The sequence below is a fragment of the Streptomyces sp. NPDC001606 genome (assembly GCF_053596835.1).
Genome location: NZ_JBSFHC010000009.1, coordinates 169306 through 225218, shown reverse-complemented (window position 1 = coordinate 225218; position 55913 = coordinate 169306). Strand labels below are relative to the sequence as shown.

The window sequence follows — 55913 nt, the reverse complement described above, 5'->3', positions numbered from 1 at the left end:
TGACCTACGCCTGCCTGGAGCAGTTCCCGGTCACCTGGCAGGCGCTGCTCGTCGCCATCGGGGTGATGGTGCTGGTGTCGTACGTCGCCGTGGGGGTCTCCCCGCGCACCATCGGCCGGCAGCACCCCCTCAACACCGCGACCGCGGCGGCGTACGTCCTGCTGCCGCTCGCCCGGGTCATGGGCCCCATCCCGTCCCTGCTCATCCTCATCGGCAACGCGCTCACCCCCGGCAAGGGCTTCCGGCGCGGCCCCTTCGCCTCCGAGGCGGAGCTGCGCGCGCTGGTCGACCTCGCAGAGAAGGAGTCGCTGATCGAGGACGAGGAGCGCCGGATGGTGCACTCCGTCTTCGAGCTGGGCGACACGCTCGTGCGCGAGGTGATGGTGCCGCGCACCGACCTGGTCGTCATCGAGCGGTACAAGACCATCCGGCAGGCCCTCACCCTCGCCCTGCGCTCCGGGTTCTCCCGGATACCGGTCACCGGGGAGAGCGAGGACGACATCGTCGGGATCGTGTATCTGAAGGACCTGGTCCGCAGGACGCACATCAACCGCGAGGCGGAGAGCGACCTGGTGTCCACCGCCATGCGGCCCGCCGTCTTCGTGCCGGACACCAAGAACGCCGGTGACCTGCTGCGCGAGATGCAGAAGGACCGCAACCACGTCGCCGTCGTCATCGACGAGTACGGCGGCACCGCCGGGATCGTCACCATCGAGGACATCCTGGAGGAGATCGTCGGCGAGATCACCGACGAGTACGACCGCGAGCTGCCGCCGGTCGAGGACCTCGGCGACGACCGCTACCGGGTCACCGCCCGCCTCGACATCACCGACCTGGGCGAGCTGTACGGTCTGGAGGAGTACGACGACGAGGACGTGGAGACCGTCGGCGGGCTGCTCGCCAAGGCCCTCGGCCGGGTGCCCATCGCGGGCGCGTCCGCCCAGGTCGAACTGCCCGACGAGCGGCGGCTGACGCTCACCGCGGAGGCGGCGGCCGGACGCCGGAACAAGATCGTCACCGTGCTGGTCGAGCCCGCCGCGAAGGACCCGGAGGAGAAGCCCGAGTGACCCCCCAGGAACTGCGCGCCTTCTGCCTGTCCTTCAACGCGGCGGTGGAGGACTTCCCGTTCAACCCGGAGACCTCGGTCTTCAAGGTGCTGGGCAAGATGTTCGCCCTGTCCGAGCTGGGCGCGCGGCCCCTGACGGTCAACCTCAAGTGCGACCCGGAGGACGCGGTCCGGCTGCGCGCCGAGCACGAGGGGCTGATCGTCCCCGGCTGGCACATGAACAAGCGGCACTGGAACACCGTGACCGTCGACGGCTCCCTGCCCGCGCGGCTGGTCAGGGAGCTGATCGAGGACTCGTACGACCTGGTCGTCGCGGGGCTGCCGAGGGCCGAGCGGCTGCGGCTGGACCGGCCCTGAAAACCGGTGGGAAGCCGCGCCGACCTGCTGTCAGACTCCTGACGCATGGACATCCGCTATCCGCGCCCGCTGCGCCCCGGTGACCGTGTCGGCGTGACCTCCCCCTCCAGCGGGGTGGCCGAGGACCTGAGGCGGCGGCTCGACCTCGCGCTCCGGGAGGTCGAGGCGCGCGGCTACGAGGTGGTCGTCGGCCGGTGCATGGACGGCTCCTCCCACATCAGCGCCCCGGCCGCCGAGCGGGCCGCCGAACTGACCGGGATGCTGACCGACCCGACGATCCGCGCCGTGGTGCCGCCGTGGGGCGGCGAGACCGCGATCGACCTGCTGCCGCTGCTCGACTTCGAACGGATCGGCCGGGCCGAGCCGACCTGGGTCGTCGGCTACTCCGACATGGCCACCCTCATCACCCCGCTGACCCTGCTGACGGGGGTCGCGACCGTGCACGGCACCAACCTCATGGACACCCCCTACCGGGCGCCCGAGGGGCTGCTGCACTGGCTGGACCTGGTGGCCGCGCCGCAGGGCCGGCCGTTCACCCAGACGCCGCCCGGCCGGTACCGGTCCGGGGCTACGACGACTGGCACAGCCACCCGGAGGTACGGGAGCTGACCCTGGACGCCGAGGGCGGCTGGACCCGGCTCGACGCGGACGGGGACGTGGAGGTGGCGGGACGGCTGATCGGCGGCTGCGTCGAGACGCTCGTCAACCTGGCCGGCACCAGCTACCTGGACACGTCCGCCTTCGCCGGGGACGAGCCGCTGCTGATCTATGTCGAGGCCGCCTCGGACGACGCGTTCACCATCTGCCGCGCCCTGCACGGCATGCGGCTCGCCGGGTTCTTCGACCGGGCCGCCGCCGTCCTGGTGGGCCGCACCCACGCCCCCGACGGCGCCACCCTCACCCAGCACGAGGCGGTTCTCGACGCGCTCGGCCCGCTCGGGGTGCCGATCGTCGCCGATGTCGAGTGCGGGCATGTCGCGCCGTACCTTCCCCTGGTCAACGGCGCGCGCGGCCGTGTGGTGCACACGGCCGCGCGGAGCGGGATCGTTCAGACCCTGGACTGACCCCGGCGCAGGCCCAGGCCGACCAGGACCGCGGCGGCCAGCACCACGGCCGCGTCCAGGGCGAGGACCGTGTGGACGCCGGTCATCAGGTCGTCCGCGGTGGTGGCCAGCACACCCAGCAGCGGGATGCCGACCGTGATGCCGACCTGCTGGGTCGAGGTCACCAGACCGGTGGCCAGGCCCTGCTCCTCGTCCGGGACGCCCGAGGTCACCGTCAGGCCGTACGAGACGATCGCACCCAGGTGGAACATGCTCGCCAGGGACACCGCGGCCACGGCCAGCCACACCGACCAGGTGTGCGCGTTCAACAGCACCAGGGTCGCCACCAGCGCGCCCTGCCCGGTCAACGAGCCGACCAGGGTGCGCCGGGCGCCGAACCGGCCGACGACCTTCGCGGCGAGGGTGCCGGCGACGGCCGACAGGACGCCCTGGACGCCGAAGACCAGACCGGTCTCGAACGCCGACAGGTGCAGGATCTCCTGGAGGTACAGGGTCAGCACGAAGATGACCGTCGACATCATCGAGAAGGTGACCAGACCGCCCACGTTGCCCCAGGCCACCGTGCGGCGGCGCAGCATGGGCAGCGAGACGAGCGGGGCGGCGGCGCGGGACTCGACCACCGCGAACGCGGTCAGCAGGAGCAGGCCGGCGACCAGGGTGGTGAGGACGTCGGCGCGGCCGAAGCCGTGGTCGGCGGCGGTGGACAGGGCGTAGATCAGCGACAGCAGGCCGCCGGTGACGGTGACCGCACCGGGCACGTCTAGGCGCGGGCGCTCCGGGGTGCGCGACTCGGGCAGCAGACCCGGCGCCAGCGGCAGCACGATCACCGCGAACAGCGTGAGCAGCGCCATGGTGGAGCGCCAGCCGAGCGCGTCGGTCAGCACCCCGCCCGCGATCATGCCGACGGTGAAGCCCAGCGACAGCAGTGTGCCGGAGATGCCGAGGGCGCGGTCCCGGGCCGGGCCTTCCGGGAAGGTGGTGGTCAGCAGGGACATGCCGGTCGGCACGATCGCCGCGGCGCCCAGTCCCTGGAGTGCGCGGCCGGCCAGGAAGGACGCCGGGTCCCAGGCCAGGGTCGCCAGCAGCGAGGCCGCGCCGAACAGGGCCAGACCGGCCAGGAACAGCTTGCGGCGGCCGTACAGGTCGCCGATGCGGCCGAAGAGCAGCAGGAAGCCGCCCGAGGGGAGGGCGAACGCGGTGACCGCCCACTGGAGGGCGGAGCGGCTCATGCCCAGGTCGCTGCCGAGTTCCGGCAGGGCCACGTTCAGGACGGAGAAGTCCAGCGCGACCATGAACTGGGCCGCGCACAGGACGAAGAGGACGAGCTTGTCGCGCGTCGACAGCCGGGGTGCCCTGGGGGTGTCGAGCGGTTCGTGGAGGGGGTTCGGTGAGGTCGTGGTGTCGATCGCCATGGCACGAGCCTGCGGCCGCGGGAACAACCGTGGGGAGTCGCAACTTATGGTGGTGGTGGCACCACCAGACGACATGGGGGAGGACGGGCGTGCCCGTAGCCGACGCGGCGAAGAGTCAACGGCGCAACGAACTGCGCGAGTTCCTGATGAGCCGGCGGGCCCGGGTCAGCCCCGAGGAGGCCGGACTGCCGGTCGGCGGCGGCCGGCGCCGCACCCCCGGGCTGCGCCGGGAGGAGGTGGCCGTGCTCGCCGGGGTGGGCGCCTCCTGGTACCAGTGGCTGGAGCAGGGGCGGGACATCTCCGTCTCCCCGCAGGTCCTCGACTCGGTGGCCCGGGTGCTGCGGCTGAGCGACGCCGAGCGCCGGCATCTGTACCGGCTGGCCGGGATGAACCCGCCCGCGCCCGAAGTGGCGCCCGGCAGGCGGGACATGTGCGACGGGCTGCGCCGGCTGATCGACACCTGGATGCCGTATCCGGCGCACATCATGGACCGGTACTACAACTGCGTGATGTACAACGACGCCGCCGCGATCGTGCTCGGCATGCGCCCGGACATCACCCAGAACTGCCTGATCGACTTCTTCACGGACCCGCTGTACCGGTCGCGGAGCAGGAGCTGGGAGCAGAACGCGCGGACCGTGGTGGCGCAGTTCCGGGCGGCGTGGGCGGCGCGGCCGGACGACGAGGGGTTCCGGGCGGTGCTCGACGACGTCTCGGAGCGCAGCCCGGAGTTCGTGGCGCTGTGGGCCGAGCGGGACATCGAGGACCACGGCCAGGTGCGCAAGGAGCTGGACCATCCGCTGGCGGGGCTGCTGGTGGTGGAGTCGACGGTGATGCAGGTGCCGGTCCGGCCGGATCTGATGATCGTGCTGCACACCCCGCTGGAGGAGGCGAACACCGCGGCCAAGATGGAGTGGCTGGTCTCGCCGGAGGGCCGGCGGGGGGCGATGTATCCCGTGGCGGGGTGAGGGGGCCGTTTCCCGGGTTCGTATGCTCTGGGCATGAGCGAGAGCAGCGAGCTTGGTCCCGAGGACCGCAAGATCGTCACCCTGGCCCGTTCGGCTCGGGCCCGCAACGGTGTGCCCGAGGGGGCGGCCGTACGAGATGAGACCGGGCGGACCTATGTCGCCGGGTCGGTGGAGCTTTCGTCGCTGAAGCTCAGCGCGCTGCGGACGGCCGTCGCGATGGCGGTGGCGTCGGGGGCGCGGTCGCTGGAGGCGGCGGCCGTGGTGAGCGCGGGGGACGCCGTGGCGCCGGAGGACCTGGCCGCCGTCGCCGATCTCGGGGGCGCGGGGACGCCGGTGCTGCTGGCCGCGCCGGACGGATCGGTGCGGCTCACCCTGCACGCCGGCTGACCCGTTGCGTGGTCCGGTGCCGGGTGGGCGGAGATGCCGCGGAAGTTGACGATTCGTCAGATTCCTGCGGCATCTCCATTGACTTCTCACCCCCGCTCCACATCAATGCCCCCTGTCGGCGCAGAGGAGCCGCTGCGCCCGCGACCCTCAGGAGGGCCCCATGGGTTCGACACCCCCCGGACCGCGAAGCTCGCCACGGTGGCGCTGGAGCGCACTGCTCGGGGCGACCGCGCTCGCGGTCACCGCGGGCGGCGCGCTGGCCTGCCCGGCCACCGCCGCCGGCACCGACGTGGACTTCGCCACCCACTGCATCCCGCCCGCCATCGCCGGCCTGCCGCCGATCGACGGCACCACGACCGCGAACATCTCGGTCGACAACACCAGCCCCAAGGTCGGTGACACCGTCACCGTCACCTACACGGTGGTCAAGGCCGCCGCGTCCAACCCCACCGACCTCGCGCTGCCCGCCGACATCATGACCCCGACCGGCAAGGTCACCCTGGGCGGCGCCCAGAGCGGGGACGTGACCGTGGCCGGGCCGAAGAAGAACCCGCCGGTACCGGGCAAGGCCGCCTTCCCGTCCTTCTCCATGACCGGCACCTTCACCGTCACCAAGGCCGGGAAGATCACCCTCTCGCCCGCCGACTACAACATCCACACCAGCTACATCATGGAGCTGGACACCCCCTGCACGGTCACCAACCCGCCCGCCCCGGCCTCGGAGACGGTCACCGCGACCGACGGCACCCCCGCCAACACCCGGGCCATCACGCTGGGTTCGGCCTCCGGCGACCCCGGTGCCGCCGTCACCGTCAGCGGCACCCACTTCACCCCGGGCGCGACCGTGACCCTCGCCGGGCGGGCCGGGAACACCCAGACCGCGGACACCGCCACCGCGACCGCCAACGGCCAGGGCTCCTTCAGCGGCTCCCTCGTCGTCAAGGACAAGGCGACCACCGGGATCGTGGCCTACGAGGGCAGCGCCTGGAGCGCGGACACCGGCGCCGGACCCGCGGCCTACGCCGTCAACGACAACACGCCCGTCCCGCCCGGCAGCCAGAAGCTGACCACCAGCGTCAGGGCCGGCACGCTGTCCATGTCCCAGGCCGGGGACTCCGTCGCGCTGTCGGCGGTCGACTTCGGCAAGGGCGGGGCCGCCACCGGCAAGCTCCAGACGGTGACCGTCCGGGACTTCCGCGGCGGGCCCGCGGGCTGGTCGCTGACCGGCAGGGTCACCGGCTTCACCGGCCCCGGCGCCACCCTCGACGGGGGCCGGCTGAGCTGGACCCCGGCCTGCGCGACCAAGGCCGGCAGCCCCAGCACCTGCAAGGCCGGGTCGGCGGGGAGCGTGGGCGGTGCCGGAGCCACCCTCGCGTCGACGCCGGACTCCGCGTTCACCGGCGGCGAGTTCACCGTCGACGCCGGACTCTCCCTGGACGTACCGGCGTTCACGCCCCCGGGCGCGTACTCCGGCGTCCTCACCCTCACGCTCGCCTGAGCGTACGGGCGTCCGCACCCGCCCGTTCCCCTTCGCCGTCCTCGACCGTGGGGGTCCGCACCCATGCGCAAGCCGTACGTCCTCCTCCTGGGGCTCCTGCTGGCATGGCTGCCCACCTGGCAGGCCGCCCCCGCCCGCGCCGCCGACAACGGCAGCTGGTCCGTCTACCCGGTCGCCTCGAAGATCGCCGCGCGGCCCTACTTCTATCTCTCCGCCGACCCCGGCCAGACCCTCACCGACCGGGTCGCCGTCCGCAACCGGACCGGCCGGCCGCTCACCTTCCGGCTCTACGCGGCCGACGCCTACAACACCCCCCGGGACGGGGGCTTCGCCGTCCGTGGCCAAGGGGAGCGGATGCGCGGGGTGGGGGCGTGGACGCGGCTTCGCCGGAACCGGCTCACCGTCCCCGGGCACCGGACCGTCACCGTGCCGTTCACCCTGCGGGTCCCCGAGGGCGCCGAGCCCGGCGACCACCCGGGGGCGATCGTCGCCCTGGACGAGAAGGTCGAGCCCGGCAGCGGCTCCCTCGCGCTCGGTGTGCGGCAGGCCGTCGGCGCCCGGGTCTATCTCCGGGTCGGCGGCCCCGCCCTGCCCGCGCTCTTCGTCGGCCGGGTGCACATCAGCCACCACCAGCCGCTGATCCCCGGCCTCGGCACCGGCACGGCGACCGTCTCCTACACCCTGCGCAACACCGGCAACGTCACCCTGAACCCCAGGGTGCGGCTGACCGCGCGCGGGCTGTTCGGCCGTACGCTGCTCGACCGCCCGCTCACCCGGGTGCCGTCCGAACTGCTGCCGGGCCAGCAGGTGCGGCTCACCGAGACCTGGCAGGGCGCGCCGCAGCTCGACCGCACGAGGATCACCCTCACCGCGAGCGCCCGCACCACCCGCGACTCGGCCGCCGCCACCTACCTCGCCCTGCCCTGGCTGCCCGCCACCCTCCTGGCCCTCGCGCTCGCGGTGGCCGGGTTCCTGCTGCTCAGAGCGCGTCGGGACCGCGTTCGCCGGTACGGACCCGGACGACCGTCTCCACGGGGACGGACCACACCTTGCCGTCGCCGATCTTTCCCGTCTGTGCGGCCCTGACGATCGCGTCGATCACCGCGTCGGCGTCCGCGTCCTCCACGACGACCTCGATGCGGACCTTCGGCACCAGGTCCACCCGGTACTCGGCACCCCGGTACACCTCGGTGTGGCCGCGCTGCCGGCCGTAGCCGCTCGCCTCGGTCACGGTCAGGCCGTGCACGCCCAGCTCCTGGAGGGCGGTCTTGACCTCGTCGAGGCGGTACGGCTTGACGATCGCGGTGATGAGCTTCATGCCTGGGTGTCGACCTTCTGGGTGCTGGTGCCGGTGAGGACGGAGTGGGATACCGGGGCGCCGTGGCCCAGGACGCCGTGATCGTATGCCGTCTCGGCGTGCACCGTAAGGTCCAGACCCGTCCGCTCCTCGTCCTCGCCCGCCCGCAGGCCCATCGCCTTGTCGAGCAGCTTGCCCAGGCCGTACGTCACCGCGAAGGCGTACCCGGCCACGACCACCACGGCGACCAGCTGCTTGCCGAGCGGGGCGAGCCCGCCGCCGTAGAAGAGGCCCTCCGCGCCGCCGGTCATCGCCTTCTCCGCGAACAGCCCGATCAGCAGGGTGCCGATGACACCGCCGACCAGGTGGACGCCGACGACGTCCAGGGAGTCGTCGAAGTTCAGCCGGAACTTCCAGCTCACCGCGTAGGAGCAGACCGCACCGGCGGCGAGGCCGACGACGAGGGCGCCGAGCAGGGACACCGTGCCGCAGGACGGGGTGATCGCGACCAGACCGGCCACCGCGCCGGAGGCCGCGCCGAGGGTGGTCGGGTGGCCGTCGCGCTTCTGCTCCACGAAGAGCCAGCCGAGCAGTCCGGTGCAGCCGGCCGCGAGGGTGTTGAGGAAGGCGGCCGCGGCCAGACCGTTCGCCCCGAGCGCGCTGCCCGCGTTGAAGCCGAACCAGCCGAACCAGAGCAGACCGGCGCCGAGGATCACCATGGGCAGGTTGTGCGGACGCATGGCGTCCTTCTTGAAGCCCAGCCGGGGGCCGAGGACCAGGCAGAGCGCGAGACCCGAGGCGCCGGAGGTGATCTCCACGGGCAGACCGCCCGCGAAGTCGAGCGCGCCGAGCTTCGCCAGGATCCAGCCGCCCGGCCCCCACACCCAGTGGGTGACCGGAACGTATACGGCGAGGGTCCACACCGGCACGAAGACCAGCCACGCCGAGAACTTGGTGCGGTCGGCCACCGCGCCGCTGATCAGCGCCGCCGTGATGATCGCGAAGGTCAGCTGGAAGGTCGCGAAGAGCAGGGTGGGGACCGTGCCGTGCGTGCTGCCCGGGGTGAGATGCGCCATGCCGGCGTTGTGCACCCCGCCGATCAGGCCCCCGCCGATGTCGTCGCCGAACGCGAGGGAGTAGCCCACCGCCAGCCAGACCACCGTGACCAGGGCGATCGACACGAAGCTCATCATCAGCATGTTGAGGACGCTCTTCGTACGGACCATGCCGCCGTAGAACAGAGCCAGGCCCGGGGTCATCAGCAGGACGAGGGCGGTCGAGGCGAGCAGCCAGGCGGTGTCGCCGGTGTCGACATGTGCGGCGGCCAGGATCACGGGCGTCTCCAACGGTGTGCGGGCTCGTCAGAGGGTCACCGGTGTGCGTTTCCGGTCGCGTACAGGTGTGTTTCCGTGACGTTTCGTTGCGTACGGGTTTCCGCAACCTCACATGAGAGGGCGCCGGACGGCCGTGGTACAGGGCGGGCTCGTGGATCAGGGAGAATGGGCGGCATGAGCGTTCGTACCCCGTCATCCGAAGAGTCGGCCGAGACCGGCCACCGCGCCGGCTTCGCCTGCTTCGTGGGCCGCCCCAACGCGGGCAAGTCCACCCTCACGAACGCTCTGGTCGGGCAGAAGGTGGCGATCACCGCGAACCAGCCGCAGACCACGCGGCACACGGTACGCGGCATCGTGCACCGGCCCGACGCCCAGCTGATCCTGGTCGACACCCCCGGCCTGCACAAGCCGCGCACGCTGCTCGGCGAGCGGCTGAACGACGTGGTGCGCACGACGTGGGCCGAGGTCGACGTGATCGGCTTCTGCCTCCCGGCGAACGAGAAGATCGGTCCCGGTGACCGCTTCATCGCCAAGGAACTGGCCGGGATCAGGAAGACCCCCAAGGTCGCCATCGTCACCAAGACCGACCTGGTCGACTCCAAGAGCCTGGCCGAACAGCTGATCGCGATCGACCAGCTCGGCAAGGAGCTGGGCTTCGAGTGGGCCCAGATCGTGCCGGTGTCGGCGGTCGCCGACAAGCAGGTGGGCCTGCTGGCCGACCTGATCGTCCCGCTGCTGCCGGAGGGCCCGGCCCTCTACCCCGAGGGCGACCTCACGGACGAACCCGAACAGGTCATGATCGCGGAACTCATCCGCGAGGCGGCCCTGGAGGGCGTCCGGGACGAGTTGCCGCACTCCATCGCGGTGGTCGTGGAGGAGATGCTCCCGCGCGAGGACCGGCCCGCCGACCGGCCCCTCCTGGACATCCACGCCAACGTCTACATCGAGCGGCCCAGCCAGAAGGGCATCATCATCGGCCCCAAGGGCAAGCGGCTGAAGGAGGTCGGCATCAAGTCCCGCAAGCAGATCGAGGCGCTGCTGGGGACGCCGGTCTTCCTGGACCTGCACGTCAAGGTGGCCAAGGACTGGCAGCGCGACCCCAAGCAGCTGCGCCGGCTCGGCTTCTGACCCCGCCCGCCAACACCCTTTCCCCGCCCGCCCGTTGACTTCCGTTACCGGCGGTACGGATGATCCGGGGATGGTGACTGACGCGATCGGTGCGATGCCCCGGTTTCCGGCCGGGTTCCTGTGGGGCGTGTCGACCTCGGCGCAGCAGATCGAGGGCGCCGAGGGGCGGGAGCCGTCCGTGTGGGACGTCTTCGCCGCCGAGCCGGGGCGGGTGAAGGACGGCTCGACCACGGCGGTGGCCTGCGACCACTACCACCGCTACCCGGAGGACGTCGCCCTGCTCGCCGGCCTCGGGGTGGACGCGTACCGCTTCTCGGTCTCCTGGCCGCGCGTGAACTCCCCGGGCGGCCTCGACTTCTACGACCGGCTGGTGGACGAGATCTGCGGGGCCGGGGTACGGCCCGTGCCCACCCTCTTCCACTGGGACCTGCCCGTCGGCCTGGACTGGCTGCGGCGGGACACGGCCGAGCGGTTCGCGGAGTACGCGGCGGTCGTGGCCGAGCGGCTCGGCGACCGCGTCGACCGGTGGACCACGCTGAACGAGCCCGCGGAGCACACCCTGCTCGGGCACGCCCTCGGTGTGCACGCCCCCGGCAGGAAGCTCCTCTTCGACGCCCTGCCCGCCGCCCACCACCAGCTCCTCGCCCACGGCCTCGCCGTACGGGCCCTGCGCGCGGCCGGGGCCACCGAGATCGGCATCACCAACTCGCACGGCCCCACCTGGCCCGCCTCCGACGACCCCGCCGACACCGAGGCGGCCGGCTTCTACGACCTGCTCCTCAACCGGCTCTTCGCCGAGCCGGTCCTGCTCGGCGAGTACCCCGACGGCCTGGGCGAGCTGATGGGCGCGGCCGACCTGGGGGCCGACCTCGCCGTGATCTCCGAGCCGCTCGACTGGTACGGCATCAACTACTACGCGCCGACCAGGGTCGGAGCGCCCGGCGGCGGCGGGAGCGACACCGAGTACGGCGGTGTCGTCCTACCCGCCGAACTCCCCTTCACCGTCCGGGAGATCGAGGGGCGGCCGGTGACCGACTTCGGCTGGCCGGTCGTGCCGGAGGGGCTCACGGAACTGCTCACCGCCTTCCGCGACCGCTACGGCGACCGCCTCCCGCCCGTCGTCATCACCGAGAACGGCTGCTCCTACGACGGCCTCGACGACCAGGACCGCATCGCCTACCTGGACGCCCACATCCGCGCCCTGCACACCGCCCTGGAGGCAGGCGTCGACGTGCGCGGGTACTTCGTGTGGTCGCTGATCGACAACTTCGAGTGGGCCGAGGGGTACGCGCGCCGCTTCGGTCTGGTGCACGTCGACCACACCACCCAGAAGCGCACTCCCAAGGCCTCCTACCACTGGTTCCGGGAGATGCTCCGGCAGCAGAGGTGACCGCGGGCCCCCGGACGCCGTCCCTCAGGCGCCTTCCTTCAGCACCCGGGAGATCAGCTCCCGCTGCTCCTCGGTCAGCAGGGGGTCCGCCGCGTACACCGTGCGGCCGTCCACCGTGATCTCGTAGGAGAAACCGTCCGGGACACCGGCGGGCGGGGCGGCCCGGCCGGACGCGAGGGCGCGTTCGGCCAGGTCCTCCCACTCGTCGGCGTCCGGCCGGGCCGAGGTGTCCACCTCGGCCCGGCGCTCGATGCCCGCGAAACCACCGGTGCGCCGTACTTGGATAAGCATGAGGACTGTCTAGTACGGAACTAGAGCGTCCGCACCCCCACCTGTTCCCACGCCTTCCGTACCGCCTGGAGTTCGTCCCCGGCGCCGTACCGCTCGCGCGCCGCCTTCACCGTGAGCGTGGCGAAGTCGACGAAGAGGGCGTCCTGCTTCAGCTCACCGCCGGTCAGCACGTCGTACCAGATCTGCCCGGCCTTCTCCCAGGAGTGGTCGCCGACAGCGGTGGCGACCAGGTAGAAGGCGTGGTTGGGGATGCCGGAGTTGATGTGCACGCCGCCGTTGTCGCGGCTGGTGTGGACGTAGTCGTCCATCGTCGCCGGCTGCGGGTCCTTGCCGAGGTTGGGGTCGTCGTACGCCGTGCCCGGGGCCTTCATCGAGCGCAGCGCCGTGCCGTGCACCTGCGGGGCGAGCAGGTCCGCGCCGATCAGCCAGTCGGCCTCGGCGGCGGTCTGGCCGAGGGCGTACTGCTTGATCATCGAGCCGAAGACATCGGAGACCGACTCGTTCAGCGCGCCGGACTGGCCGAAGTACTCCAGGTTCGCCGTGTGCTGGGTGACGCCGTGGGTCAGCTCGTGGCCGATGACGTCGACCGGGATGGTGAAGTCGAGGAAGATCTCCCCGTCCCCGTCGCCGAACACCATCTGGTCGCCGTTCCAGAACGCGTTGTCGTAGCCCTGGCCGAAGTGCACGGTGGCGTCCAGCGGCAGGCCCTCGCCGTCGATGGAGTGGCGGCCGTACACCTTCAGATACAGGTCGAAGGTGGCGCCGAGGCCCGCGTAGGCGCGGTCGACGGTGGCGTCGGAGCCGGAGTCGGAGCCCTCCTCGCGGACCTTGGTGCCCGGCAGGTCCTGGGTGTGGCGGGCGTCGTAGATGGTGCGGTGCGGCTGGTCGGCCGGGGCGCCCGCGGCGCGCGCGACGGGGGCCGCGCCGAGCACCGTGGTCAGGCGGCGCTTGGTGCGCTGGTAGGCGTCGTGTTCCAGGGACCGGCGGGCGGGGTCGGAGACTGCCGGGTCCTCGGCCTGTGCGAGCTTGTCGAGGACGTGCGGCGGCACGATCGTGCAGAAGACGGGCGTCAAGCCCCCGTGGGTCGTCATGGCACAGCACTTTCGCACTGTGTGACGCAATAGTCACTACTCGCCACCATGATTGGTGAAGTATCGCGACATTTGACCACCGTCCGTGACGGGCAGTGGTATGCCGCACTTTTTGTCCGCTTTGTGATGCCGGTCCCGCATACTGGAACGCACCCCCATGACCGACACGGCTCGGCTACGCTGCGATGCATCATGCGTTTCGGGCTGCTTCTTCTTAGCTGCCGCGGCGAGGGCCTGTAGTCAGAGGCCGACTCCCTCCCCGCGGAGCTTGGCGTTGCGTCGTCGGCCGTCCACCCGGACATCCTGAGGAGCCCACGCACCATGGCCAACCGCCAGCAGCCCAGCCGCATGCCGATCCACAAGTACGGCCGCTACGAGCAGGTGGACATCCCGGACCGCACCTGGCCGGACCGGCGGATCACCACCGCCCCCCGCTGGCTCTCCACCGACCTGCGTGACGGCAACCAGGCCCTGATCGACCCGATGTCGCCCGAGCGCAAGCGCCGGATGTTCGACCAGCTGGTCAAGATGGGCTACAAGGAGATCGAGGTCGGCTTCCCCGCCTCCGGCCAGACCGACTTCGACTTCGTGCGCTCGATCATCGAGGAAGAGGGCGCGATCCCCGAGGACGTGACCATCTCCGTCCTGACCCAGGCCCGCGAGGACCTGATCGAGCGGACCGTGGAGTCCCTGAAGGGCGCCCGGCGCGCCACCGTCCACCTGTACAACGCCACCGCCCCCGTCTTCCGCCGGGTGGTCTTCCGCGGCTCCAAGGACGACATCAAGCAGATCGCCGTCGACGGCACCCGCCTGGTGATGGAGTACGCCGAGAAGCTGCTGGGGCCCGAGACGGAGTTCGGCTACCAGTACAGCCCGGAGATCTTCACCGACACCGAGCTGGACTTCGCCCTGGAGGTCTGCGAGGCGGTCATGGACGTCTGGCAGCCCGGCCCGGGCCGCGAGATCATCCTCAACCTGCCCGCCACCGTGGAGCGTTCCACCCCGTCGACGCACGCGGACCGGTTCGAGTGGATGCACCGCAACCTCTCCCGCCGTGAGTACGTCTGCCTGTCCGTCCACCCGCACAACGACCGCGGTACGGCGGTGGCGGCGGCCGAGCTGGCGCTGATGGCCGGCGCCGACCGCGTCGAGGGCTGCCTGTTCGGGCAGGGCGAGCGCACCGGCAACGTCGACCTGGTCACCCTGGGCATGAACCTGTTCTCCCAGGGCGTCGACCCGCAGATCGACTTCTCCGACATCGACGAGATCCGTCGTACGTGGGAGTACTGCAACCAGATGGAGGTCCACCCGCGCCACCCGTACGTGGGCGACCTGGTCTACACGTCCTTCTCCGGCTCCCACCAGGACGCCATCAAGAAGGGCTTCGACGCCATGGAGGCCGACGCGAAGGCCAAGGGCGTCACGGTGGACGACATCGAGTGGGCCGTCCCCTACCTGCCCATCGACCCCAAGGACGTCGGCCGCTCCTACGAGGCCGTCATCCGCGTCAACTCGCAGTCCGGCAAGGGCGGTATCTCCTACGTCCTGAAGAACGACCACAAGCTGGACCTGCCGCGCCGGATGCAGATCGAGTTCTCGAAGCTCATCCAGGCGAAGACGGACGCCGAGGGCGGCGAGATCACGCCGAAGGAGATCTGGGCGGTCTTCCAGGACGAGTACCTGCCGAACCCGGAGAACCCCTGGGGCCGTATCCAGGTCCGGACCGGCCAGTCGACCACGGACACCGACGGCGTGGACACGCTGACCGTCGAGGCGACGGTCGACGGCGAGGACACCGTCCTGACCGGTTCCGGCAACGGTCCGATCTCGGCCTTCTTCGACGCGCTGGAGTCCATCGGCATCGACGTACGCCTGCTGGACTACCAGGAGCACACGATGAGCGAGGGCGCCTCCGCGCAGGCCGCCTCCTACATCGAATGCGCGATCGACGGCAAGGTTCTGTGGGGGATCGGCATCGACGCGAACACGACGCGTGCGTCGCTGAAGGCGGTCGTCTCCGCGGTCAACCGCGCGGCCCGCTGACCCGTCTTTGACCAGGGCTTTCCGGGGCTCCGGCCGCCGTACACGGCGGCCGGAGCCCCGCCTGTTATCGGCCACCGGACCCCTCAGGTCACGGCAAGGTCTCGTACGGGGTACTGACTCAGGCTCCGGGATGTGGCTAACATCACGCCAGCGCGGCGATGTTGCCGTGCGGTTACGGAGGTGCGACGTGCTGCCAGTACGGGGACGAGACGGCCGTGCCGCCAGGGCTGTGCGCATCCTGGGCACCCGCACCGCATGGACACCCGTCGGAGACGGCGAGTTCTTCTGCCCGGGCTGCGGAGGCGACCGCAACTACCAGCGGCTCACCGGACGCCGCCGTCTCACCCTGTTCGGGCTGCCGGTGCTGCCGCGCGGCGCGGCCGGGCCGGTCGTGGAGTGCGCGGCCTGCCACGGTCACTACGGCACCGAGGTGCTCGACCACCCCACCACCCGCCGCTTCTCCGGGATGCTCCGGGACGCCGTGCACACGGTCGCCCTGGCCGTGCTCACTGCGGGCGGCACGGGGTCGCGTACGGCCCTGGAGACGGCCGCGGGCATGGTGCGCGCGGCGGGCTTCGCCGACTGCACGGAGGAGCAGCTGGCCGCGCTGGTCGAGGCGGTCGCCGCGGACACCGGGCGGGTGCTGGGGCCGCCGTGCGGGGCGAGCCTGACGATAGAGCTGCACGAGGCGCTGGACCCGCTGGCGCCGCATCTCGCCCCGGCGGGCCGTGAGTCGCTGTTCCTCCAGGGCGCGCGGATCGCCCTCGCGGACGGCCCGTACACCCCGGCGGAGCGGGAGGCGCTGGCGACGGTGGGGGCGGCGCTGATGATCTGCGCGGACGATGTGAGCAGGCTCTTGGCATCGGCGCGGACGCCTTCCTGAGCGGGGGGTGCCTGAGGCCGTGTGGGGCTGCGGGTGTGTTGTGGCCGGTCGCGCAGTTCCCCGCGCCCCTGGGGGTTGCCGCGCTCGTCACCCGGACGGAGGAAGCCTCCTCAGGGGTATGCGGGGAAGCTCTCGGGGTGATGTTTCTCAGCCGGGGGCTTCTTGTCGGGCTGGCGATCGTTTCCTCGCTCGCCGCGCGGCCCGGTGACCATGCCGTGCCCGGGTGTCCGTCCTCCGTGCCGTACACCGCGGGACAGGGCGGGTACGCCGCCTACCGGATTCCCGCCGTCGTGCGGACCCGGCGCGGCACGGTCCTGGCGTTCGCCGAGGGGCGGCGGAACGGGGCGGGGGACACCGGGGACATCGACGTGGTGCTGCGCCGCTCCGGCGACGGCGGCTGTACCTGGGGGCCGCTGACCGTGGTCGCCGCCGGGCGGGGGGACACCCGGGGCAACCCCGCACCGGTGGTCGATCCGCGCACCGGCGCCGTCGTCCTCCTCAGCTGCGGCAACCGCGGGGGAGTGACCGAGGCGCAGATCATGCGGGGGCAGGGCGAGCGCCGGGTGTACGTGCAGCACAGCTGGGACGACGGCCGGCGCTTCACCGCCCCGCGGGACATCACCGCCGAGACCGGCCGGCCCGGCTGGCGCTGGTACGCCACCGGTCCCGGCCACGCCGTCGCCCTCACCCGCGGCCCGCACACCGGCCGGCTGCTGGTCCCCGCCGACCACTCCACCGCACCGCCGCCCGACTCCCCGGACACCGGCCGGGAGCCCCGCTCTTACGGCGGTCACGCCCTCTACAGCGACGACGGCGGCCGTACCTGGCGCATCGGATACACGAGCGACGCCCACGACGGCGTCCGCAACGTCAACGAGACCGCCGCCGCCCAGCTCCCCGACGGCCGCCTCTATCTCAACGCCCGCGACCAGAACGGCACCGCCCCCGGCAACCGGCTCGACAGCTACTCCTCCGACGGCGGCGACACCCTCGACCGGCCCTTCGCCCCCCAGCCGACCCTGGACCGGGTCCCGGTCGTGCAGGGCAGCCTCCTCCAACTCCGCGGCCCGCACGCCCCCTTGCTGTTCTCCGCGCCCTCCGTCCCGACCGCCCGCCGCGCCCCGGCCCTGTGGTCCAGCGCCGACGCCGGCCGCACCTTCGCCCTGCTGCTGCCCCTCTCCGACGGCCCGGCCGGCTACTCCGACCTGGTCCAGCTCGGCCCCGGCACGGTCGGCGTCCTCCAGGAGACCGGGCCCGGCACGGCGATCGAGTTCCGCAGGGTCCAGCTGCCCGCCCCAGAGAGGCCCTGAGCCCTCAGAGCAGGCCCGCCGCGGCCAGGTGCTTGGCCACCCGTTCGACCTCCTCACCGGAGAGCGGCACCTGGGGCTCCGCCGTCGCCGCGCAGTCGATGACGCCCCGCAGATGCAGGGCCGCCTTGAACGCGCCGAGCGCCGAGGAGCTGCCGCCCATCCGGCCCGGGTCGCCCACCGTGACCATGTGGAACAGGGCGCACAGCCGCTCCTGTTCGGCCCGGGCGCCCGCCCAGTCGCCCGCCCGGCACTGCCGGTAGAGACGGACGTAACCGTGCGGGTCGACATTGGCCAGGCCCGGCACCGCACCGTCGGCGCCCATCGCCAGCGCGGCGTCGGTGACCACCTCCGAGCCGGTCAGGACGGCGAAACCGGGGTGGGTGCGGGCGCCGGTGACGAGGTCCCGGAAGGTGCCCAGATCGCCGCTGGAGTCCTTGACCCCGGCCAGCACCCCGTCCCCGGCCAGCCCCAGCAGCAGTTCCGCGGGGAGCTTGGTGTGCACGGAAGACGGGATGTCGTAGGCGATGACCGGGACCGGACTCGCGGCCGCGATCCGGCGGAAGTGGTGGACCAGCTCCGCGCGGTGGGTGCGGGCGAAGAACGGCGCGGTGACGACGACGGCCTCAGCGCCCGCCGCGGTGACCGCCGCCACATGGTCGAGGACGCGCGGGGTCGTCATGTCGATGGCGCCGGCGAGGACCGGCAGCTGGCCGGCGACATGCCCGCACACCGCCTCCACCACCTGCCGGCGCTGCCGGTCGGTCAGAAAGGCCGCCTCCGAGGACGACCCCAGCACGAACAGCGCGTGCACCCCGCCCTCCACCAGATGCCCGACCAGCCGGAGCAGCGAGGCCGTGTCCACCTCGCGCTCCGGGGTCAGCGGGGTGCACACGGGCGGGACGACTCCGGTGAGCGGGGCGGGGAAGGTCATTCACGGCTCCTGGCGGGCTGGGTCGCGGGTCGCACGGTCCTCCCCAGGATGGTGGCAGCGATAGCGGTGTCCGGGGCGTGACGCGGCCGCGAAGTCCGGCATCGTCAGGCTGCGACGCTCCCGATGAACTCCGCCCACGCCGCAGCGCCGATCACCAGCACCGGCCCGTCGCCCACCTTGCTGTCCCGGACGGGGACGATGCCGGGGACTCCGTCGGCGACCTCGACGCAGCTGCCGCCCTCGCCGTTGCTGTAGGAGCTCTTGCGCCAACGGGCGTTGCTCAGGTCGTACTTGTGCATCGTCTGTGATCCTCAGCTGCCGACTCGACCAGGACGAGGGACGCCTCCGGCGGCAGTGCGGCGACCCTGAGCAGATCGTATGCGCGCTGTGCCTGCTTCACCACAGCCGGATCGTCCACCAACGTTCCTGAAAACGACGTCTCTGTATAGGCGACCGGGGGTGCTTCTTCGAAGTCCATGAGCTGAAGCAGCCCGTTCACGGATCCGTGTGCGCCCACCGCATACGGCATCACCGTCACCCACACTGCGCGTTCCCGCATCAGGGTTGCGATGTGGTCCAGTTGCTCCGCCATTGTCTGCGGGCCACCCACCGGGATACGCAAGGTGTTCTCGTGAAGGATCACCCAATACTCGGGCCTTGTAGCGTCCTTGAGGATGCTCGATCGCTCCAGGCGAGCCGCCACGATGTCCTCGACATACTCGTTCGTGACGAACGGGTTGGCCGCGAGCGTGACCGCCTGCGCGTATGCCTTCGTCTGCAACAGGCCCGGCACCACGGTCGGCGCGAACTCGCAGATCCGTGTCGCCAGCCGCTCCAGCTCCACGACCTCCGCGAAGTACTCCGCATACCGCCTGTCATCGATGAGCTTCCTGCACAGCCGCTCGAAAATACCGTCGGTTTGTAGGATCTCGTCGATCCGTTTGGCGATATCCAGCTGAGGCTTTCGAATGGCTTGCTCGAACTGTCCGATGTAAGCACCGGAAACGAAGACCCGGGCCCCCAGCTCCACCTGGGTGATACCCGCATCCTCCCGCCGCCTCTTCAGCTCCGCGCCGAAGAACTCCCACGCCGCCTGCCGTGAACCGTTGGCCATGGCCAACCCCCTTGATCTGCCGTGCACTTGTAGGGCGCAGACACCTGCCGAGTGTAGGGGCGGAGCGTCACTCTGGATGTGCGAAGAGTGGAACCCGGAAAAGGAGGGGCACGCCATGGCCGGAATCGAAGAGGCCGAGGAGGCCTTGAGGGAATTGCGGTCGGCCCTGGAAAAGGCCGGAATCATGTTGCCGTCGCTCGGGCTGGACCCGGTGTCCCTTGCCCGGGAGGTGCCCCGGCCGCTCGTGGAATTGGGGCGCTGTTCTCTGGAGACCGCGCGCCGGCTTACGGCAGCCGTGGGCGGGGGTGTTTCGGAGTGAAGCCCGTCATCGGCAGCCATGTCGTGGACGGCCGTACCGGACGCGTCGGCATCGTGATGGGGCACGTGGGGCCGTACATCCAGCTCAGAGCCTATGGGGGAGGGCGTGAATGGGACGCCGACCCCCAGCTCGTGCGGCCCGCCACCCCCGCCGAGCGGCTCAGCGCGGCGACGGCCTACGCCAACGCCCGCAGCCGGGGGGAGGTGCCCTAGAGGGCCGGGCCGCACTGTGAGCAGCGACTCATCGACCGGTCGGACCCCGCCTGAACTGCGGCCATTCATCATCCGCATCAATCTTGCGGACCCGGTATTGGTGTAGGGAGCACGTACCTGCCTGTACTGACCCGGCACGACACGCACCGGAACGGGGATGACGGGAATGTACGACGACCCGAGGGGGCGGCCCGCGCACGGCGGCCGCGTCCTGCTGCTCGCGCTCGGCGCCTTCGCGCTGGGACTCGACGCCTATGTGATGGCCGGCCTGCTGCCCCGGGTCGCGGACGACCTGGGCGTCTCCGAGGCCTCGGCCGGCCAGATGGTGACAGTGTTCACCCTCTGCTACGCCCTCGCGGCGCCCGTCTTCGCCGCCGCGCTGGCCGGGCGCCCGGCGAAGATCGTCCTCGCCTGTGCCCTGGTCGTGTTCACCGCGGGCAACGCGCTCACCGCCCTCGCCCCCGCCCTGCCGGTGCTGCTGCTGGCCCGGGCGCTGGCCGGTATCGGCGCCGGGCTGTACTCGCCGATGGCCGCCGCCACGGCCGCCGGACTGGTCGGCGAGGAACGCCGGGGGCGCAGCCTCGCCCTGGTGATGGGCGGCATGAGCATCGGCACGATGGTCGGCGTCCCGCTGGGCGTCCTGATCGCCGAGCACGTCGGCTGGCGCGGCACGCTCTGGCTGATCACCGCCCTCGGCGCGGTCGCCCTGGCCGGCATCACCCTGCTGCCCGAGGAACAGCACTTCACGTGGGCCGCCGACCGCCTCGGAGTGTCGCAGCCCACCCTCAGCCGACAGATCCGGCGTCTGGAGGAGGTGCTGGGCCGGTCGTTGCTGGACCGCAGCACCCGGCACCCGCGGCTCACCCTGGAGGGCCGCCGCTTACAGGCCGAGCTGCGCACCCTGCTGCCGCGGCTGGAGGCCGCCCTGCAACCCCCCGAGCCGCAGCCCGCGTTCCGCCTCGGCTACGCCTGGGGCTTCCCCATGAAGCTCGGCCGGCAGGCCATCGAGCACATGGAGGAGCGGCACCAGGTGCTCGTGCAGCCGGTCCGTGTCGACGACCGGACGGCGGGGCTGCGGGACGCCGCCGTCGACGCGGCGCTGCTGTGGGGCCCGGTCGACGACCCCCGGCTGACCTCCGTGGAACTCCTGCGCGAACCCCGGGTCGCCGCCGTCTCCCGGCGCTCCACCCTGGCCGTGCAGTCCACGGTGACCTGGCGGGACCTGGGCCGGCGGTGCCTGGTCGTCAACACCCTCAGCGGCACGCTCACACCCGAGGACTGGCCGCGCAGCAACACCCCGGAGATCGGCGCGGAGACCACCAACATCGAGGAGTACATGCACGCCGTCGCCGCCCGCCGCGGCGTCGGGGTGCTGCCCGAGTCGGTGGCCGCCCAGCACCCCGACCCGGACATCCTCTACCTGCCGCTGACCGGGGCCCCGCCGGCCGCCCTCCGCTACGTCCGCCCGCGCACCAACCCGCACCCGCACGCCGCAACGCTGGAGGACGCCCTCCTCGCCCGGACCGCGACGCGCCCCCGGGCACAGCAGGCCAGGGCCGGGAAAGCCGCCGCCTGACCCACGTGCCGGTGGAGTCATCCGGCCCGGACCCCCGTGCGGAGGAAGCCGTCCGGGGTGAAGGCGTGGGCGTCGGGCCCGGGGGAGCGGTAGTAGCCGCGTGCGGTGTGCGGGCCCCGGACGAGGAGTTCGCCCGCGTCGACGCGGATCTCGTCGGCCGGGCAGACCGGGCGGCCGTCGGCGAGGAGCGCCCCCTCCGCCAGGCCGTACACCTGCTGGACGCGGCAGCCGAGGGCGGGCTCGAGCCGCGCGGCCAGGTCGGGGGCCGGCGCGCTGCCGACCAGCTGGACGGTGCGCAGCGACCCGAGGTCCGCCGGAGTGCCGGGCAGGGCGTCCAGCCAGCGGGCGGCGAGGCCGGGGGTGAGCGAGGTGACCGTCACCTGTTCCCGTTCGATCGCCTCGAAGGCCGTGTCCGGCGCCGGGTCGTCGAGGAGGACCACCGTGCCGCCCGCCGCGAGCGTGCCGAGGATGCCGGGGCCGCCGAGGGTGACGGGGGAGTCGGCGGGCAGCGCCGCCAGGTACACGTCTTCCGGGGTGAGCGGCAGTGCCCCGGCCGCGGCCCGGAGCTGGCAGGCGTAGTCGTCGTGGGTGCGGGGGACCAGCCGCGGCGGTGCCCCCGGGTCGGGTGCCGCCGTGTCGCCGGACGCGAGGAGGAACGCCACGTCGGAGGCGTCCAGGGCGCGGTCGGCCAGCGGGGCCTCGTCCAGGGTGTGCAGCGGGAAGCTGAGGGTCCCGCCCGGCAGCATCGAGAAGCCGCCCGCCCGCTCGCCCGGCGGGGCCAGGGTGAGGATCCGGCGCAGCGAGGTCGAGCGGGCGGCGATCCGGGCGGCCGCCGCCGCGTGGTCGAAGCCGCGGTGCACGGTCGGGCCGATATAGCCGACGGCCTCGGTGGCGGCCACCAGGTGCGCGGTCTCCGCCTCCCGGTGGCTCGTGGGGGAGAGCACGGGGACCGCCCCGGCCCGCATCAGCGCGAACAGCACGACGACGAACTCGGCCGTGTTCGGCAGTTGCACCACGACCCGCTTGCCCGGCTCGATGCCGCGCATCCGCAGACCGGCGGCCGTCCGGCTCACCCGGCGGTCCAGCTGGAAATACGTCAGCCGGGCCGTGCCGTGCACCAGCGCGGTGCGGGTGCCGTGCTCACGCGCCCAGTCGTGCAGCAGCCCGGGCAGCGGACGGCCCTGCCAGTGGCCGGCCCGGCGATAGGCCGGCGCGGTGTCCTCGGGCCAGGGAGTGAAGCCGTCGAGCGGCATGGGCGGCACCTTCCTTCCGGAGCGTTCTTGCCCTGTCGTCGTCGCGCCGCCTTCAACATATTGTTCAACGGCAGAGGCAGGGGAGCGCTTGGGCGAGAATGGTGTCCATGAGTCTGTTCCGCGACGACGGCATCGTGCTGCGCACCCAGAAGCTGGGTGAGGCGGACCGGATCATCACCCTGCTCACCCGCGGTCACGGCCGGGTACGCGCCGTCGCCCGGGGCGTGCGCCGGACCAAGTCCAAGTTCGGCGCCCGGCTGGAGCCCTTCTCCCACGTGGACGTGCAGTTCTTCGCCCGCGGGAGCGAGCTGGTCGGGCGCGGTCTGCCGCTGTGCACGCAGAGCGAGACCATCGCGCCGTACGGCGGCGGGATCGTCACCGACTACGCCCGGTACACCGCCGGGACGGCCATGCTGGAGACCGCCGAGCGGTTCACGGACCACGAGGGCGAGCCGGCGGTCCAGCAGTACCTGCTGCTCGTCGGGGCGCTGCGGACCCTGGCGCGGGGCGAGCACGCACCGCATCTCGTCCTCGACGCCTTCCTGCTGCGCTCCCTCGCCGTCAACGGCTACGCCCCGAGCTTCGGCGACTGCGCGAAGTGCGGGATGCCCGGCCCCAACCGGTTCTTCTCGGTGGCCTCCGGCGGCTCCGTCTGCGCCGACTGCCGGGTGCCCGGAAGCGTCGTACCGTCCCCGCAGACCCTGGTTCTGCTGGGCGCGCTGCTTACGGGAGACTGGGAGACGGCCGACGCCTGCGAGGCGCGGTACGTCCGGGAGGGCAGCGGGCTGGTGTCCGCCTACCTGCACTGGCATCTGGAGCGCGGACTGCGTTCGCTCAGGTACGTCGAGAAGTAACACCCACGAAGAGAGACGAGAGGCACATGGTCGTACGCGGGATCCTGGGGCGCCAGCGGCGCGAGCACAAGGCGCCGGAGCCGCACCCGTCGGGTGCCCGTGCGCCGAGGCTCCCGGGTGAGCTGGTCCCGAACCACGTCGCCATCGTCATGGACGGCAACGGACGCTGGGCCAAGGACCGCGGGCTGCCGCGCACCGAGGGACACAAGGTCGGCGCCGAGCGGGTGCTGGACGTGCTCCAGGGCTCGATCGAGATCGGCGTCCGCAACATCTCCCTGTACGCCTTCTCCACCGAGAACTGGAAGCGCTCGCCCGACGAGGTCCGCTTCCTGATGAACTTCAACCGCGACTTCATCCGCAAGACCCGGGACCAGCTCGACGAACTCGGCATCCGGGTGCGCTGGGTGGGCCGGATGCCCAAGCTGTGGAAGTCCGTCGCCAAGGAACTCCAGGTCGCCCAGGAGCAGACGAAGGGCAACGACCTGCTCACGCTGTACTTCTGCATGAACTACGGCGGACGCGCCGAGATCGCCGACGCGGCCAAGGCGCTGGCCGAGGACGTGGCGGCGGGGCGGCTCGACCCGGCCAAGGTGAACGAGAAGACGCTCCAGAAGTACATGTACTACCCGGACATGCCGGACGTCGACCTGTTCCTGCGCCCCAGCGGCGAGATGCGCACCTCCAACTACCTGCTCTGGCAGAGCGCGTACGCCGAGATGGTCTTCCAGGACGTGCTGTGGCCCGACTTCGACCGCCGCCACCTGTGGCGCGCCTGCGTCGAGTTCGCCTCCCGCGACCGGCGGTTCGGCGGCGCCATCCCCAACGAGGAACTGCTGGCCATGGAGGGCAAGCCGGCCACCTGACCGCCACCGGCGGTTCACCGGGGCTGCCGAGGATACGGGCCATGAGACGTCTCACCCCGCTGCTCGCCCTCGGCGCCCTGCTCCTGGCCGCGCTGCCCGCGCACGCCGCCGACGGCCCGGCGCACCGCGAGAGTTACGGCACCAAGGCCCCGTACGCCGGCGGGCAGGACCCGCAGCGCTACCAGCAGCCGCCGGCCGGCTACACCGCCGTCCTCACCGAGAACGTCTCCCGGCACGGCTCCCGCGCGGCCACCGCCGGCACGGACGGCGACCTGGTCCTCGCCCTGTGGGACAAGGCCCGGGCCGCCGGCCGACTCACCCACAAGGGCGAGGAGTTCGGGCCCCGGGTGCAAGCCCTGGAGGCCGCCATGGCCCGGGTCGGCTACGGCAACCTCAGCGGGCGTGGCAAGCAGGAACTGACGGACACGGCGGTCAGGCTGGCACACCGGCTGCCGTCGCTGTTCGCGAAGATCGCCGACGACGGGGAGAAGATCGACGTCGTCAGCTCCGGGCAGGGCCGCGCCGTCGACAGCGGCACCGTCTTCGCCGGGGCCCTCGCCGACACCGATCCGGCCCTCGCGCCGTTGATCGGACCGGCCCGGACGGACAAGGACCTGCTCTACTTCCACAAGGCGGCCGGCGGCGCCGCCTACCGCGACTACCTCGCGAACGACCGGCGCCTGAAGGACACCCTCGCGGGCATCACCGGACAGCCCGCCACGCTCGACCACGCCCGCAGCGTGCTGCGCCGGCTGTTCACCGACCCGTTCGTCGCCCAGATCCCCGACCCCGTCGGCGCCGCCGAGGCCGTCTACAACCTGTACGCCATCGCGCCCGCGATGAGCGAGGAGAGCCCCGACGGCAGGGGCTGGGGCATGGAGCGGTACATCTCCCGGTCGGACGCCGCCTGGTTCGGCTACCTCTCCGACGCCGAGGACTTCTACGAGAAGGGGCCCGGCTTCGCCGACAGCGACATCACCTACCGGATGGCGGACGTCCTGCTGGACGACTTCTTCCGGCAGGTGGAGGCCAAGCGGGACGGCACCAGCGACCTCGGCGCCGAGCTGCGCTTCACCCACGCCGAGGAGATCATCCCGCTGGCCGCGCTGATGGGCCTGCCGGGCAGCACCCGGCCGGCGACGCCGGGCGAGCCGTACACGTACGCCGGCAACCCCTGGCGGGGCGCCGCGGTCTCCCCGCTCGGTGCGAACATCCAGTGGGACGTCTACGAGAAGGACGGCCGCTACCTCGTCCGCATGCTCTACAACGAGCGCGAGACACCCTTCAGGTCGGGCTGCCGCCCGATCGCCGAGGGCAGCACGTTCTACGACCTGGACGAGCTGGAACGCTGCTTCGGACGCGGCTGATCAACGGCCGCGGGACGCATGTACGATCCCGCCTCGTGACGACGGACATGGGGCGGGAGGCCGTCCGGGAGACGGTCGAGCTGGCGTTTCGGCCGGAGCCGCGCGACTTCGTGTCGGCGCTGCGGGCGCGGCGGAAGATCAGCAGGTCGAGCCGGCTGGCGACGGGGGTGCTGGGCCTGATGTTCCTCGCCTTCGCACTGACCGCCGCGGCGGAGCTGGCCGGCGGGCGGGTGGATCTCTTCCCCGTCCTGATGATGATCTACTGCGGCGTCGGGCTCGCCGTGACACCGGTGCTCCAGGCGCGGCGGCTGGCCCGGGTGGCCGAGGTGAGCGGGGCGTGCCGGGTGACCGTGAACGAGGAGGGGGTGACGGTGCGCGCGGAGCATGTGACGGTGGTGCAGGAGTGGGGGGCGCGGCCGGTGTACCGGGAGACGGTGGACTCCTTCGCACTGTTCAGCGGGGACCGGAACGCGCGGTGCATGACGCTGCTGCCGAAGCGGGCGCTGACCGATCCGGCGGACGCGGACCGCCTGAGGTCTCTCCTGGACCGGCACATCAGGCGAGTCTGAGCGGGGAGCTGCCCCTTCAGGGGCGCGGGGAACTGCGCGAGCAACCCCCACGGAGCCGCGCCCGGCGATGGAGCGTGACCCACCCCCGCTCAGCCGGAGGCGCACTCCGCGCAGGTGCCGAAGATCTCCACCGTGTGCGCCACGTTCACATAACCGTGCTCCGCGGCGATCGCCTCCGCCCACTTCTCGACCGCCGGGCCCTCCACCTCCACCGCCTTGCCGCAGGCGCGGCAGACCAGGTGGTGGTGGTGTTCACCGGTGGAGCAGCGGCGGTACACCGACTCGCCGTCGGAGGTGCGCAGAACATCCACCTCACCGGCCTCGGCGAGGGACTGGAGCGTGCGGTAGACGGTGGTGAGTCCGACCGAGTCGCCCTTGTGCTTGAGCATGTCGTGGAGTTCCTGCGCACTGCGGAACTCGTCGACCTCGTCCAGCGCCGCCGCCACGGCTGCCCGCTGCCGGGTCGCGCGGCCCTTCACGGGCGGTCCAGCGGTCGTCACCGGTTGCCTCCTCAGTCTCGCTGTCTGCCCGGGCCATTCTGCCAGCCCGGGCGGTGCGCGGTCAGACGCCGACCTCGTCGGATGCGCTCCGCGTGGCCGGAATCGAGCACTCCGCGGGGTCTCCGGAGGGCTGGGCCGCGGCTGCCGCGCGGGCGCGTCGCCGGGCCAGCGGGGTGGCGAGCGCGGTCAGGGCGATGAACGCGGCGATGGTGAGGAGGACGATCGTCGCACCGGGCGGGACGTCCTGGTAGTACGAGGTGACGGTGCCGCTGACGGTCACGGCCACCCCGATCGCGACGGCGATCGCGAAGGTCGCGGCGAAGCTGCGGCTGAGCTGCTGCGCCGCCGCCACCGGCACCACCATCAGCGCGGACACCAGGAGCAGGCCGACCACGCGCATGGCGACCGTGACGGTGACCGCCGCGGTGACCGCGGTCAGCAGGTTCAGCACGCGCACCGGCAGCCCGGTGACCCGGGCGAACTCCTCGTCCTGGCTGACCGCGAACAGCTGGCGGCGCAGGCCCAGCGTGACCAGCAGCACGAGCGCGGCGAGCACGCAGATCGCGGTCACGTCGGACTGCGAGACGGTGGACAGGGAGCCGAAGAGGTACGAGGTCAGGTTGGCGTTGGAGCCGCCCGGCGCGAGGTTGATCAGCATCACGCCGCCGGCCATGCCGCCGTAGAAGAGCATCGCGAGGGCGATGTCGCCGCGCGTCCTGCCGTACCAGCGGATCAGCTCCATCAGGACCGCGCCGAGGACGGAGACGGCGGTCGCCATCCACACCGGGGAGGTGGACAGCAGGAAGCCGAGGCCGACGCCGGTCATGGCCACGTGGCCGATGCCGTCGCCCATCAGGGCCTGGCGGCGCTGGACGAGGTAGATGCCGACCGCGGGGGCCGTGATGCCGACCAGGACGGCGGCGAGCAGGGCCCGCTGCATGAAGGCGTAGTCGAGGAAGTCCATCACAGCTCCATCAGCTCAGCAGGCCGGTGCGGAGCGGTTCGGCGGCCGCGGGCGCGTGCGGGTGTACGTGGTCGTGGCCGGGCAGGGCGTGCTGGCCCAGGGCCTTCGGGGGCGGGCCGTCGTGCAGCACGCAGCCGTCGCGCAGGACGACCGCCCGGTCGATCAGGGGCTCCAGCGGGCCCAGTTCGTGCAGCACGAGCAGGACGGTCGTACCGGCCTCGACCTGCCCCGCGAGGGTGCGGGCGAGCACCTCCTGGCTGGCCAGGTCGACGCCCGCCATCGGCTCGTCCATGATCAGCAGCTCGGGCTCGGCGACCAGGGCGCGGGCGATGAGCACGCGCTGGTGCTGGCCGCCGGAGAGGGCGTTCACCGAGTCCTTGGCGCGGTCGGCCATGCCGACCAGGTCCAGGGCGTGGTGCACGGCCTCCCGGTCCGCCCTGCGGAAGACGCCGAAGCGGGTGCGGGCCAGCCGGCCCGCGGAGACGATCTCCGTCACCGTCGCCGGGACACCGCCCGCCGCCGTCGTGCGCTGCGGCACGTAGCCCACGCGCGCCCAGTCGCGGAAGGAGCGGCGCGGGGTGCCGAACAGCTCGACCGTGCCGCCGCTGACCGGCACCTGGCCGATGATCGTGCGGATCGCCGTGGACTTGCCGGAGCCGTTGGCGCCGAGCAGCGCGACGACCTCGCCGCGGCCGACGGTGAGGTCGATGCCGCGCAGCACGGGACGGGCGCCCAGCTCGGCGGTGACCCCGCGCAGGGATATGACAGGCTCGTTGGTCATCGCATCTCCCGTCATTTGGCGCCCAGCGCCTGCTGGAGGGCCTTGAGGTTGGCTCGCTGGACGGAGAAGTAGTCGGTGCCGCGGGAGGCGCCGGTGATGCCCTCGATCGGGTCGAGGACGTCCGTCTTGAGACCGGCGTCGCCCGCGATGGTCTTCGCGGTCTTGTCGCTGACGAGGGTCTCGTAGAAGACGGTGGAGACGCCGTCGGCCCTGGCCATCTTCTCCAGGTCCTTCACCCGGGCGGCGCTCGGCTCCGACTCGGGGTCGAGGCCGTTGATCGCCTCCTCGGTGAGGCCGTAGCGCTCGGCGAGGTAGCCGAAGGCGGCGTGCGTGGTGATGAAGACCTTGGTCCGGGTGTGCGCCAGCCCGCTTCGGAACTCCGCGTCCAGGCCGTTCAGCTTCTTCACCAGGGCCGCGGTGTTCTTGCGGTAGTCGGCCGCGTGCTTCGGGTCGCCCTTCTCGAAGGCTGCGCCGACGCCCTGGGCGATTTTGGCGTAGCGCACCGGGTCGACCCAGACGTGCGGGTCCTTGCCGCCCGCCTCCTCGCCCTGGTGGCTGTCGTGCGCGGCGGCGTGTCCGCCGACCTCGTTGCCGTGGTCCTCGAGGGTGGTCAGGGAGGCCGCGTCGATCTTCGTGCCGACCGAGGACTGGGCCACCGCGGAGTCGACGGCGGGCTGGAGGTTCTTGAGGTAGAGGACGGCGTCGGAGTCGTCGAGCGCCGCGATCTGCCGGGGGCTGATCTCCAGGTCGTGGGGTTCCTGGCCGGGGGAGGTGAGCGTGGTGACGTGCACATGGCTGCCACCGATCTGCTCGGCCAGGAAGGCCATGGGGTAGAAGGACGCGACGACGTCGAACTTTCCGGTGTTCGCCGCCTCCGCCTTGTCGCCGGAGCAGGCGGAGAGGGTGCCGATCCCGAGGGCGGTGACCGCGGCGACCGCGGCGGCGGGTATGAGGCGTCGTCGTACGTTCATGACAGTCATTTTCAACAAATATGGAAACCGTTGTCAACAAGCCTGGTGGGGGCCGTCGAGCAGGGGGCCGATTTGGTTCTGGGGGAGCCTGCGCCGGTAACCTGAATCATTCGCAAGCTGGAAGCATCTCCGCTTCAACGCCAGTCGCCGTAATCGTCATGAAGAGAGCACCGTGGCCGCCGACAAGATCGACACCATCGTCAGCCTGAGCAAGCGCCGTGGCTTCGTTTTCCCGTGCAGTGAGATCTACGGCGGTCAGCGGGCCGCCTGGGACTACGGACCGCTCGGTGTCGAGCTCAAGGAGAACATCAAGCGCCAGTGGTGGCGCTACATGGTGACGTCGCGCGAGGACGTCGTCGGTATCGACTCGTCCGTCATCCTGGCCTCCGAGGTCTGGGTGGCCTCCGGTCACGTCGCCACCTTCACGGACCCGCTGACCGAGTGCACCGCGTGTCACAAGCGGTTCCGCGCCGACCACCTGGAAGAGGCGTACGAGGAGAAGAAGGGCCACGCCCCGGCGAACGGCCTGGCCGACATCAACTGCCCGAACTGTGGCAACAAGGGCCAGTTCACCGAGCCCAAGCAGTTCTCCGGCCTGCTGTCGACCCACCTCGGCCCGACCCAGGACAGCGGCTCCGTCGCCTACCTGCGTCCCGAGACCGCCCAGGGCATCTTCACCAACTTCGCCCAGGTGCAGACCACCTCGCGCCGCAAGCCGCCGTTCGGCATCGCGCAGATGGGCAAGTCCTTCCGCAACGAGATCACGCCGGGCAACTTCATCTTCCGCACCCGCGAGTTCGAGCAGATGGAGATGGAGTTCTTCGTCAAGCCGGGCGAGGACGAGCAGTGGCAGGAGTACTGGATGCAGCAGCGCTGGAACTGGTACACCGGCCTGGGCCTGCGTGAGGAGAACATGCGCTGGTACGAGCACCCGAAGGAGAAGCTCTCCCACTACTCCAAGCGCACCGCCGACATCGAGTACCGCTTCCAGTTCGGCGGCAGCGAGTGGGGCGAGCTGGAGGGCGTCGCCAACCGCACCGACTACGACCTGTCGGCGCACGCCAAGGCCTCCGGCCAGGACCTCTCCTACTTCGACCAGGAGGCCGGCGAGCGCTGGACGCCGTACGTCATCGAGCCCGCGGCGGGTGTCGGCCGGACCATGCTGGCCTTCCTGCTCGACGCCTACGTCGAGGACGAGGCGCCGAACGCCAAGGGCAAGATGGAGAAGCGGACCGTGCTGCGGCTCGACCACCGGCTGGCCCCGGTCAAGGTCGCGGTGCTGCCCCTGTCCCGCAACCCCGAGCTGTCGCCCAAGGCCAAGGGTCTCGCCCAGGCGCTGCGGCAGAACTGGAACATCGAGTTCGACGACGCCGGTGCGATCGGTCGCCGCTACCGCCGCCAGGACGAGATCGGTACGCCGTACTGCGTGACCGTCGACTTCGACACCCTCGAGGACAACGCGGTCACGGTCCGCGAGCGTGACTCCATGAAGCAGGAGCGCGTGTCGCTGGACCAGATCGAGGGCTACCTGGCCCAGCGTCTGCTCGGCTGCTGACGCCGGCGGCGTTCAGGCTGTCTCCCGCCCGCCCGCTCATCCGACTCCGTCGGCTGGGCGGGCGGGCGTTTCTGCTTCGGATGTCCAGGTCGCTTCAGATGTCCAGGTCCACGAAGAGCGCCGCGTGGTCCGATGCCTCGTCGAGCTTCGAGTGCACGGAGTCGAAGTGGTCCTGGTGCTCGAAGATGCCCCTCGGCTCCAGGCCGACCCGCTGCACCTTGTCGAAGAGGGCGGGCGGCAACAGGATGTAGTCCAGCTTGTCCCGGGCCGAGCGGCAGGTGCCGTGGGTGCCCGGGTCGCCCTGGTAGGACGGGTGGCTCATCACGTCGCGCAGACCGGTGTCGAGCAGCGCCTTCAGCGGCGCGCTGTCCGGGCTGTCGTTGAGGTCCCCGGCGACCACGACGTTCGGCGTGCGCTCCAGCGCCGCCTGGTAGATCTCCGCGACCCGTTGCGCCTGGGCCAGGCGCAGCCGCGGATCGTCGTGGAACTTGCTCTTGAGGTGGTTGCCGAGGAGCACCAGCGTCGTCCCCTCGCCGAGCTGGATCTCGTACTCGGGGCAGTCGCGGCTGAACAGGGGCCGGTCGGGGTGGGCCGGGTCCGGGTCGAACAGGTGCGGGCGGACCGAGGTGATCGCCCGGCGGCTGAGGATCCCGACGTCGATGCCCCGCGGATCGTTGCCGTCGATCAGCAGGTTGAAGGGGTACGGCTGCGCGCCCTGGACGGCGCCCAGGACATGCCGGTTGAAGAGGTCCAGGGTGAGCCGGTCCTCGACCTCGGCCACCAGCTGGATGTCCGCGCCGACCTCGGCGACCACCTGTGCGGTGTTCCGGACCGCGGTCATGTCCAGGTCGTCCTGGACCAGTTCGACCCAGCCGGCCCAGGAGCCGCGGCCGGTCGCGTGGATGGTCAGGTCCTGGACCTGGGCCCCGGGAGGGGGAGGGTCGAAGAGTCCGGTGGTCTTGCCCGGGCGGTTCTGGTTGACGAAGATCAGCGGAGGATTGTCCGGATCGATGTCGTAGGCCCGGTTGGTCACGATGAGGTCGGCGATTTCCTTCTTGTCGGCGTCGGTGTACGTCGCCTTGTCGAGCAGTGCGACCAACGTGTCGAAATCGTCGAGTACGCGCTTCCGCTGGGCCGGGTCCGCGAGCCGGAAGGCGGCAGGCCGGCGGAAGAGGTTCTCGGTGTTGTAGGTGGCGATACGGACGACCATGGCGGCCTCCTCGGCGGCGCGAACACCGCACGGCCGACGGCAGGCGCCGCCTGAGGAGCTACACGTCGGCATCTCCCATTCTCCGGCGGAGGCCGCGCCGACGCGAGCTGACAAATGACAGGTGACAGATATTGAAATCTGTCACCTGTCATGGCAGAGTGAGGGCCATGACGATGCGAACCCGAAACCTCGGAACCACCGGCCCGCAGGTCTTTGCCCTCGGCCTCGGCTGCATGGGCATGTCCGCCCTGTACGGCGACGCCGACCGCGCGGAGTCCGTCGCGACCGTCCACGCCGCCCTGGAGGCCGGGGTCACCCTCCTCGACACCGGCGACTTCTACGCCATGGGCCACAACGAGATGCTCGTCGGCGAGGCGCTGCGCACCGCCCCGCCGGCCCGCCGCGAACAGGCCCTCGTCAGCGTCAAGTTCGGCGCCCTGCGCGACCCCGCCGGCAACTGGGTCGGCTACGACGGCCGCCCCGCCGCCGTGAAGAACTTCGCCGCCTACTCCCTCCAGCGCCTCGGCGTCGACCACATCGACGTCTACCGGCTCGCCCGCCTCGACCCGGACGTGCCCGTCGAGGAGACCGTCGGCGCCATCGCCGAGCTGGTCGAGAAGGGGTACGTGCGGCACATCGGCCTCAGCGAGGTCGGCGCCGACAGCATCCGGCGGGCCGCCGCCACCGCCCCGATCGCCGACCTCCAGATCGAGTACTCGCTCATCTCCCGCGGCATCGAGCGGGAGATCCTGCCGACCGTACGGGAGCTGGGCATCGGGATCACGGCGTACGGCGTCCTGTCCCGCGGTCTGATCTCCGGCCACTTCACCCCGGAACGGCAGCTGTCCGAGGACGACATCCGGGCCCACTCGCCCCGCTTCCAGGGCGACAACCTCCGGCACAACCTGAACCTGGTCGACGCCCTGCGCCGAATCGCCGACCGGAAGGGCGCCACCGTCGCCCAGCTCGCCATCGCCTGGGTGCTGGCCCGGGGCGAGGACATCGTGCCGCTGATCGGCGCCCGCACCCGGCAGCGGCTCGGCGAGTCGCTGGGCGCCCTGGACGTCGTCCTCGACGCGGCCGACCTCGCCGCCATCGAGGAGGCCGTCCCGGCGGACGCGGCGGCCGGCGAGCGCTACGCCCCCGCCCAGATGGCCATGCTCGACAGCGAACGCTGAACCGGCCGCCGGGTACGGTCTAGGCATGGCACCGACCAGCGAGACCCTGACCGCCGAGCGCATCCTCGAAGCGACCGAGGAGGTGCTGCGCCGCCACGGCCCGGCCAAGGCCACCGTGGTCGACGTGGCCCGCGCGCTCGGCGTCAGCCACGGCAGCGTCTACCGGCACTTCCGCACCAAGGCGGTGCTGCGCGGCGCCGTCACCAAGCGCTGGCTGGACCGGACTTCGCAAGCGCTGGCCGGCATCGTCATGGCGGACACCGCGCCCGAGGAGCGGCTGCGGGCCTGGCTCGCGGCGCTGTTCGAGGCGAAGCGGCACAAGGCCGGGGACGATCCCGAGCTGTTCGCGACCTACACGGTGCTCACCGACGAGAACGGGACGGTCGTCGGTGAGCACATCGCCGACCTGACCGGGCAGCTGACCCGGATCGTCGAGGCGGGAGCAGAGGCGGGCGTCTTCTCCGTGTCCGACCCCGCCGCCGCGGCCCGGGCCGTCTTCCAGGCCACCGGCCGCTTCCACGACCCCTGCTACGCGCGGGAGTGGCAGCGCGAAGGGGTGGAGGAGGAGTTCCGGGCGGTGGTGGACCTGCTGATACGGGGGCTCCGCGGGGCCTGACCGGGGCCCCGCCCCTTCAGCAGTGGCTCACCCCACCGACCTCGGCAGCCGCAGGCTCAGCAGGCCCGTCAGGACGATCCCGCCCACCTGGGTCAGCAGCGTGACCAGCAGCGCGTCCCGCATGCCGAGGTGGGGGACCAGGGTGAGGAACAGCGTGCCGAGCGTGGCCACGCCCAGCGCCAGCGCCGACTGCTGGGTCGTCACCATCACCCCGCCGCCGACCCCGGCCCGCGCCGTCGGCACCTCGGACAGCACCAGCCGCATCACATTGGGCAGTTGGAGCGCCTGACCCGCACCGGCCACCGCCATCCCGGGCAGCAGCGACACCACGCCCACGTGCGGCCAGTCCCGCCACACGGCCAGCGCGATCAGCAGCACCCCCACTCCCTGCGCCACGGACCCCGCGGTGACCACCCGGGTGCCGTACCGGCCGACCAGCCGCGGACCGGCGAGGGAGACGAAGAGGAAGACGACGGCCATCGGGGCCAGCGCGAGCCCCGCCGGCACCGGGCCGAGCCGGGCCCCCTGCTGGAGCGCCAGCGCGATCACGAACATGAACCCGGCGAAGCCGATGGAGAACGGCACCATCAGCACCAGACCCCGCCGCATCGACGCCACCGCGAACAGGCTCGGCGGCACCAGCGGCGTCCGCCCGGCCCGGTCCGCCCGCCGCTCCACCGCCCAGAACGCCCCGGCCACCACCGGGAACGCGGCCAGCGACAGCCATGTCCACAGCGGCCAGCCCGCCGCCCGGCCCTCGGTCAGCGGCGCCAGCAGTGTCAGCAGGGACGCGGCGAGCAGCACCGTGCCCGGGCCGTCCACGGGCTCCGGACGCTGCGACCGGGTCTCCGGTACGAACCGCACCGCGAGCACCAGCCCGACCACGACCACGGGCACGTTGACCAGGAACACCGACCGCCATCCGGTGCCCGCGACATCGGCGGCCACCAGCACCCCGCCGAGTATCTGCCCGGCCACCATCGACAGCCCGGCCGTCGCGCCGTACAGGCTCATGGCCTTCGCACGGCGCGCGCCGCTGGTGGCGGCCTGGATGGTGGCGAGTACCTGCGGCAGCATCGCGGCGGCCGCCGCGCCCTGCGCCACCCGCGCCGCCACCAGGCTCCAGGCGTCCGGCGCCAGCCCGCAGGCCAGCGAGGTCAGCCCGAAGGCGGCCATGCCGCCGAGGAACAGCCGGCGCCGCCCGAACAGGTCCCCGAGCCGTCCGCCGACGACCAGCAGCACGGCGTACGCCACCCCGTACCCGGCGACCACCAGCTCCAGCACGGCCTCGCTCGCGGCCAGGCCGGAGCCGATGGCCGGCAGGGCGACGTTGACGATGAAGAAGTCGACCAGCGGCAGCGCCGCGGCCAGCAGAACGGTGAACAGGCCGAGTCCGCCGAGTCCCGGCGGACCGGCCGCCGGCCGGGCTGTGCCGGCCGGGGCGGTGATGACGGTTTCGCTCATGGCACCGAGCCTGCGCCCGCACTCAGAGTGGTACCAGAGTCTCCTCATCCTGGTACCAGAAGTACCTGGAAACAGGATGGCGCAGGCGGCACCCTGGAACCATGACGACCGCGCCGCCCCTTGTCCAGGACACCGCCCCCCGGAAGCCGCGCCGGCCCTCCGAGATCCGCCGCCAGGAGCTGGCCGCCTTTCTGCGCAGCCGGCGCGAGCGGATCACCCCGGAGCAGGTGGGCCTGGTCCGGGGCGCCCGGCGCCGCACCCCCGGCCTGCGCCGCGAGGAGGTCGCCCAGCTCTCCGCGGTCGGCGTCACCTGGTACACCTGGCTGGAGCAGGCCCGCGACATCCAGGTCTCCGTGCAGGTCCTGGACGCCCTCGCCCGCACCCTGCTGCTGGACGCCAGCGAACGCGCCCACCTCTTCCAGCTGGCCGGGGCCACCGACCCGACGCCCGCCGCGCACTGCACCGGCGTCACCCCGGCGCTGCGCACCCTGCTGGACCGGCTGGACCCGAACCCCGCCTGCATCCAGAACAGCCGGTACGACATCCTCGCCTACAACCGCACCTACGGCCTGCTGCTGGGCGACCTGGACGCCATCGCGCCCGAGGACCGCAACTGCATGATCCTCGTGCACAGCGACCCGGGCTGGCAGCAGACCGTCGTCCACCTCGCGGAGTCCCAGCGGCTGATGGCCGCCCGGCTGCGCGCCTCCCTCGCCGGGCACCTCGGCGAACCCGCCTGGAAGATGCTCCTCAAACGGCTGAAGGAGTACCCCGCGTTCCGCGAGAACTGGGAGCGCTACGAGGTGGTCGCCACCCGCTCCAAGACCAAGGAGTTCCGCAACCCGTACGTCGGCCTGCTCACCCTGGAACACACGGACCTGTGGCTCGGCCCCGAGCTGGGTGCCCGCATGGTCACCTACACCCCGAAGGACGAGCAGACCACGGAGCGGCTGGAGCGGCTGTACGAGCTGGCGCTCAGCAGGGCTTGACGTGCCGGCCCGGGTACCCGGGCGGCAACCGACGCAGCAGCGCATGGCCGGAAAGGGGCCGACCCGAGGTGGTGTTCCGGTAAAAGCTTCGACATCGGCTGTTCAATAACCCTGACCTGGTCTTGTTCTGTGCATGACTCACTCGATGGGATGCGCGTGACCACTTCGTCCGATCACGGACACGTCCGACCACGGACCTCTCTCAGGGGAATTCATGCACATAGCCCGTACCGGGCGCGGCGTCGCGGCCACCGCGGCCGTCACCGCCGCCCTTGCCGCCGCCGCGCTGACCACGACGTCGCCGGCCGGTGGCAACACCACCGCCTCCGCCGCCGTACCGCACACCTTCGCGGTGCCGGCGGTCGCGGGACACCAGCTGGTCCACGGCGTGGCCAAGCCGCTCCCCATCGCGCAGTGCCAGAGCAAGTGGCAGATCGCCTGCTACACCCCCCTTCAGTACCGCACCGCGTACAACCTGAACGCGCTGTACAAGAAGGGCATCACGGGCAAGGGGCGCACGATCGTCATCGTCGACTCGTTCGGCTCCCCGACGGTCCAGCACGACCTGGACGTCTACAGCAAGCAGTTCGGTCTGCCCAGCACCAAGGTCAAGGTCGTGAAGTGGGGGCACGTCCCCGCCTTCGACCCGAAGAACAGCGACATGACCGGCTGGGCCGGCGAGACCACGCTGGACGTGGAGATGGCCCACGCCGTGGCGCCCGGCGCGAAGATCGTCCTGGTGGAGACGGCGGTCTCGGAGACCGAGGGCACCACCGGTCTGCCGGAGATGATGAGCGCCGAGAAGTACCTGATCGACCACGGGGTCGGCGACGTCATCAGCCAGAGCTTCGGTGCCACCGAGAACACCTTCCCGGGCTTCGAGAAGGGTGACTTCACCAGCATCAAGAAGCTGCGGTACGCCTTCCAGGACGCGCAGCGCAAGCACGTGACCGTGCTCGCCTCCTCCGGTGACGGCGGCGCCACGGACAACACCGCGGACGGCAAGGGCTACTACAAGAAGCGCGTCAACTCCTGGCCGTCCTCCGACCCGCTGGTCACCTCCATCGGCGGTACGCAGCTGCACCTGAACGACAAGGGTCAGCGCATCAAGCCGGACAGCGTCTACAACGACTACGGCGCGGGCGGCGGCGGCCAGTCGCACGTCTTCAACCGTCCCTCCTTCCAGAACGGCGTGCAGAAGGTCGTCGGCACCCGCCGTGGCACCCCGGACATCTCGATGGCCGCGGCCGTCAACGGCGGCGCCTGGGTCTACTCCAGCTTCGACCCGACGGCCACCGGCTGGGACGTCTCCGGCGGCACCAGCGAGGCCTCCCCGCTGTTCTCGGGCATCGTCGCCCTCGCCGACCAGGCCGCCGGGCACCGCCTCGGTCACATCAACGAGGCGCTGTACACGCTCTACAAGCACAAGAGCGCCGGCATCGTCGACGTCAACGACGGCACCGACAACAGCTACGAGGGTGTCACCGGCTACAAGGCGGTCAACGGCTACGACATGGCCACCGGCGTGGGCACCCTGGACGCCCTGCGCCTGGTGACGGCCCTGGCGAAGAGCGGTCACTGACCGCCGGCACGGCTGAGACCGGTCGACGCCGGCTGAGACCGGCCGGGACCGGCTGACGGAACCCCCCGGGTGGAGGCTGCATCTACCTGTCCGCAGAGGCAGGGTGCCTCGCCCGGGGGGTTTCTTGTGCAGGTACGACATACCGCGGCCGTCTCCGCCCTGGGCGTGGCGCTGCTGCTGGGCGCGGTCGGCTGCGCGGACGACCACCGCGCCGTCGCCGACTGCGGGACACCGCACCTGCGCTGGACACTGACCCGCCTGGCCGGCGGCGGGCCTCCGGGGGCGCCGGCCGCCCTGCTCAGCGCCCGCAACACCGGTACGCAGCCCTGCGCCCTCGACGGCTTCCCGGAACTCGACGCCCAGGTGGGCAAGGCGCAGGGGATGGAGTCGCGCCCGAAGCGGGGGGCCACGGCGCCCCGGGTGGTGCTGGAGCCGGGCCGCGCGGCCGGCTTCCCGGTCTCCTACCGCACCGGGACGGACCCGGACGGGTACTGCTACATCACCGGCGACCTCGATCCGGCCCTGTACGTGACCCCGCCGCACCCCGCGCGGGGCGAGCACGGCACCCGCATCGAACTGACCGACGGCCGGGGCCGCCACCTCAAGGCCCAGATCTGCTCGGACACCCTCGAACTGGGCCCGCCCGACCGGGTCTAGCTCCGTCCGGAGGCGCCCACGGGCTGGCGGATCTCCGAGGACTCCAGGCGCTCCGCCGTGCGCTCGGCGGTGCGGCGGGCCCAGCTGCCGCTGGTGAGCAGGCCGAGGGCGAGGACGGCCAGGCCGCAGCCGGTGAGGATCCACCAGCCGGGGCCGGCCGCCGAGACGAAGGCGGATCTGAACGGCGAGGAGCCGACACCGGAGGCCAGGACCGCGCCGATCACCGCGACGCCGAGCGTCTGGCCCAGCTGTCTGCTGGTGGAGGCGACGGCGGCGGCCACCCCGGCCTGGGCGCGCGGCATCCCGGAGACGGCCGTGTTGGTGATCGGCGCGTTCACGAAGCCGAAGCCGATGCCGAACAGGACGTAGCCGATCAGGCGCGTGATGTTCGAGGTCTCGGCCTCGAAGGCGGCGAAGAGGGCGGCGCTCGCCGTCATCGCCGTACCGGCGATCAGGAGGGGCAGGCGGGGGCCGCGGCTGCCGACCAGCCGTCCGGACAGCGGTGCGCACAGGAAGGTGGGCGCGGCCATCGGCAGCATCCACAGGCCCGCGTGCAGCGCGTCCAGGCCGCGCACGTTCTGAAGGTAGAGGGTGGACAGGAAGAGGAAGCCGCCGAGCGCCGCGAACGCGCTGATCGCGATGACGGTCGCGCCGCTGAACGGGGCCGAACCGAAGAAGCGCAGGTCGATGAGGGGTTCCTCGCGCCGGGGCTCGTACCAGAGCAGGGCCAGCAGCGCGGCCAGGGCCACCGCGGCGAACGGCGCCACCGTGCCGGGCCCGGAGGAGGGGGCCGCGATGATGGCGTAGGTCAGCGCGCCGAACAGGGCGATCACCAGCAGCTGGCCGACCGGGTCGGGGCGGCGGGCCTTGGGCGCCCGGGACTCCGGGACGAAGCGCAGGGTGAGGAGCAGGGCGGCGAGGCCGACCGGGAGGTTTATCCAGAAGATCGCGCGCCAGCTCACCGACTGGACGAGGAGTCCGCCCACCAGCGGGCCCGCCGCCATCGAGATGCCGACCACCGCACCCCAGGCACCGATCGCGCGGGCACGCTCGCGCGCGTCGGTGAAGGTGTTGGTGATGATCGACATGGCGACCGGGTTGAGCATCGAGCCGCCGACGGCCTGGACCATACGGAAGACGATCAGCAGTTCCAGGTTGGGCGCGAGCGAGCAGAGCAGCGAGCCGACGGAGAAGACCACCAGGCCCGCCATGAAGACTTTTCTGCGCCCGATGCGGTCGGCGGTGGACCCCGCCAGCATCAGCAGCGAGGCCAGCACCAGGGTGTAGGCGTCGATCGTCCACTGGAGGCCGGCGGTCGTGGCGTGCAGGTCGCGCTGCATCGACGGCAGCGCCACGTTCAGCACGGTGTTGTCGAGGCTCACGATCAGCAGACTCATACAGCAGATCGCGAGCACCAGCAGACGTCTGCGATGGCTCAACTCGGGCATGGTCTCATCGTACCCGACTTCAATAGTATGTCTAACTAATTACAGCTACACGATTCTTCCGGCGACCGGTCGGCCGGTCGTCCGCCACCTCCGGCTCATCCGAGTACCCGGGTGGGGGACAATGGGGGCTTGACTGTGTCGTACATCCGTACCGGAGCCCTGTGATGACCCACCCGCTCTCCATCGGCCCGCACGCCGTCGCACCGCCCGTCGTGCTCGCACCCATGGCGGGGATCACCAACGCGCCCTTCCGCACCCTGTGCCGGGAGTTCAGCGGCGGCAAGGGCCTCTTCGTCAGCGAGATGATCACGACCCGGGCGCTGGTCGAACGCAACGACAAGACCATGCAGCTGATCAAGTTCGACGCGAGCGAGCAGCCGCGCTCGATCCAGCTGTACGGCGTCGACCCGGTGACCGTCGGCAAGGCCGTCCGCATGATCGTGGAAGAGGACCTGGCCGACCACATCGACCTGAACTTCGGCTGCCCGGTCCCCAAGGTCACCCGCAAGGGCGGCGGCTCGGCGCTGCCGTACAAGCGGAACCTGCTGCGCGCCATCCTGCGCGAGGCGGTCTCCGGCGCCGGCGACCTGCCCGTCACCATGAAGATGCGCAAGGGCATCGACGACGACCACCTCACCTACCTCGACGCCGGCCGTATCGCCGTCGAGGAGGGCGTCACCGCCATCGCCCTGCACGGCCGTACCACCGCCCAGCACTACGGCGGCACCGCCGACTGGGACGCCATCGCCCGGCTGAAGGAGCACGTCCCGGAGATCCCGGTGCTCGGCAACGGCGACATTTGGTGCGCCGAGGACGCGCTGCGGATGGTGCGCGAGACCGGCTGCGACGGCGTGGTCGTCGGCCGCGGCTGCCTCGGCCGGCCGTGGCTCTTCGCCGACCTGGTCGCGGCCTTCGAAGGACGCCCGGACGAGGTGGCCCGGCCCGCGCTGCGCGAGGTCGCCGATGTCATGGTCCGGCACGCCCGGCTGCTCGGCGAGTGGATCGGCGACGAGTCCAAGGGCGTGATCGACTTCCGCAAGCACGTCGCCTGGTACCTGAAGGGCTTCGCGGTCGGCTCCGAGATGCGCAAGCGGCTCGCGATCACCTCCTCGCTGGAGGAGCTGCGGGCCGGGCTGGACGAGCTGGACCTCGACCAGGCCTGGCCTGCCGGCGCGGACGGCCCCCGGGGCCGTACGTCCGGCAACAACCGGGTGGTGCTGCCGGACGGCTGGCTGAAGGACCCGTACGACTGCGCGGGCGTGAGCGAGGACGCGGAGCTGGACACCTCCGGGGGCTGAGAGAGCCCCCTAGGGGGTGTCAGCCCTTCTTCGGGTGCGGGGTCGAGCCGTAGGCCGTCAGGAAGCGGTCGCGGAAGGCGCTCATCCGCCACACCGGGGCGTCGTGGGCGGGCCGCAGGCCGTCCGTCCACCCCCACCCGGAGATCCGGTCCAGCACCTTCGGGTCCTTGGCGACGATCGCCACCGGCACATCACGGCTGGCGTGGTTCCCGCTGACCCGGGCGATGGGCTGGTGGTCGCCGAGGAAGACCAGGACGGTGTCCTTGGTGCCGTACCGCTCCAGCCACTGGGTGAGCGCGGTCACCGAGTACTGGATCGTCTTGCCGTACTCCTGGCGGGACTTGGTGGTGTCGGCGATGACGTCGGCCGGCTTGTTGCCCGCCGCCTGGATGCCCTTGAAGATCGAGCCGTCGCCCAGCTGGTCCCAGCCGACCATGTGCGGGATCGGCGCCCACGGCTGGTGGCTGGAGGTGAGGATCAGCAGCGACATCCGCGCCTTGCCGTCCGCGGGCTTCCTGCTGTGCACCCGGTCCTGGTACTGCTGCAACGCGTACTGGTCCGGCATGGTCGACCAGCTGAACTTCGGTCCCTTGTAGCCGAGTTGGAAGGCGTTGTAGACCTTGTCGAGGCCGTACCACTTCTGCTCCGGCCATGCCTTCTGCACGCCCGGCATGACCCCGACCGTGTCGAAGGCGCCGGTCTTCTTGAACGCCTCGGTCAGGCTGAGGTGGTCGCTGGCCATCACCGTGCGGTAGCGCTGCTGGTTGCTGATCCACAGGCCCGACATGGTGGTGGAGTGCCCGAGCCAGCTGCTGCCGCCGTAGGTGGCCGAGGTCAGCCAGCCGCTCTTGGCGTGGAAACCGGCCTTGGCCAGCGCCTTGGTGCGGGCGTCGAGGGTCGCGTCGACGCCCGGCGCCATGATCGGGTCCTCGATCGCGCTGCGGCCGTAGCTCTCGATGAACGTGAAGATCATGTCCTTGCCGCGCAGATCGGGCACCAGCTGGCTGCCCGGCGTGTTCCCGAAGGCGTCGACCCGGGCCACCTTCTCGAACTCCGCCTCGTCCCGCAGCGTGCTCGCCACCTCCCGGACCTGCGCCTTCATGGCGGAGGCGGTGCCGTCGGAGGCGATCGGCACACCGCCGAGCTGGAGGCCCAGCGAGGAGCAGGTGATCCACGCCACCCCGGCGATCAGCGTGCCCCGGGTGGCGATGCCGTGGTTGCGGACGAGCAGGTTGCTCAGCCGGACCGTCGACAGCGTGAGCAGCACGAAGAGGAGGACGACGAGGGCGATGACCCCGACCACGGCGGCGAGAGCGGTCGTACGGCCGAGGGAGTCCGCCAGATACGACTCCGCGTCGCCGAACAGGCTCCAGTCCAGTACGACGTTGAAGCCCCGGCCCAGGTACTGGTTGAAGCCCATGTCCAGCAGGTTCAGCACGGTCATGGCGGCGAGCGCGAGCCCGGACACCACGGCCAGCACGAGCCGCGGCCGACGCGGCAGCGCGAGCAGCACGGCGGCGCCGATGACCGCCTCCCCGGGAATCCGGGTGAACGCCGTGGGCTCCAGCCGTACGACGGTGTTCGGCAGCACCAGCGCGGCGAGCACCAGGGCGGCGGCGCACACGGTCACGGCACAGGACACCACCCGCGCGGCGACCGGATACCGCTCCCGCCAGAACACCCAGGGTCGGCGGGAGCGCCGGGGCAGAGCAGAGACGCCGTCCGGCCCGGGAGCGGGATCGGAGTCTGCGGCTTCGGCTGGGCTGGGAGCGGGGTCTGCGGTTCCGGCTTGGCCGGAAGCGGGGGATTCGGCTGCGGCTTCCGTTTCGCCTTGGGACGGGGCTGCGGCTGCGGCCTTGGTCCCGGCTTGCCCTTCGGCAGAGGCAGAGGCAGAGGCAGAGGCAGAGGCAGGGGCCGTGCCTGCGGCTTCGATTTCGCTTCCGGCGTCTGCCGCGGGTGCGGGTGCACTCCCGGCGTCTGCGGCTGGTTCCGCTTCGCCCCCCCGCTCGCCCCCAGCCCGAGTCCGGGCCTCATCCTGGACGGGTGTTCGGGGAGGGGCGGGGAGGTCCTCCGGGTCCTGGGTCGGCTCCGCCCGGCCGGTGTCCGAGGGCTGGTGCGTGCTTGTGTGCTGAGGCAACCCGGAGGTCCTTCCGTACGACAGCCGTGGCGAAGGGCGGGCCACGCGGGGAGGCTGGGCGGACCGGAGAACGGTCCGCCTGGCCCGCCGTCATCCGGTACGGCCCGCCCCGGACGGCTGTTCACGGCGGTCGGCAAACACCCGGCAAACGCCTTCTCAAGCGAGGTGCCCCCCTGACCCGCATGGCCTAGGCGCCCCCGACCGCCGTGAGGAGGGCGAGGGGGGCCGCCGCCGAGCGGGCCTCTCGCAGGCAGGCGTGCGGATACGGCACCGGCTCGCTGTGCGTGCCGCGGTCGTAGCCCGCGAGGACCTCCGGCAGCCGGTGGCCGGTGGCCGTCGCCGCGTCGACCAGCGCGTGGGCGACCGTACGGGCCTCGTCGTGCAGGCCGTAACGGGCCAGGCCCAGCGTGAGCAGCGCGTTGTCGTGCGGCCAGACCGAGCCGCGGTGGTAGGAGAGGGGGTGGTACGCCGGCTGGCCGGAGGCCAGGGTGCGGACGCCCCAGCCGGAGAAGAAGTCCGGCTCCAGCAGTCTGCGCCCGACCACCTCGCCGTACTCCTTGTCCAGCAGCCCCGACCACAGCAGATGCCCGGCGTCGGAGGCCAGCGCGTCGATCTGGCGGCCCCTGCCGTCCAGCGCCAGCGCGGGGAAGGAGTGCTCCCGCATCCAGAAGTCCCGCTGGAAACGGTCCCGGAGGTCGGCGGCCGCCTGCTCCAGCAGCGCGGCGTACGTCTCGTCGGACCACACCGTGCGCGCCAGCCACGCCGTGCGGCGCAGCGCGTCGTACGCATAGCCCTGGGCGCCCGCCGCCATCACCGCACCGGTGGGCCGGCTGCCGTCGGCGCAGCAGATCGCGCCGGGGGAGTCCTTCCAGTTCTGGTTGGCGAGACCGCCCTTGTCGGCGCGGTAGACGAGGTAGCCGCGGGAGGTCAGACCGCCGTGGTCGAGCATCCAGCCGATCGCGGCCCGGGCGTGCGGCTCCAGACGGCGGGCCAGGGCGCTGTCGCCGGTCCGCTCGGCATACGCGCCGAGCAGGATCAGGAACAGCGGGGTGGCGTCGACCGAGCCGTAGTACCGGCGGAACGGCACCTGGCCGAAGTGCGCCAGCTCACCGTGGCGCACCTCGTGCACGATCTTGCCCGGCTGGGCGACCGGGAACGGCCCGCTGCCGGTCGCCTGGGTGGCCGCGAGCGCCAGCAGCACCGCGGCGGCCGGCTGGGGCCGGTAGGGGAGCACGAACAGGGAGGTGAGCAGCGCGTCCCGGCCGAGCAGGGTGAGGAACCAGGGCGCGCCGGCGGCCGGGACCCGCAGCTCCTCGCCGTCCGGCCCGGTGGCCGGCACCTGGAGCGCCGCCAGGTCCGCGAGGCCCCGGGCACAGGCCTCCGCCAGCTCCGGCCAGCCGGTGGGGAAGGCCACCCCCTCCATGAACCGCTCCTCCAGGGACAGCAGGTGTGCGCGTACGGCGGCCGGGCCGCGGGGCACCCGCAGGGCCCGCTTGTCGCCGTGCGGGCGGGCCATCACGCGCAGCACCAGCTCGGTCGTGCCGTGCGGTTCCAGGGGCAGGGTCCACACCAGTCGGCGGGCGCCGGTGCCGGTCTCCTCGACGGCGTCCGGAGCGGGCTCGGCGCTGATCGTCGTACAGGACCGCCACTCGGCACGGCGGTAGGCGAACTCGATGCCGTCGTCCAGGACTTGCCGGGAGCGTACGGCGCCGGCCTTGACGTAGGTGCGGTGGTCGGAGCGCAGCTCGAACTGGTCGGCGAAGTCCGCGTCGGCGGTGATGGCGAGGCGGACCGTGGTGGGCACCGGGCGGTTGCTGGTCACCCGGAGCGTCTCCACGAACGCGCTGTCACCGACGGCCTGTTCACGGAAGAGGGTGTGTGCCGGGGGCTCCTGGCGGCCGCCGCGCGGCACCAGCACGCAGTGGGCGGCGGCGTCGCCGTCCGTGACCGGGCTCAGCAGCTCCGGCACCCCGCCGTCGACGGTGAGCTGCCAGCGGCTGAGGTGCCGGGCGTCCCGTACGAATAACCCGTCCGGAAGGCTGCCGCCCCGGACCCCGCTGATGTCGCCCCGGTCGCCCACGGCGGCGAACGTCGCGCCGTGCACGAGCAGATGATGCCGGTCCGTCATGCCGGGTTCCCTTCCTTGTCACTCCTGTCGAACGTGCCGGTGCCCGCGGGGGACACGCCTGGTCCGGGGTGCTTGAGAAGCTCTTGGCCCAGTTGGTGATGGAGGTCCAGCGCGAGCGCCGCCGTCCAGCCGAAGCCGGTCGCGCCGCAGGCCTCGCCGGTGTACGGATCGACGTACTCGGCGAAACCGGTGCTGTCCGCGAGGTGCAGCATCGCGGTGCGCAGCGCGTCGGCCCGGTCCCGCTCCCCGTGGGTGCGCAGCCCCCGCTCCAGCAGCCAGCCGGTGTTGAACCAGGCCGGACCGCGCCAGTAGCGGTGCGGGTCGAAGGCCTCGCCGAGCAGGTCGTAGCTGGGGACCAGCCGGGTGCGGTCGCCGAGGGAGAAGTGCGGGCCGTGCAGGGTGCGGACGAGGGTGGCGGCGATGGCGCGGGGCAGGTCGGGCAGGAGCAGCGGCACCAGCCCGGAGACGCTCCGCTCGCGGACGAGCGCTCCCTGCCCCGGCCGGGATCCGGGAGGGCCGGCGCGCAGATCCCGGCACAGGAACATCCCGGCCTCCGGGTCCCACAGCCGCGCCACCAGCGCCGCCGTCAGCCGCTCGGCGCGCGCACGGCGGGCGGTGCCGGCCGCGCCCAGCTCCTCGGCGATCCGGGCGAGCGCGTGCTCGGAGGCGATGAGCAGGGCGTTGAACGCCGGATCCTCGACGGCGAATTCGCCGGCCTGGTCGCCGTACCCGCCGTCCCGGTAGTCCGCCGCGAGCCGTACGTACCGGCCGTAGTCCAGGTCCGTCGGCCGGTCCTCGGGGGCGCCGTGGGCGAGGTCGGCGCGGCGGAAGGAGCGGGCCGGGGCCGGGGTGATCCGGGCCAGCGGGGCGTCCCAGCAGGGGCTGTTGTCCATGCCCTGCTCCCACGGATGGACCACCGACACCAGTCCGCCGCCGCCCAGGTCCCGCCGGTGCAGCAGATAGCGGTGCCAGGCCGCCAGCCGCGGGTACACCCGGGCCAGGAAGCCCCGCGCCCGCGACAGCCCGGGGTCCGCGCGGTGCACCAGCCAGGCCGCCAGCGCATGGACCGGTGGCTGCACGATCCCCGAGGTCTGTACGGTGCGCGGGGCGCCCGCGGCGCTCCCGGCGGTGGCGGACCGCCAGAAATCGGGGCTCGGGAAGTACGCGTCGAGCGGGACGGAGGGGTTGAAGACGATGTGCGGGACACGGCCGTCACCCCACTGCGCGGCCAGCAGCGTCTCCAGCTCGGTCTGGGCCCGCAGCGGCGAGAGATGCCGCAGCCCGATCGCGATGAACGCCGAGTCCCAGGACCACTGGTGCGGATACAGCTTCCGGGACGGGACCGTCGAACTGCCCGTCCAGTTGGCGTCGAGCACCCGGGCGGCCCTGACGTGCAGGGATGTGGGGGTGGCGGGCGGATCGTATGCGATCTCGTACTGCGCGGGACGGGCGTTGAGCTGGGCAGTGCGATCCACTCGGGGCTCCCCGAAGACGAAGGCGACCGGCCGCGACGACCGGGTTTGGCAGTGGCCACCGTAGAGTTACGTCTATTTAACACGCAAAACTCACTATGTAATGCAGGCTTGAGGAACACAAGGGGGTGCGCATGACCGGACGGCCGGGAAGGACCGTGAAGAGCTCCAGGGGCGGCAGTCAGGCCGGCGCCGGGGATCTGCTCGAACTGGTGCGCAGCGGACGGGCCGTGACACGGGGTGCGCTCCAGCAGGCGACCGGGCTGTCCCGGGCGACGGTCGGTCAGCGGCTGGACCGGCTGTTCCGGGCCGGCTGGCTGCGCGAGGGCGCGGGCGGCCCGGTGGACTCGCCGCTCGGCGGCCGCCCTTCCATCACCCTGGAGTTCGACGACTCCCACGCGGTGGTGCTCGCCGCCGACCTCGACACCCGGCACGCCCGCGCGGCGGTCCTCTCGCTCACCGGCGAGATCCTCGCCGAGCACGCGGAGGCGCTGGCCGTCGAGGACGGCCCGGAGAGGGTGCTCGGCGAACTCGGCCGGTTGTTCGCCCGGTTGCTCGAGAAGGCCGGGCGGCCGGCCGAGCTGGTCTGCGGCATAGGGCTGGCCGTGCCCGGCCCGGTGGACAGCGAGACCGGCCGGGTGGTGCAGCCGCCGATGATGCCGGGCTGGGACGGCTACGACATAAGAGGCCGCCTCTGCCGTGCCTTCACCGAGCAGACGGGGGCCCCGGCGGTCCCGGTCCTGGTGGACAACGACGCCAACCTGATGGCCTACGGCGAGCAGCGCACCGGACACCCCGACTGCGCGGCCTTCGTCCTGGTCAAGGTGTCCACCGGCATCGGCGCCGGCGTGGTCGTGGACGGCTCGGTCTATCGGGGCGTCGACGGCGGCGCGGGCGACATCGGGCACATCCGGGTGGGCGCGGACGCGCTGTGCCGGTGCGGCTCGCACGGCTGCCTCGCCGCGGTGGCGAGCGGCGGCGCGGTGGCGCGGCGGCTGGCGGAGTCCGGGGTGCCGGCGGCCTCCGGCTCGGATGTACGGGACCTGCTGGCGGCCGGGCATCCGGAGGCGGCGGCGCTGGCGCGGGAGGCGGGCCGCCGGGTCGGGGACGTGCTGGCGACGGTGGTGACCCTGCTGAACCCCGGGGTGCTGATGATCGCCGGCGATCTGGCCGGAACGCCCTTCCTCACCGGGGTGCGCGAGCTGCTGTACCAGCGGGCACTGCCCCGTTCCACGGCCCATCTGGACGTCGTCACGTCCCGGCTGGGCGACCGGGCCGCGCTCATCGGAGCGGGGGCGCTGGTGGTGGAACACCTGTACGCGCCGGAGCGGGTGGAGGAGCGCCTGCTGGCGCTGGGCGTGTAATGCCACTTATCGCACCCTTTGTACTGCGGTTTCAGCCGGTCGCCGGGACCGGTCGGACCGTCCGCATGGTGAAATCCGGCGGGGTATGGGAGCGTGATTCTCGCCACCCTTGATAAGGGTTGCGCTCAGATGAGCGGATCAAGGCCGACTGCACTTCTCCAAGGGGTGGCACTGGGTGCCACCCCTTGATCGTTCATCGACCGAAATCACTCGTGGCGAGAGGCGCTCATATGAGCGGTAAACCGCACCTCTGGAGCAGGTTGCGTTCAAGAAGTGAAAACAAGGAGCGGCTAGGGCTTGCCAAGCTTTGACTTTCGATCCGCTGGCGGACGGGTGGTTACAGGCGCATGACGCGCAAGTAGACGTACCCATAGACCTTCGATCTGGGTATGTTCCTGGCCGTCAGGGCAGCCACCGTGGCCTCAAGGAGTCGAGACCCGTGTCGGAAAACAAAGAACCCCACGTAACGAAGTTCGTTTACGACTTCACCGAGGGCAACAAGGACCTCAAGGACCTCCTCGGCGGCAAGGGTGCCAACCTCGCCGAGATGACCAACCTGGGTCTCCCGGTGCCTCCCGGCTTCACCATCACCACGGAGGCCTGCAAGGTCTACCTGGAGAGCGGCGAGGAGCCCGTGGCACTGCGTGACGAGGTGAGTGCGCACCTCGACGCCCTCGAGACCCGCATGGGCAAGAAGCTCGGCCAGGCCGACAACCCGCTTCTCGTGTCGGTCCGCTCGGGCGCCAAGTTCTCCATGCCCGGCATGATGGACACCGTCCTGAACATCGGCCTCTCCGACAAGTCGGTGCAGGGCCTGGCCAAGCAGGCCGGCGACGACCGCTTCGCGTGGGACTCCTACCGCCGCCTCATCCAGATGTTCGGCAAGACCGTCCTCGGCGTCGACGGCGAGCTGTTCGAGGAGGCCCTCGACGCCGCCAAGGCGGCCAAGAAGGTCACGGTCGACACCGACCTGGAGGCCGCCGACCTGAAGAAGCTGGTCACCACCTTCAAGAAGATCGTCAAGAAGGAGGCCGGCCGGGACTTCCCGCAGGACCCGCGCGAGCAGATGGACCTCGCCATCAAGGCGGTCTTCGACTCCTGGAACGGCGACCGCGCCAAGCTCTACCGCCGCCAGGAGCGCATCCCCGGCGACCTCGGCACCGCGGTCAACATCTGCTCCATGGTCTTCGGCAACCTCGGCCCCGACTCCGGCACCGGCGTCGCCTTCACCCGCGACCCCGCCTCCGGCCACCAGGGCGTCTACGGCGACTACCTCCAGAACGCCCAGGGCGAGGACGTGGTCGCGGGCATCCGCAACACCGTCCCGCTGGCGGAGCTGGAGCAGATCGACAAGAAGTCGTACGACCGGCTCATGCAGATCATGGAGACGCTGGAGAACCACTACAAGGACCTCTGCGACATCGAGTTCACGATCGAGCGCGGTCAGCTGTGGATGCTCCAGACCCGGGTCGGCAAGCGCACCGCGGGTGCCGCGTTCCGTATCGCCACCCAGCTGGTGGACCAGGGCCTGATCGACGAGACGGAAGCCCTCCAGCGCGTCACCGGCGCCCAGCTCGCCCAGCTGATGTTCCCCCGCTTCGACGAGCAGGCCAAGGTCGAGCAGGTGGCGCGCGGCATCGCGGCGTCGCCGGGCGCGGCGGTCGGCAAGGCCGTCTTCGACTCGTACACCGCGGTGAAGTGGTCCCGCTCCGGCGAGAAGGTCATCCTGGTCCGCCGTGAGACCAACCCCGACGACCTGGACGGCATGATCGCGGCTGAGGGCATCCTCACCTCGCGCGGCGGCAAGACCTCCCACGCGGCCGTGGTGGCCCGCGGCATGGGCAAGACCTGTGTCTGCGGTGCCGAGGAGCTCGAGGTCGACACCAAGCGCCGCCGTATGACGGTGCCGGGCGGTCACGTGGTCGAAGAGGGCGACGTCATCTCCATCGACGGCTCCTCCGGCAAGGTCTACCTGGGCGAGGTCCCGGTCGTGCCCTCCCCGGTCGTGGAGTACTTCGAGGGCCGGATGCACCCCGGTGCCGACGACGCCGACGAGCTGGTCGAGGCGGTCCACCGCATGATGGCCTTCGCCGACCGCAAGCGCCGGCTGCGGGTCCGGGCCAACGCGGACAACGCCGAGGACGCGCTGCGCGCCCGCCGCTTCGGCGCCCAGGGCATCGGCCTGTGCCGCACCGAGCACATGTTCCTCGGTGACCGCCGCGAACTGGTGGAGCGCCTGATCCTCGCCGACACGGAGGCGGAGCGCGAGGAGTCCCTGAAGGCGCTGCTGCCCCTCCAGAAGAAGGACTTCATCGAGCTCTTCGAGGCGATGGACGGCCTCCCGGTGACGATCCGTCTCCTGGACCCGCCGCTGCACGAGTTCCTCCCCGACATCACGGAACTCTCGGTCCGCGTGGCCCTCGCCGAGTCCCGCCAGGAGCCGCACGAGAACGACCTGCGGCTGCTCCAGGCCGTCCACCGCCTGCACGAGCAGAACCCGATGCTCGGCCTGCGCGGCGTCCGCCTCGGCCTCGTCATCCCCGGCCTGTTCACCATGCAGGTCCGCGCGATCGCGGAGGCGGCGGCGGAGCGCAAGTCCGCCAAGGGCGACCCGCGCGCCGAGATCATGATCCCGCTCGTCGGCACGGTCCAGGAGCTGGAGATCGTCCGCGAGGAGGCGGACCGGGTCGTCGCCGAGGTGGAGGCCGCGACCGGTACGCAGCTGAAGCTGGCGATCGGCACGATGATCGAGCTGCCGCGGGCCGCGCTGACCGCCGGTCAGATCGCCGAGGCCGCCGAGTTCTTCTCCTTCGGCACGAACGACCTCACCCAGACGGTGTGGGGCTTCTCCCGGGACGACGTGGAGGCCTCCTTCTTCACGGCCTACCTGGAGAAGGGCATCTTCGGCGTCTCCCCCTTCGAGACGATCGACAAGGACGGTGTCGGTTCCCTGGTGCGCTCGGCCGCGGAAGCCGGCCGCCGCACCCGCCCCGACCTGAAGCTCGGCGTCTGCGGCGAGCACGGCGGTGACCCGGAGTCGGTCCACTTCTTCCACGAGGTCGGTCTCGACTACGTCTCCTGCTCCCCGTTCCGCATCCCGGTGGCGCGCCTGGAGGCGGGCCGCGCGGCGACGCAGTCGGAAGGCAGCGACCACCGCTAGTCCCTGCTGGGCGGCTCGACCCCGGACCAGCCGCTGGTCCCCGACCCTCACCGATCGGCGGCTGTTCCGGCGCACGAAAAAAGAGAGGCGGCACCCTGTGCGGGGGTGCCGCCTCTCGGCGCGTGGGGGTTTCGGCCGGTGTCTTGATCTGGATCACCTGATGTGATGGAGGGGAGTGAGGGTAAAGGATTCGCCGCGTGAGCGGGGCGCTACGTTCTGTGATGGGGCTGCCGGTTGGGGTGGCTGGGATCGCAGAGAGGTGGCGTGATGAAGAAGGCGCTTGCGGGTGTGGTGGCGGCGGGGGTGTTTCTCGCGGGGGCGGGGACGGCGTTTGCGTCGTCCTGGCGGAGCGCCAAGCCGATGGCCGGGGGCGGGGTCTCCTTCTCGCAGATCGAGTACCGCTTCCACCCGGCCCACCACCATAACGGCGCTTTCGAGTGGAAGGGAGACCTGAAGGACGAGCGCCCCGGGGACGGGCACAACGTGTACGTGCAAGTTCAAGTCGAGGGGCGTGGCTGGGTCCGCTACTACGGAAAGCAGCGCCGTACGGTCCGCCTGCATCACTTCAGCTGGGAGGGGTCGCAGCTGTACACGGACGACGCCTCCTTGGGTGTCTGTGTCGACAACGGCGCGCTGGAGCCGGATGACTGCGTACCCGCCGTGCACTTCCAGAACCACCGCTAGAACCGAGGGGTTCGTCGTGTCCGAAGTCCTTGCCGCGCGGGGGATCGACCTGTTCTACGGCTCCTTCCTGGCTGTCAGGAGAGCCACGATCGCGCTGCATCGCGGTGAGGTCGCTGCCATTACCGGCCCCAGCGGCTCGGGGAAGTCATCCCTCCTGTACGGACTGGCGGGTGTCTTGCCGGTCAGTCGGGGCGAAGTGCGCTTCGCCGGGACGAAGTTGAGCGATCTCAGTGATGACGAACTGAGTACTCTGCGCCGCGACCGGTTCGGGTTCGTCTTCCAGTACGGAGAACTCCTCCCGGAACTCACGGTGGAAGAGAACGCCGCACTGCCACTGCGACTGGCGGGGCAGCGTAAGAAACAGGCGCTCGCCACAGCAGGAGAGGTTCTCGGCAGGCTGGGACTGAGTGAACTGCGGGACCGGCGCCCCGCGCAGGTCTCGGGAGGCCAGAGCCAGCGGGTCGCTGTGGCACGCGCTCTGGTGCACAGGCCGGCGGTCGTCTTCGCAGACGAGCCCACCGGCTCACTCGACAGTGGCAGCGCGCAAACAGTTTTGGAGGAGTTCCTCACGCTGGCCGGTTCATTGGGCACGGCCGTCGTCCTGGTCACCCATGACGCGGATGTGGCAGCCCGCGCGGACACCAGATACCGCATGGTCGACGGTGTGCTCACCCGGCAGGGGCGGTAGGGCCGGTGATGGCATTCCTCCTGGGATTGCGTTTGTTGCTTGGTAGCGGGCGTGGCAACCGGGCGCGGTTCGTGCTGATGGCAGTAGGCAGCTCGGTCGGTGTGTGCTGCTTGGCCATCGTGCTCACGATTCCCGGCATGCTGGCGGCACAGGATGCGCGTGTAGCCGACCGGCAACCGATCGATGCACCCGCTTCCCAAGCAGCTGATTTCCCCCTGTGGTTGGAGCGGACTGACCCCTACGGCTCACGTGTCCTGACTCGGGTCTTCCTGGCCAAGGGCACGAAGTCCGTGGGGCCCCCGCCGGGGCTGAAGAACTTTCCGGACCGCGGAGAGGTCTTCGTGTCACCACCGTTGCACGAACTGCTGCGTAGAAGCCCGTCCCTCGCCCAACGCCTACCGGGGCGGGAGCGGGGGATCATCGGCCCCCAAGGGCTGGCTCGTCCCGGGGAACTCATCGCCTATGTCGGGGTGAGCCGGGAAGAAGTCCGTGACGGTTGGGAGCTGAGAGGGTTCGGGCGCAACTGGACGCCATTTCCGGTTGTGGAGCCGCCGGCGCTCGACATGGTTCGGTATGTCATGTCCGGCGCTGTGCTGTTGCCCCTCGTCGTGTTCCTCTCCGTGTGTGCCCGTCTCTCCGCTGCCGACCGGGCTCGCAGACTGGCGGCCTTGCGACTGCTCGGCATGAAGGCCGAGGAGGTGCGCCGGGTGAATGCCGCCGAGACGGTTGTGGCAGCGACGCTCGGCGCACTCCTGGGTCTTGGCGAGTACTGGATCCTGAACCGACTCGGCGCGCAGGTGGGGCTGCCTGGATTCACCTGGTATGCAGGCGATGGCGCACTGTCCGGCTCGACCATCGTGACGTGCCTGGTGGGTTGCCCGGCGCTCGCTTGGCTCGTCGGTCGGGCCAGCGCCCGCAGGGCTGTGCGCAACCCGCTCGCCGTCCGCAGGGACGCGGTGGCCAAGGCCCCATCGGCCCTCGGCTTCCTGCCACTGCTCGCGGGTGTGGGCATCGCGGCTGCCTATTGCGTAGCTGGAGCGATGGGGTATGTCCCTCGGGAGACGATGACCTACTCCCTCCTCTTGCCGACAGCGGCCGTACTCATCGGCATCGGTCTCGTGGTGACACTGCCGGCTCTGTTCGGCTTCATCGCGCGGAGAATCGCCGACTCAACCCGCTCGCTCGCGCTCGGACTCGCCATGCGGCGCACTGAGGCCGAGCCGGGCGGTGCGCTCCGAGTGGCCGGCAACTTGGTCCTACTGGTGTTTGCGGCCTCGATTGTCCAGGGGGTCCTCATCCAACTGGAGCAGTCAGGCAAGTCGCACTCACCGGTTCAGCGGTACGACCTGGCCATCGACAAGCTCACTCCAGCCAGCCGGAAGGCCCTGGAACGGCTTCCAGGAGTCGCGCATATCGTGACGGTGGAATCATCACGAGCGGGTGATCCCGATGCCCAGGGGTCACCTGAGGTGGTCGTGGCGACCTGCGCACAGCTTCGTACGGTGCTGTCTCGGGTCGATCAGTGCCGTGACGGAACCCCTCTGTGGCTCCGGGATCCTGAGTACCCCGTCTCGGACTACATGAGCCATGAGCCAGGGAGGCTGTCCTTCCGGTTGGAGGGCGGAGGTCATGAAGTGACCTTCACCGAGCCGAAGCGGACCCGGACCATCCGGTACCGCGACCAACCCGGTGCCTCGGTGATCGAGAGCGAGTCGATTCTGATCTCGCCGACCATGTTGCCTAGGGGAGTGGTTCCTGCGGACGGAACGCTGACCCTGGTCAGCGACTCTGCCCCGAACGTCGTGCGCAGCGTCTTCGACAGCATCGGTCGCATCGCACCGACCGCCGAGGTGACGCCCCAAGGCACGAATATCGACGTGCTCCAGGAGCATGCCATCGTCAAGACGCTCCTCGTCGTCGCTATGGGACTGGGTCTCGCCATCGGTGTCTCCGCGTACCTGGTCGCCGCCGTGGACCGCATGATCACCCAGCGTTCCCAGGTAACTGCCCTCACTCTGCTCGGCATCCGGGTTCGCACCCTCCGGGCTGTGCAGGTGGCGCAGGTGGTGGTGCCTTTGGCGGCAGGGCTGGCGCTAGCTGTGGCTACCGGAAGGCTGGCCGAGTCCAGTTACCTTGCCGTCTGCGGGGGATCACCCCTCTGGGACTCCCAAGGCCTCCCCCTCCTTCTCATCTCCGCCCTCGCCCTCCTCCTCATCGCCGCCCTCGGGTCGCTTCCGTTGCTTGGGAGGCGGATTGATCCGGAGTTGATTCGGCGGGATTGAGGGGGTGGGGGAGGCGGTCTTTCGTAATCGGGGGGGATGGCTGATCGTTGGGCCGTGCATCGATGGCGGACGTCAGGGGGCACAAGATGACCAGCATCAGCCGTAGGACGCTGCTGGCGGCCACAGCCGCCGGGGTGCTGACCGGTTGCGGAGGGAACAACGGGCGCGGCGGAGGGGCGGGGGACTCGCTGTCGCAGTGGTATCACCA

General features: G+C 71.3%; 50 protein-coding genes and 1 pseudogene (2 of these 51 only partly in view). 32 read left to right on the top strand and 19 right to left on the bottom strand.

What is annotated here, in order from left to right:
- The 3 genes and pseudogenes from ACWCV9_RS18980 to ACWCV9_RS18970 form a co-directional block, all read left to right on the top strand.
- A protein-coding gene (locus ACWCV9_RS18980) for a hemolysin family protein (protein WP_385844647.1) crosses the window boundary here: on the top strand, positions 1 to 1067 show its 3' portion. It extends 229 nt beyond the left edge of the window; 1067 of the gene's 1296 nt are visible here — the last part of the coding sequence; its start codon lies off the left edge, out of view; the stop codon is at positions 1065 to 1067.
- A complete protein-coding gene (locus ACWCV9_RS18975; RefSeq protein WP_450788005.1) occupies positions 1064 to 1423 on the top strand; it encodes an MmcQ/YjbR family DNA-binding protein in 360 nt (119 codons plus the stop codon). Before ACWCV9_RS18980 ends, ACWCV9_RS18975 begins: the two co-directional genes overlap by 4 nt.
- 45 nt (positions 1424 to 1468) lie before the next feature.
- Positions 1469 to 2487: pseudogene (locus tag ACWCV9_RS18970) on the top strand (S66 family peptidase).
- Here ACWCV9_RS18970 and ACWCV9_RS18965 read toward each other — a convergent pair.
- On the bottom strand, positions 2472 to 3899 hold the full coding sequence (locus tag ACWCV9_RS18965; RefSeq protein ID WP_450788004.1) for an MFS transporter: 1428 nt from the start codon (positions 3897 to 3899) through the stop codon (positions 2472 to 2474). The pseudogene ACWCV9_RS18970 and the gene ACWCV9_RS18965 sit on opposite strands and share 16 nt — an antisense overlap.
- 146 nt (positions 3900 to 4045) lie before the next feature.
- Here ACWCV9_RS18965 and ACWCV9_RS18960 point away from each other — a divergent pair, with 146 nt between their 5' ends.
- The 4 genes from ACWCV9_RS18960 to ACWCV9_RS18945 all read left to right on the top strand — a co-directional run bounded on the left by ACWCV9_RS18960 (position 4046) and on the right by ACWCV9_RS18945 (position 7838).
- Positions 4046 to 4867 carry a helix-turn-helix transcriptional regulator gene (locus ACWCV9_RS18960; protein ID WP_450788077.1) on the top strand — a complete coding sequence of 274 codons (822 nt, stop codon included), beginning with the start codon at positions 4046 to 4048 and terminating at the stop codon, positions 4865 to 4867.
- A 33-nt stretch (positions 4868 to 4900) separates the two neighbouring features.
- Positions 4901 to 5254, top strand: a complete 354-nt coding sequence (locus ACWCV9_RS18955) for a cytidine deaminase (protein WP_385844652.1) — start codon at positions 4901 to 4903, stop codon at positions 5252 to 5254.
- A gap of 160 nt (positions 5255 to 5414) precedes the next feature.
- Positions 5415 to 6752: a beta-xylosidase gene (locus ACWCV9_RS18950; protein WP_450788003.1), complete on the top strand. Its 1338-nt coding sequence runs from the start codon at positions 5415 to 5417 to the stop codon at positions 6750 to 6752.
- 63 nt (positions 6753 to 6815) lie between these two features.
- Entirely contained in the window at positions 6816 to 7838 is a 1023-nt protein-coding gene (locus ACWCV9_RS18945; protein WP_450788002.1) for a DUF916 domain-containing protein, read from the top strand.
- Here ACWCV9_RS18945 and ACWCV9_RS18940 read toward each other — a convergent pair.
- A complete protein-coding gene (locus ACWCV9_RS18940) occupies positions 7732 to 8070 on the bottom strand; it encodes a P-II family nitrogen regulator (protein WP_385844655.1) in 339 nt (112 codons plus the stop codon). The genes ACWCV9_RS18945 and ACWCV9_RS18940 overlap by 107 nt on opposite strands.
- A complete protein-coding gene (locus tag ACWCV9_RS18935) occupies positions 8067 to 9383 on the bottom strand; it encodes an ammonium transporter (RefSeq protein ID WP_450788001.1) in 1317 nt (438 codons plus the stop codon). The genes ACWCV9_RS18940 and ACWCV9_RS18935 overlap by 4 nt, the downstream gene beginning before the upstream one ends.
- Positions 9384 to 9557: 174 nt before the next feature.
- Here ACWCV9_RS18935 and era point away from each other — a divergent pair, with 174 nt between their 5' ends.
- Both era and ACWCV9_RS18925 read left to right on the top strand, forming a co-directional pair.
- Complete coding sequence (gene era, locus ACWCV9_RS18930) at positions 9558 to 10511, top strand: GTPase Era (RefSeq protein ID WP_450788000.1); 954 nt, start codon at positions 9558 to 9560, stop codon at positions 10509 to 10511.
- Between the two features lie 70 nt (positions 10512 to 10581).
- The gene (locus ACWCV9_RS18925) at positions 10582 to 11901 is read left to right on the top strand and encodes a GH1 family beta-glucosidase (protein ID WP_450787998.1); all 1320 of its coding nucleotides are present in this window, start codon (positions 10582 to 10584) and stop codon (positions 11899 to 11901) included.
- 24 nt (positions 11902 to 11925) lie between these two features.
- Here ACWCV9_RS18925 and ACWCV9_RS18920 read toward each other — a convergent pair whose 3' ends face one another.
- Positions 11926 to 12192 (bottom strand): protealysin inhibitor emfourin, encoded by a 267-nt coding sequence (locus ACWCV9_RS18920; protein ID WP_450787996.1) that lies wholly within the window; start codon positions 12190 to 12192, stop codon positions 11926 to 11928.
- 20 nt (positions 12193 to 12212) lie between these two features.
- Positions 12213 to 13283 carry a M4 family metallopeptidase gene (locus tag ACWCV9_RS18915; protein WP_450787994.1) on the bottom strand — a complete coding sequence of 357 codons (1071 nt, stop codon included), beginning with the start codon at positions 13281 to 13283 and terminating at the stop codon, positions 12213 to 12215.
- Between the two features lie 321 nt (positions 13284 to 13604).
- Between ACWCV9_RS18915 and leuA the strand changes: the two genes are divergently transcribed.
- From leuA to ACWCV9_RS18900, 3 genes are all read left to right on the top strand, one after another.
- Positions 13605 to 15326, top strand: a complete 1722-nt coding sequence (gene leuA, locus ACWCV9_RS18910) for a 2-isopropylmalate synthase (RefSeq protein ID WP_450787992.1) — start codon at positions 13605 to 13607, stop codon at positions 15324 to 15326.
- 187 nt (positions 15327 to 15513) lie between these two features.
- Positions 15514 to 16209, top strand: a complete 696-nt coding sequence (locus ACWCV9_RS18905) for a TerB family tellurite resistance protein (RefSeq protein WP_450787990.1) — start codon at positions 15514 to 15516, stop codon at positions 16207 to 16209.
- A 140-nt stretch (positions 16210 to 16349) separates the two neighbouring features.
- A complete protein-coding gene (locus ACWCV9_RS18900; protein ID WP_450788076.1) occupies positions 16350 to 17519 on the top strand; it encodes a sialidase family protein in 1170 nt (389 codons plus the stop codon).
- Positions 17520 to 17523: 4 nt separating this feature from the next.
- Here ACWCV9_RS18900 and ACWCV9_RS18895 read toward each other — a convergent pair whose 3' ends face one another.
- From ACWCV9_RS18895 to ACWCV9_RS18885, 3 genes are all read right to left on the bottom strand, one after another.
- Positions 17524 to 18450: a dihydrodipicolinate synthase family protein gene (locus ACWCV9_RS18895; protein WP_385844665.1), complete on the bottom strand. Its 927-nt coding sequence runs from the start codon at positions 18448 to 18450 to the stop codon at positions 17524 to 17526.
- A 104-nt stretch (positions 18451 to 18554) separates the two neighbouring features.
- On the bottom strand, positions 18555 to 18749 hold the full coding sequence (locus ACWCV9_RS18890; RefSeq protein WP_450787988.1) for a DUF397 domain-containing protein: 195 nt from the start codon (positions 18747 to 18749) through the stop codon (positions 18555 to 18557).
- Entirely contained in the window at positions 18731 to 19564 is an 834-nt protein-coding gene (locus tag ACWCV9_RS18885; RefSeq protein ID WP_450787986.1) for a helix-turn-helix domain-containing protein, read from the bottom strand. The genes ACWCV9_RS18890 and ACWCV9_RS18885 overlap by 19 nt, the downstream gene beginning before the upstream one ends.
- Before the next feature lie 115 nt (positions 19565 to 19679).
- Between ACWCV9_RS18885 and ACWCV9_RS18880 the strand changes: the two genes are divergently transcribed.
- The 3 genes from ACWCV9_RS18880 (at position 19680) to ACWCV9_RS18870 (ending at position 21671) form a co-directional block, all read left to right on the top strand.
- Positions 19680 to 19883 carry a hypothetical protein gene (locus tag ACWCV9_RS18880; RefSeq protein WP_450787985.1) on the top strand — a complete coding sequence of 68 codons (204 nt, stop codon included), beginning with the start codon at positions 19680 to 19682 and terminating at the stop codon, positions 19881 to 19883.
- Entirely contained in the window at positions 19880 to 20095 is a 216-nt protein-coding gene (locus tag ACWCV9_RS18875) for a hypothetical protein (protein ID WP_450787983.1), read from the top strand. The genes ACWCV9_RS18880 and ACWCV9_RS18875 overlap by 4 nt, the downstream gene beginning before the upstream one ends.
- A gap of 157 nt (positions 20096 to 20252) precedes the next feature.
- A complete protein-coding gene (locus ACWCV9_RS18870; RefSeq protein ID WP_450787982.1) occupies positions 20253 to 21671 on the top strand; it encodes an MFS transporter in 1419 nt (472 codons plus the stop codon).
- Positions 21672 to 21688: 17 nt separating this feature from the next.
- On the opposite strand, the gene ACWCV9_RS18865 is transcribed toward ACWCV9_RS18870, so the two are convergent.
- Positions 21689 to 22924: an AMP-binding protein gene (locus ACWCV9_RS18865; RefSeq protein WP_450787981.1), complete on the bottom strand. Its 1236-nt coding sequence runs from the start codon at positions 22922 to 22924 to the stop codon at positions 21689 to 21691.
- A gap of 107 nt (positions 22925 to 23031) precedes the next feature.
- Here ACWCV9_RS18865 and recO point away from each other — a divergent pair, with 107 nt between their 5' ends.
- Genes recO through ACWCV9_RS18845 form a run of 4 tightly spaced genes read left to right on the top strand, consistent with a single transcriptional unit; the run spans position 23032 to position 26577 of the window.
- The gene (gene recO, locus ACWCV9_RS18860; protein ID WP_132783564.1) at positions 23032 to 23778 is read left to right on the top strand and encodes a DNA repair protein RecO; all 747 of its coding nucleotides are present in this window, start codon (positions 23032 to 23034) and stop codon (positions 23776 to 23778) included.
- 26 nt (positions 23779 to 23804) lie between these two features.
- Complete coding sequence (locus ACWCV9_RS18855) at positions 23805 to 24641, top strand: isoprenyl transferase (protein WP_450787979.1); 837 nt, start codon at positions 23805 to 23807, stop codon at positions 24639 to 24641.
- Between the two features lie 41 nt (positions 24642 to 24682).
- Positions 24683 to 26008, top strand: a complete 1326-nt coding sequence (locus ACWCV9_RS18850; RefSeq protein ID WP_450787977.1) for a histidine-type phosphatase — start codon at positions 24683 to 24685, stop codon at positions 26006 to 26008.
- Between the two features lie 35 nt (positions 26009 to 26043).
- Positions 26044 to 26577, top strand: coding sequence for a hypothetical protein (locus ACWCV9_RS18845; RefSeq protein WP_450787975.1), 534 nt, complete (start codon positions 26044 to 26046; stop codon positions 26575 to 26577).
- 89 nt (positions 26578 to 26666) lie between these two features.
- On the opposite strand, the gene ACWCV9_RS18840 is transcribed toward ACWCV9_RS18845, so the two are convergent.
- From ACWCV9_RS18840 to ACWCV9_RS18825, 4 genes are all read right to left on the bottom strand, one after another.
- Positions 26667 to 27077 carry a Fur family transcriptional regulator gene (locus tag ACWCV9_RS18840; RefSeq protein ID WP_450787974.1) on the bottom strand — a complete coding sequence of 137 codons (411 nt, stop codon included), beginning with the start codon at positions 27075 to 27077 and terminating at the stop codon, positions 26667 to 26669.
- Between the two features lie 61 nt (positions 27078 to 27138).
- Positions 27139 to 28041 carry a metal ABC transporter permease gene (locus ACWCV9_RS18835; RefSeq protein ID WP_385844676.1) on the bottom strand — a complete coding sequence of 301 codons (903 nt, stop codon included), beginning with the start codon at positions 28039 to 28041 and terminating at the stop codon, positions 27139 to 27141.
- 10 nt (positions 28042 to 28051) lie between these two features.
- Positions 28052 to 28822 carry a metal ABC transporter ATP-binding protein gene (locus ACWCV9_RS18830; RefSeq protein ID WP_450787972.1) on the bottom strand — a complete coding sequence of 257 codons (771 nt, stop codon included), beginning with the start codon at positions 28820 to 28822 and terminating at the stop codon, positions 28052 to 28054.
- A gap of 11 nt (positions 28823 to 28833) precedes the next feature.
- Positions 28834 to 29793, bottom strand: a complete 960-nt coding sequence (locus ACWCV9_RS18825) for a metal ABC transporter substrate-binding protein (RefSeq protein WP_450787970.1) — start codon at positions 29791 to 29793, stop codon at positions 28834 to 28836.
- A gap of 172 nt (positions 29794 to 29965) precedes the next feature.
- On the opposite strand from ACWCV9_RS18825, the gene ACWCV9_RS18820 reads away from it, so the two are divergent.
- Positions 29966 to 31348 carry a glycine--tRNA ligase gene (locus ACWCV9_RS18820; protein ID WP_385844681.1) on the top strand — a complete coding sequence of 461 codons (1383 nt, stop codon included), beginning with the start codon at positions 29966 to 29968 and terminating at the stop codon, positions 31346 to 31348.
- Positions 31349 to 31442: 94 nt separating this feature from the next.
- Here the strand turns inward: ACWCV9_RS18820 and ACWCV9_RS18815 are convergent, their stop codons facing one another.
- Positions 31443 to 32558 (bottom strand): endonuclease/exonuclease/phosphatase family protein, encoded by a 1116-nt coding sequence (locus ACWCV9_RS18815; protein WP_450787969.1) that lies wholly within the window; start codon positions 32556 to 32558, stop codon positions 31443 to 31445.
- Positions 32559 to 32725: 167 nt separating this feature from the next.
- Between ACWCV9_RS18815 and ACWCV9_RS18810 the strand changes: the two genes are divergently transcribed.
- Both ACWCV9_RS18810 and ACWCV9_RS18805 read left to right on the top strand, forming a co-directional pair.
- Positions 32726 to 33736 (top strand): aldo/keto reductase, encoded by a 1011-nt coding sequence (locus ACWCV9_RS18810; protein ID WP_450787967.1) that lies wholly within the window; start codon positions 32726 to 32728, stop codon positions 33734 to 33736.
- A gap of 25 nt (positions 33737 to 33761) precedes the next feature.
- Positions 33762 to 34352 carry a TetR family transcriptional regulator gene (locus ACWCV9_RS18805; RefSeq protein ID WP_450787965.1) on the top strand — a complete coding sequence of 197 codons (591 nt, stop codon included), beginning with the start codon at positions 33762 to 33764 and terminating at the stop codon, positions 34350 to 34352.
- Between the two features lie 27 nt (positions 34353 to 34379).
- On the opposite strand, the gene ACWCV9_RS18800 is transcribed toward ACWCV9_RS18805, so the two are convergent.
- On the bottom strand, positions 34380 to 35816 hold the full coding sequence (locus ACWCV9_RS18800) for an MFS transporter (RefSeq protein WP_450787963.1): 1437 nt from the start codon (positions 35814 to 35816) through the stop codon (positions 34380 to 34382).
- Positions 35817 to 35917: 101 nt separating this feature from the next.
- Between ACWCV9_RS18800 and ACWCV9_RS18795 the strand changes: the two genes are divergently transcribed.
- From ACWCV9_RS18795 to ACWCV9_RS18785, 3 genes are all read left to right on the top strand, one after another.
- On the top strand, positions 35918 to 36805 hold the full coding sequence (locus tag ACWCV9_RS18795; protein ID WP_450787962.1) for a helix-turn-helix transcriptional regulator: 888 nt from the start codon (positions 35918 to 35920) through the stop codon (positions 36803 to 36805).
- 214 nt (positions 36806 to 37019) lie between these two features.
- Entirely contained in the window at positions 37020 to 38387 is a 1368-nt protein-coding gene (locus ACWCV9_RS18790) for a S53 family peptidase (protein WP_450787960.1), read from the top strand.
- Between the two features lie 126 nt (positions 38388 to 38513).
- Positions 38514 to 39044 carry a DUF4232 domain-containing protein gene (locus ACWCV9_RS18785; protein ID WP_450787958.1) on the top strand — a complete coding sequence of 177 codons (531 nt, stop codon included), beginning with the start codon at positions 38514 to 38516 and terminating at the stop codon, positions 39042 to 39044.
- On the opposite strand, the gene ACWCV9_RS18780 is transcribed toward ACWCV9_RS18785, so the two are convergent.
- Positions 39041 to 40492, bottom strand: coding sequence for an MFS transporter (locus ACWCV9_RS18780; protein WP_450787956.1), 1452 nt, complete (start codon positions 40490 to 40492; stop codon positions 39041 to 39043). The genes ACWCV9_RS18785 and ACWCV9_RS18780 overlap by 4 nt on opposite strands.
- 164 nt (positions 40493 to 40656) lie before the next feature.
- On the opposite strand from ACWCV9_RS18780, the gene dusB reads away from it, so the two are divergent.
- On the top strand, positions 40657 to 41790 hold the full coding sequence (gene dusB, locus ACWCV9_RS18775) for a tRNA dihydrouridine synthase DusB (protein WP_450787954.1): 1134 nt from the start codon (positions 40657 to 40659) through the stop codon (positions 41788 to 41790).
- 19 nt (positions 41791 to 41809) lie between these two features.
- On the opposite strand, the gene ACWCV9_RS18770 is transcribed toward dusB, so the two are convergent.
- From ACWCV9_RS18770 to ACWCV9_RS18760, 3 genes are all read right to left on the bottom strand, one after another.
- A complete protein-coding gene (locus ACWCV9_RS18770; RefSeq protein WP_450787952.1) occupies positions 41810 to 43471 on the bottom strand; it encodes a CDP-alcohol phosphatidyltransferase in 1662 nt (553 codons plus the stop codon).
- A gap of 643 nt (positions 43472 to 44114) precedes the next feature.
- Positions 44115 to 46055 carry an amylo-alpha-1,6-glucosidase gene (locus tag ACWCV9_RS18765; protein WP_450787950.1) on the bottom strand — a complete coding sequence of 647 codons (1941 nt, stop codon included), beginning with the start codon at positions 46053 to 46055 and terminating at the stop codon, positions 44115 to 44117.
- On the bottom strand, positions 46052 to 47530 hold the full coding sequence (locus ACWCV9_RS18760) for an MGH1-like glycoside hydrolase domain-containing protein (RefSeq protein WP_450787948.1): 1479 nt from the start codon (positions 47528 to 47530) through the stop codon (positions 46052 to 46054). The genes ACWCV9_RS18765 and ACWCV9_RS18760 overlap by 4 nt, the downstream gene beginning before the upstream one ends.
- Positions 47531 to 47661: 131 nt before the next feature.
- Between ACWCV9_RS18760 and ACWCV9_RS18755 the strand changes: the two genes are divergently transcribed.
- The 6 genes from ACWCV9_RS18755 to ACWCV9_RS18730 all read left to right on the top strand — a co-directional run.
- Positions 47662 to 48891 (top strand): ROK family protein, encoded by a 1230-nt coding sequence (locus tag ACWCV9_RS18755; RefSeq protein ID WP_450787946.1) that lies wholly within the window; start codon positions 47662 to 47664, stop codon positions 48889 to 48891.
- A gap of 439 nt (positions 48892 to 49330) precedes the next feature.
- Entirely contained in the window at positions 49331 to 52051 is a 2721-nt protein-coding gene (ppdK, locus tag ACWCV9_RS18750; protein ID WP_450787944.1) for a pyruvate, phosphate dikinase, read from the top strand.
- A gap of 267 nt (positions 52052 to 52318) precedes the next feature.
- Positions 52319 to 52735 (top strand): hypothetical protein, encoded by a 417-nt coding sequence (locus tag ACWCV9_RS18745; RefSeq protein ID WP_450787943.1) that lies wholly within the window; start codon positions 52319 to 52321, stop codon positions 52733 to 52735.
- 16 nt (positions 52736 to 52751) lie between these two features.
- A complete protein-coding gene (locus ACWCV9_RS18740; RefSeq protein WP_450787941.1) occupies positions 52752 to 53423 on the top strand; it encodes an ABC transporter ATP-binding protein in 672 nt (223 codons plus the stop codon).
- Between the two features lie 8 nt (positions 53424 to 53431).
- The gene (locus tag ACWCV9_RS18735; RefSeq protein WP_450787940.1) at positions 53432 to 55705 is read left to right on the top strand and encodes an FtsX-like permease family protein; all 2274 of its coding nucleotides are present in this window, start codon (positions 53432 to 53434) and stop codon (positions 55703 to 55705) included.
- Positions 55706 to 55791: 86 nt separating this feature from the next.
- Positions 55792 to 55913, top strand: the 5' portion of a protein-coding gene (locus ACWCV9_RS18730; RefSeq protein ID WP_450787938.1) for an ABC transporter substrate-binding protein. 1132 nt of this gene lie beyond the right edge of the window; only the first 122 of its 1254 coding nucleotides appear in the window; its start codon is at positions 55792 to 55794; its stop codon lies beyond the right edge, outside the window.

What these genes read in the sequence shown, in the direction of transcription:
- ACWCV9_RS18965 (WP_450788004.1), bottom strand. Translation starts at nt 3,899, where the DNA reads ATGGCGATCGACACCACGACCTCACCGAACCCCCTCCACGAACCGCTC.
- ACWCV9_RS18960 (WP_450788077.1), top strand. Translation starts at nt 4,046, where the DNA reads ATGAGCCGGCGGGCCCGGGTCAGCCCCGAGGAGGCCGGACTGCCGGTC.
- ACWCV9_RS18955 (WP_385844652.1), top strand. Translation starts at nt 4,901, where the DNA reads ATGAGCGAGAGCAGCGAGCTTGGTCCCGAGGACCGCAAGATCGTCACC.
- ACWCV9_RS18950 (WP_450788003.1), top strand. Translation starts at nt 5,415, where the DNA reads ATGGGTTCGACACCCCCCGGACCGCGAAGCTCGCCACGGTGGCGCTGG.
- ACWCV9_RS18945 (WP_450788002.1), top strand. Translation starts at nt 6,816, where the DNA reads ATGCGCAAGCCGTACGTCCTCCTCCTGGGGCTCCTGCTGGCATGGCTG.
- ACWCV9_RS18940 (WP_385844655.1), bottom strand. Translation starts at nt 8,070, where the DNA reads ATGAAGCTCATCACCGCGATCGTCAAGCCGTACCGCCTCGACGAGGTC.
- era (WP_450788000.1), top strand. Translation starts at nt 9,558, where the DNA reads ATGAGCGTTCGTACCCCGTCATCCGAAGAGTCGGCCGAGACCGGCCAC.
- ACWCV9_RS18925 (WP_450787998.1), top strand. Translation starts at nt 10,582, where the DNA reads ATGGTGACTGACGCGATCGGTGCGATGCCCCGGTTTCCGGCCGGGTTC.
- ACWCV9_RS18920 (WP_450787996.1), bottom strand. Translation starts at nt 12,192, where the DNA reads ATGCTTATCCAAGTACGGCGCACCGGTGGTTTCGCGGGCATCGAGCGC.
- ACWCV9_RS18915 (WP_450787994.1), bottom strand. Translation starts at nt 13,283, where the DNA reads ATGACGACCCACGGGGGCTTGACGCCCGTCTTCTGCACGATCGTGCCG.
- leuA (WP_450787992.1), top strand. Translation starts at nt 13,605, where the DNA reads ATGGCCAACCGCCAGCAGCCCAGCCGCATGCCGATCCACAAGTACGGC.
- ACWCV9_RS18900 (WP_450788076.1), top strand. Translation starts at nt 16,350, where the DNA reads ATGTTTCTCAGCCGGGGGCTTCTTGTCGGGCTGGCGATCGTTTCCTCG.
- ACWCV9_RS18895 (WP_385844665.1), bottom strand. Translation starts at nt 18,450, where the DNA reads ATGACCTTCCCCGCCCCGCTCACCGGAGTCGTCCCGCCCGTGTGCACC.
- ACWCV9_RS18890 (WP_450787988.1), bottom strand. Translation starts at nt 18,749, where the DNA reads ATGCACAAGTACGACCTGAGCAACGCCCGTTGGCGCAAGAGCTCCTAC.
- ACWCV9_RS18885 (WP_450787986.1), bottom strand. Translation starts at nt 19,564, where the DNA reads ATGGCCAACGGTTCACGGCAGGCGGCGTGGGAGTTCTTCGGCGCGGAG.
- ACWCV9_RS18880 (WP_450787985.1), top strand. Translation starts at nt 19,680, where the DNA reads ATGGCCGGAATCGAAGAGGCCGAGGAGGCCTTGAGGGAATTGCGGTCG.
- ACWCV9_RS18870 (WP_450787982.1), top strand. Translation starts at nt 20,253, where the DNA reads ATGACGGGAATGTACGACGACCCGAGGGGGCGGCCCGCGCACGGCGGC.
- ACWCV9_RS18865 (WP_450787981.1), bottom strand. Translation starts at nt 22,924, where the DNA reads ATGCCGCTCGACGGCTTCACTCCCTGGCCCGAGGACACCGCGCCGGCC.
- recO (WP_132783564.1), top strand. Translation starts at nt 23,032, where the DNA reads ATGAGTCTGTTCCGCGACGACGGCATCGTGCTGCGCACCCAGAAGCTG.
- ACWCV9_RS18855 (WP_450787979.1), top strand. Translation starts at nt 23,805, where the DNA reads ATGGTCGTACGCGGGATCCTGGGGCGCCAGCGGCGCGAGCACAAGGCG.
- ACWCV9_RS18850 (WP_450787977.1), top strand. Translation starts at nt 24,683, where the DNA reads ATGAGACGTCTCACCCCGCTGCTCGCCCTCGGCGCCCTGCTCCTGGCC.
- ACWCV9_RS18835 (WP_385844676.1), bottom strand. Translation starts at nt 28,041, where the DNA reads ATGGACTTCCTCGACTACGCCTTCATGCAGCGGGCCCTGCTCGCCGCC.
- ACWCV9_RS18830 (WP_450787972.1), bottom strand. Translation starts at nt 28,822, where the DNA reads ATGACCAACGAGCCTGTCATATCCCTGCGCGGGGTCACCGCCGAGCTG.
- ACWCV9_RS18825 (WP_450787970.1), bottom strand. Translation starts at nt 29,793, where the DNA reads ATGAACGTACGACGACGCCTCATACCCGCCGCCGCGGTCGCCGCGGTC.
- ACWCV9_RS18815 (WP_450787969.1), bottom strand. Translation starts at nt 32,558, where the DNA reads ATGGTCGTCCGTATCGCCACCTACAACACCGAGAACCTCTTCCGCCGG.
- ACWCV9_RS18810 (WP_450787967.1), top strand. Translation starts at nt 32,726, where the DNA reads ATGACGATGCGAACCCGAAACCTCGGAACCACCGGCCCGCAGGTCTTT.
- ACWCV9_RS18805 (WP_450787965.1), top strand. Translation starts at nt 33,762, where the DNA reads ATGGCACCGACCAGCGAGACCCTGACCGCCGAGCGCATCCTCGAAGCG.
- ACWCV9_RS18800 (WP_450787963.1), bottom strand. Translation starts at nt 35,816, where the DNA reads ATGAGCGAAACCGTCATCACCGCCCCGGCCGGCACAGCCCGGCCGGCG.
- ACWCV9_RS18795 (WP_450787962.1), top strand. Translation starts at nt 35,918, where the DNA reads ATGACGACCGCGCCGCCCCTTGTCCAGGACACCGCCCCCCGGAAGCCG.
- ACWCV9_RS18790 (WP_450787960.1), top strand. Translation starts at nt 37,020, where the DNA reads ATGCACATAGCCCGTACCGGGCGCGGCGTCGCGGCCACCGCGGCCGTC.
- ACWCV9_RS18780 (WP_450787956.1), bottom strand. Translation starts at nt 40,492, where the DNA reads ATGCCCGAGTTGAGCCATCGCAGACGTCTGCTGGTGCTCGCGATCTGC.
- dusB (WP_450787954.1), top strand. Translation starts at nt 40,657, where the DNA reads ATGACCCACCCGCTCTCCATCGGCCCGCACGCCGTCGCACCGCCCGTC.
- ACWCV9_RS18765 (WP_450787950.1), bottom strand. Translation starts at nt 46,055, where the DNA reads ATGACGGACCGGCATCATCTGCTCGTGCACGGCGCGACGTTCGCCGCC.
- ACWCV9_RS18755 (WP_450787946.1), top strand. Translation starts at nt 47,662, where the DNA reads ATGACCGGACGGCCGGGAAGGACCGTGAAGAGCTCCAGGGGCGGCAGT.
- ACWCV9_RS18745 (WP_450787943.1), top strand. Translation starts at nt 52,319, where the DNA reads ATGAAGAAGGCGCTTGCGGGTGTGGTGGCGGCGGGGGTGTTTCTCGCG.
- ACWCV9_RS18735 (WP_450787940.1), top strand. Translation starts at nt 53,432, where the DNA reads ATGGCATTCCTCCTGGGATTGCGTTTGTTGCTTGGTAGCGGGCGTGGC.